Raw genomic sequence first — 55,102 nt, 5'->3', positions numbered from 1 at the left:
GGATGCCCTCCGACATGCTCCCCGTGTGGTGGAACAGACCGTCGTCGGCGTCGTAGCCGAGGTTGTGGCCGTGGTCGGAGATTACGACGAACGTCCACTCCTCGTCGCTCTTGGCCATCAGTTCGACGACGAACTGCGAGACGACGCGGTCGAGATAGTCGATCGAGGCCGCATAGAGCTGGCGGTAGTTCTCGGTGTACTCCGGCGTCGCCGCCTCCTCTTTGTTGAGTTCCCACTTGTCGAGTTTGCGGGAACTCCAGTCGTTCGGCACCGAGTGCAGCGACTGGTCGTACTGCAGGAGGTTCCGCAGCGGCGTGTGCGCGTCCATGAGGTTCGCGAAGAAGAAGACGGAGTCGTCGGCCGCGGTCGCCCGCTCGGTCGCCGTCTTCGTGATGTTGCTCGCACCGTCGTCGACGACCTCCGGGACGGGGAGGTCTTTGACTGTGTGGCCGACCTGCGACCAGACGCCGTTGGCGACGCTTTTGAGCGGCTTGTCGTGTTCGGCGCAGGCCTTCAGGAAGCCGAGGTAGCGTTTGGCCGCGCTCGGTTCGTCCGTCGACTTCATGTACTCTTGGACGACCATCCCGTCGGTGAACAGCGTCTCGTTCGTGTGCGAACCGATAGAGAAGTCGTAGAACTCGTCGAACAGGCTGTCGAACCCGAACGTCGTGTTGATGTAGGAGTTCGCGCTCAGGCCGATAGTGCGGTGGTCGGAGAGATCACCGAGGAAGGTGTCGTCGACGTCGAACTGGTCGAAGTCGAACGAGGCGTCGAAGCTCTCGGAGTGGACGCCGTGTTCGGAGGGGAGTTCGCCCGTGAACAGACTGGTGTGACTCGGCGTGCTCCAGGAGCTGGCGGCGCGACACTGCGCCATCGAGGTGTCCGACAGCGCCTGCAGCCGCGGGGCATACTCGTCGAAGTAGTCCTTCCGGACGGTGTCGAGGACGATGAGGCCGACGTTACGCATGGCTGGCCCTCCTGGGGGAACGAAGGAGCGGTGCCCGGACACTCGCTGCCGCCGAAGTGGCTCGAGAGGTGAACCGAGAGGTCATCGACCGAACGTTGACGCGGAGGGGGCTTTCCTATACAGTGCATAATACCACTTATGCGGTCTGTATCGGCGTGAGATCGTAAAGAAGTAAAGCTTCTAATGTTAATTAAGATACTGTTTCGGCGGAGAAATCGCGCCGAGAGTCGACGACCGACGGGGCGAGAGAGGGGACACGCGAACGTTTATGGCGAGCCAAAGACAACTACTCTGGATAGACAAGTGATATCATGTCGCAAGAGACGTACCTCGCGAGCGCACTGTTGACGGGGCTGTTCGTCGCCCTCGTCGCCGTCGCCATCCTGCGCCTGCGCACGTGGGAACAGTACACCGTGCAGGTGCCGCGCGGGCGAGTCACCGCCGCCGCCGACAGACCGACACGGAGGCTCACGGGGACGACCACGACCGCCGAAGACGAAGACGAGTTCACTGTCCCCGGCGAGCGGGTCGTGGACCGTCTCGTCCACAGTCAGGCGACGTGGTATCTCGGCTTCGTGCTCGTCGCACTCGGGTTCGGTGCGGTGACGCTGCTCGTGCTGAACGGCGACCTCGCGGCGGCGACGACGATCATCCTCCTGTTCGGCCTCGTGGTCGGTCTCTACCTCCCCGTCGGCCTCTACGTCGTCTTCCGCAACCGGGGTCACGCGAGCGCCCGAGCGGTCGCCGAGACGGCCGTCGTCCTCGGTGCCGTGCTCACCGTCGTCATCGTGGGGAACCTCGTCGGACTCGGGTGAGGCCGATGTCCACGCTCGCCGCACCCCGTCTCGTCGACCGACTCGGGTCGACGCTCCGTCGGTGGACCGCCGTCGTCGTCGCCGAGCTCCTGCTCGTCGCGGGCTACTTCTGGATGACGGGAGCGGAGCCGACGTCGCTGCGGTTCGTCCTCTACCCGTTCGTCTGGCTGAACGTGGGCGTCTGGGCGGTGAACCGAAGCCGACCGCCGACCGCGAGCCGACGACGGCGACTCGTGGCGGGCGTCGTCGCGAGCGCGTACTTCGTGGGACTGGCGTACGCGGCCGGTCTCGTCGCCGTCGGCCACAGCCCTCCAGCGGCGGTCGGGCTGTCGCTCACGGCCGCCTCGCCGGGGTGGGGACCGATCGTCGCGTACACGTCGCCGCATCTCCGACTGCTGTTCGTCCCGTTTCGCGTCGTCGGCTACCTCGCGCTGTCGTATCTCCTCTACGTGGCGACGCTCGACGTGACAACGGCGGCCGTCTCCGGCGTGATCGCGTTCGTCACCTGTGTCGGCTGTAGCTTCCCGCTCCTGGTGGCGGCGGTCGGCGGCGTCGCCGGCGGGAGCGCCGGGCTCGTGACGGCAGTGTCGGCCTACTCGTTGGATCTCTCGACGGCCGTGTTCGTGCTCGCGGTGGCGTTGCTCTCCTGGCGACCGGCGGTCGGCGGACCGGCCGGGAGTTCGGGAGCTGGGTGAACGGAGGTGAACTGAACCCGTGACCGCCCCGTCCGACCTGATTGCGGTCGTCACCACGATACTCGGACTCGGAGTCGCCGCACAGGTCGTCTCCGACAGACTGCAGGTTCCGAGTGTGATGTTTCTCGTGCTCGCCGGTGTCGTCGTCGGACCGGAAGGACTCGGCGTCATCACCCCGTCGATCTTCGGCGACGCGCTGCCGGCGATCGTCGGCCTCAGCGTCGCGGTCATCGTCTTCGAAGGGGCGTTCCACCTCCGCTTCGAGCGGCTCCGTGAAGCACCGCGGGGGACGCTCCGTCTCGTGACGGTCGGTGCGGCGATCTCGCTCGTCGGGACCGCGATCGTCGTCCGGTACGCACTCGAGGCGCCGTGGAACGTGGCGTTCCTGGTCGGATCGCTCCTCGTAGCGACCGGTCCGACGGTGATCACACCGATCACGAACGTCGTCCCCGTTCGGAACCGCGTCGCCACCACGCTCGAAACCGAGGGCGTCGTCAACGACGTGACGGCGGCGATCTTGGGAATCGTGATGTTCGAGAACGTGTTACTGGAGACACACGGCCTCTCGACGCTCGTCCGCGAGTTTGGGGTGCGGTTCGGTGTCGGTGTCCTCGTCGGCAGCGTCGTTGCGGGAGTCGTCTGGTATCTTCTCTGCCGCGTACCGCTCTCCGTCGAGAACACACCGCAGAACGCGCGACTGATCGTCCTCGTCGCGTCGCTCTTCACGTACGGGGTAGCCGAACAGATCGCCTCGGAAGCGGGGATCGCCGCCGTCGCGGCGGGCGGGTTCGTCCTCGGAAACACCGACCTCCCCTACCGAGACGCGATCGAACGCTTCAACGGTGACGTCACGCTCCTCGTGATCGCGTTCGTCTTCATCACGTTGGCGTCGCTGCTCTCCGTCGGGGACCTGCTCGCGCTTGGCGTCGGAGGGGTGGTCGTCGTCGTCGCAGTCGCCGGCGTGATCCGCCCCCTCCTCGTCATGGTCTGTACGCACGGCGACCGACTGACCCTCGACGAACGTCTCTACATCAGCGCGGTCGGACCGCGCGGCATCATCCCGGCCAGCGTCGCGACCTTGTTCGCACTCGAACTACAGCCACAGAACCCGCAGGCGGCGACGACGCTTGTCGGGTCGGTCTTCCTCGTGATCTTCGTGACCGTCGTGTTTGAAGGAGGGTTGGCCCGTCATATCGCACAGACGCTGGACGTGATTCCGATGCGAACGATAATCGTCGGCGGCGGACGTATCGGGCGCGCGCTCGCCGAACGACTCGAAGAGCGTGGCGAGGAGGTGTTGATCGTCGACAGCGACGAGCAGACCGTCGAGACGCTCCGTGCGGAGGGGTTCACGGCCCGACACGGCGACGGCACCGACCAGGACGTTCTCGAGGTCGCCGGGATCGGCAACGCGAAGACTGTCGCGGCGGCGACAGGCGAAGACGACGTGAACCTCCTGATCGCACAACTCGCCAAGAACACGTTCGACGTCGAGACCGTCGTCGCACGTGTGAACCAACCCGGCAACACCGACGCGTTCGAGGATCTCGACATCGAGGCGATCTCGACCGGCATGTCGGTCGCGTGGTCGATGGACAACGTCATCGAACGGCCGGCGATCTCTCGGTGGATGACCGAACTGGGTCGGACGGGGGACGTCCAGGAGGTCGAAGTCGCGGCCGAGGAGATCGTCGGCAAGACGGTGTCGGAGCTGATGGCGGAACTCCCCGACGGCTGCCATCTTGCACTGCTGAGCAGGGACGAGACGAACCAGCTCCCCCACCCGGAGGACGTCATCGAGCGGGGCGACCATCTGACGCTCATCGGACGGCGAGAGTCCGTCCGTCGGGCTATCGACTACTGTACCGGATGAGACTCGACGCTCGAACGACGGCCGGTGTGCGGGCGTGGGTGTCTGATACGACACTTCGCTCGTAGAGGCCGACTCAGGTGATCGAGTACGCCGCCGCCAGCGTCAGTCCCAGCGCGGCGACGAGACCCGTCACCATCAGATACGTGATCGACCGCGGTTCGAAGAGCAGATGCTGGTAGTAGCCCGCGACGAGTAGCGCCTTCACCGCCGAGAGCGCGAGGATGAGCCAGAAGCCGAGCCAGTAGCTCAGTCCCGCGAACTCGACGAGCACCTGTGCCGTCGCCATCACGAAGAGGGCGACGTAGATCACCGCGTACAGTTTTGTTGACGTCATGGTTGGGTCTCACAGGATGTAGAACAGCGGGAAGAGGAACAGCCAGACGATGTCGACGAAGTGCCAGTACAGCCCGAAGTACTCGACCGGTCGTTCGTCCTCCAGGTACGCCCCCTGGAGGGCTCTCACGACGAGGAATCCGAGGACGAGCAGGCCGAGGACGACGTGGACGGCGTGCAGTCCCGTCGTCAGGTAGAACGTCGACGCCTGCACGCCCGAGGAGAACGTCACCCCTTCGTGGAACAGTTCCAGCCACTCGATCCCCTTGTTGACGAGGAAGCCCACGCCGAGGACGAACGTCAGCGACAGGGCCGCGACGAGTCCCGTCCGGTGACCCTTCCGTGCCGCGACGAGCGCCAGCACGACGCTGAAACTGCTCGTCAGGAGGAGATACGTGTTGACGAGGCCGGGGACGGGGTCGTGGGGAACCGGTTCCCACCCCGTCCATCCCGCGGCGAGTCGGATGAAGACGTACGACCCGATGAAGGCTCCGAAGAGCACGACGTCGGAGGCGAGGAACACCCAGACACCGAGTTTCGTCCGCTCGACGCCCGCGAACGGCCACCGCTCGGCGACGGCGGGTTCGCTTGTGTGGAACGACTCGCGGCCGAACTGGACGAGCGCGAGCGCCAAGAGGAGCGTCCCGAACAGAGCGACGCCGGCGTACCCCGTCCCCACGGTGCCCTCGGGGAACGTCCCCTGCCGGAGCGCCGAGAGGCCGAGGAAGGCGAAGAACGCGCCGACGGCGACGGCGAACGGCCACGGGCTGGCGTGGCTGTCGTGGTCGTGAGCGTCGTCGTGTGCGACGCCGCCGTCGGTCGCACCGTCGCCGGCTGCCGCGCTCGTCGGAGAACCGCCGGACGCGGACGACGTCTCGAAGCGTAGCATCCCGGTGGCGTAGCTGGGTCGGCCGGGGAAGTTCTCCAGCGGCGGCGGCGAGGGGACGGTCCACTCGGCGCTCGTGGCGTACTCCCAGGGGTTGTCGGCCGCCGTCTCGCCCGTCGCGAGGCTCCGATAGAGGTTGTAGAACATCACGAGGAACGACGCGCCCAGCAGGAACGCGCCGACCGTCGCCAGTCGATGCCACGGCGTGAGCCCGGGGTCGTACTCGTAGGCCCGTCGCGGCGTCTCCCACGCGAGAAACAGCGGGAAGTAGAGGAGATTGAAGCCGACGAAGTAGAGCGCGAAGTGGATCTTACCGAGATACTCGTCGTACATCCGCCCGGTGATCTTCGGGAACCAGTAGTAGATCGCTCCAAAGAGCGCCGTCGCGCCGCCGACCATCACGTAGTGGAAGTGCGCGACGACCCAGTAGGTGCCGCGGAACTCGTAGTCGAGGACGACGGCCCCGAGGAAGACGCCGGTGATACCGCCGACGATGAACAGGACGAGTGCGCCGAAGCCGAACAGGAACGGCGTGGTGAAGCGGACGCGGCCCTTGACGAGCGTGTAGATAAGCGCGAACACCATCAGGTCGAACGGCAGCGAGATGCCGATGGTGGTCGCCATGAACAGCGTCTTGATGGGGAGGTTGATGCTCGTCAGGAACATGTGGTGCATCCAGACCATGAAGCTCTGGACGGCGACGAGCACCATCGCGGCGACGAACCACTTGCGGCCGACGAGTCGTCGCCCGGTGAACGTCTGGAACATCTCGGCCATCGCTCCCAGAGCGGGGAAGAAGACGATGTACACCTCGGGGTGGCCGAAGAACCAGAACAGATGCGCCCAGAGGAGCGACCCGCCGGTCTCGGCGGCGAAGTAGGTCGTCCCGAGCAGGCGGTCGGAGGTGAGGATGAGCAGCGCGGCGAGCAGCGCCGCGAAGGCGAAAAGCATCATCCAGACGGTGAGGAGGATAGACATGCTGAAAAGTGGCAGTTTCATCAGCGTCATCCCCTCCGCGCGCATCCGGTGGATCGTCGTGATGAAGTTGATCGACGAGGCGGTGATGCCGATAGTGAAGAGGACGAGCGCGAGGACGACCGTACTCGCGCCGATGTCGGGCATGTAGGTGGCGACGTTCAGCGGCGCGTACATCGTCCACCCGCCCGAGAGCGTGTTCCCCTGGAAGAAAGAGGCGAGAAAGAGCAGCCCGGAGAAGAGATAGAGCCAGTAGCTGAGCGCGTTGAGACGCGGGAACGCGAGGTCCTTCGCGCCGATCTGGAGGGGGACGACGTAGTTGGCGAACCCGAACGCCAGTGGCGAGATGAACCAGAACACCATGAGTAACCCGTGGGCCGACACCGTCTGGTTGTACGCCATCGCCGAGAGGATACCCTCGCCCGACGACCAGAGCTGGAGACGAACGAGGAGCGCGAGGACGCCGGCGAGGACGAAGAAGAACAGCGAGGTGAGGAGATAGAGGATCCCGACGTCCTTGTGGTTGGTCGTGAGTAGCCACCGCTTGACCGACGTCGCCGGCGGCAGTTCCATCGAACTCTCTTCGTCGCTCGTCGGTTCGAGGAACTCCTCTCTCACCGTCGGTGTCCCGCCGTCCGCCTCCGTTCCACCGTCTGTCCTCGTCCGACGCTCGCGGGTCACGCCGCCACCTCCGTCGTCGCGTTCGCCTCGTTCGCGCTCTCGGTCGCAGTCGTCTCGGTGGGCGTGGTGTTCGCGTACCACTCGTCGTACGCGTCGGGTTCCATCACGACGACCGGCGCGTTCATGAACGAGTGGCCCGCCCCACAGAGTTCGTAGCAGTTGGCCTGGTAGGTGCCGCTCCGCTCGGCGACGAACCACGTCTCGGTCGTCTGGCCGGGGATAGCGTCCGTCTTCACGCGGAGTGCCGGAATCCCGAAGTTGTGAAACACGTCTTCGGAGGTCACCGAGAGTCGAACCGTCGTGTCCGCCGGGACGCGGAGTTCGTTCGACTCGTAGCCGTTGGGGTAGACGAACCGCCAACCGAACTGATACCCCTCGACGCGGACGTCGACAGCGTCGTCTCCCTCCTGGGCGGAGACGTTCTCGACCTCGAGGAGCGCGCCGTACGTCCACACGATGAGCGAGACGACGATGATCGCACTCAGCGTGAACGAGAAGAGGAGTTTTCGGCCGCCGCCGCTGTCGCCCGGGAGTTCACCGAGCAACGGCCGGTCGGGCACCTCCTCGCGGTGCTCGCCGTCGCGGTAGCGGTAGGCGTTGTAGCACATGTAGCCGACGACCACCACCCCGACGACCGTTCCGAGGACGAGGAACACGCCGAAGATATCGGCGAACACCCCGACTCGTGACTCGCTCGGGAACCCCCCCTGCGAGTGCAACAGTGTGATTGCTGTGGGAATCATCGTCGCCACACTCATCTTTGTTACTTATTGTCATGGATGCTTTATTCTTTGCACGATACGGGACGGTAGATGACGAAAAGACCGACGTTCGTTCTATTATGACCGTCCCGACGATACGGACGAACGTTAATACCGTTCGTGTGGTAAGTAGTAACATGGTCGATACACCTACCGAGTACGACGAATCGTTCGAGGAGATGGAGGTCGAAGACGACGAGTTCGACCGGTTGATCGGCATCGTCGGCGACGGCGTCATCGGGGTTGCGGGCGGGCTGGTCGGGACGGCGATGATGACCGGCGTGTTGCTCATCGCCGAGTCCGTCGGCGTGTTCTCCAGGGAGTCGTTCGCCGAACTGGGCGGGTTAGCCGGGTTGGAGGTGTTCGGGCCGGCGATCGTCATCGGTTACCTCGTATTCCTGTTCAACGGGATGGTGCCGTTCCCGCTGCTGTTCGCGGCGGTGATGGAGTATCTCCCGGGCGAACGGCCACCGGTGAGCGGGATGGCGTTCGGGGCCATCCTCTGGACCGGGTTCGTCATCGTGTTCTACGAGGGGTTCGGTGGGCTCGGACTGGTGCTCTACGTCGGGCTGACGCTCGCAGCCCACCTCGCTTACGGACTGGGGCTGGGTCTAGTGTTCGAGTATCTGGCGACCCGGCCAGACTCGCTGGTATGACATCCTCCTCGCCGTGAACGACGAGGTTTCCTCGCGCTGGGGGGTATCGTTTACCGGCCCACGGAGGCAACTTGCGGGTTCGTATGCTCCTCGTTGGGAACTGAGCGTGGTGACTCTGACCAGTCGTGGTCGTTCCACTTGAGGCATACAGGTCGTGCCATCGACCGTGTTACCGTCGTCTGCCGTTGACGAGACACTTCCTGTCTCGTTCGCCAATCAGAACGCTCCGAGTTCTGATGACGTCTCAAGAACGTCTCTGACGCCGTGAGGTCGGCGTACCCCAAACGACCGGCGAACCGCGCCCCCGGTACGACGTTTTTTCCGGAATCCGCACCTCTCTCAGTTCGTGACCAGTTCCGTCTCTCCCGAAATCGAGCGTCTTCTGACGAGCGAACCGCTCATGGCGCATCTGGCGACCAGCGTCGACGACAGACCCCACGTCGCGCCGGTCTGGTACCACTACGACGACGGCGTCGTCGAGGTGCTGACGACCGGACAGAAGCTACAGAACATCAGACAGAACCCGAAGGTCGCCCTCTCGATCCAGAAAGACGAGAGTGGGCAGGCCCAGTGGCGGGTGACGCTCCTCGGGACGGCGACGGTGGTCGACGACGAAGAGGCGACGCACGAGGCCGTCTCCCGGATCAACCCAAAGTACGGCGTTGACCTTGACGCCTGGTCCGACAACGTACTCGTCCGTATCGACGTGGGGTCGGTGACGGCCAACACCTACTAACGGCCGCGTCAGTCCGCCGCGCTCGGCGTCGTCGTCGACCCCGACGTGTCTGGCAGTCCGACCCCGGTCGCAGCGACGGCGAACAGCACGAGCGGCGAGAGGATGCCGAACAGGTAGTACGGGGCGTAGGCGGTCGTCGCGACGCCGGTGACCTCCGCCATGTAGACCGCCCCGGCGTGCCACGGGATGAGCGCGCCGGTCGGCGTCCCCGCCGACTCGATGGCCTGCGAGAGATCCTCGTTGTCGAGGCCGTACTCGTCGTAGACGTCCCGAAGCGTCAGTCCCGGAACGACGATGCTCATGTACTGTTGGGCGGTGAGCACGTTCGTCAGGATGGCTGCCGCGCCGGTGCCGGCGACGAGGCCGCCGACGTTCCGGACCGACCGCGCCAGTTCGTGGGCGAGGACGGCGAGGACGCCCGTCTTCTCCAGTAGACCGCCGAGCGAGAGCGCGGCGACGACGACGGTGATCGTCCACGCCGACCCGGTGAGTCCGCCGCTGTCGAGCAGTCCGTTCACGAGGTCGCTGCCCGTCTCCGGGGCGGTCCCGTACATGAAGACCTCCCACGCCTCGACGAACCCCGCGCCCTGCAGGACGATGGTGGTGAAGACGCCGGCGAGCACGCCCGCCACGAGCGTCGGCAGCGCCGGGTACTGGCGCAGCGCCAGCCCGAAGGTGACGACGAGCGGAAGGAATGCGAGCGGGGAGAGCGCGTAGGACCCGGTGAGCGCGGTTTGAATCTCCGACACCGTCCCGCCGGTCGTCCCGCCGCTCGCGACCTGCAGGCCGAGCACCACGTAGACGGCGGCAGCGAGGCCGAAGGCGACGAGCGTGCTGGCCCGCATCGCTCGGATGTGGTCGTAGAGGTCGGTGTTGGTGACGCCCGCCGCGAGGTTCGTCGTGTCCGACAGCGGCGACTGCTTGTCACCGGCGTACGCACCCGAGAGCACCGCACCGACGGTCATCGGCGCGGGGATGCCGAGCCCCGACCCGATACCGACGAAGGCGACGCCGAGCGTCCCGACGGTCGTCCACGACGACCCGATGGCGAACGCGACGACGAAGCCCAGGACGGCGGCGACGGGGAGAAACACCTGCGGGCTGAGCAGTTCCAACCCGTACGACATCAGCGTCGGAATCGTCCCGGCGCTGACCCACGTCGCGATGAGCGCGTAGATGACGAAGATGATGAAAAGCGCCTGTCGACCCATCAGGAGGCCACGGGCGAGACCGTCGCCGATAGCGTCCCACGAGAGGCCCAGACGGTGACGCGCGAGGACGGCGACGAAGATGATACTCCAGAGCAACGGCACGTGCGGGTCGAGCTTGAGTACGGCCGACCCGACGCCGAGGAAGAGCACGACCGCCAAGACGGGCAGGAGCGCCGTCCGGAACGACGGTCGACGCTTGGGGTCGAGGTCCTCGAACGTGAGCGGCGTGATGTCGAGTGCTGCCATCGACTCGGTGTATGCACATGGGGAATAAAAACGCATCGTATTATGCACAGTGTGTATGCAGTGCGTTGCCGACACACACGGGCCGTCGTCGTAGATTCGTCCCGAGAGACAGGTCCCGTCGGCGGCGCGACAGCGGAAGTGTATGATATGTAGTGGCGTCAGCCGGCGCAGGAGGAGAGAGGCGAAACGAGACCGGACGAGTCGGGGGAGTCGAGACGGAGCGTGGGGACGAGCAGAGAGCGGAGCGGTCAGTCGACGTTCAGCAGCCGCTCCCGAAGCCCTGTGTGACGTAGATGCGGCCGTCGGAGACGACGGCACCGATCCCTTCGACCAGCCAGCCGTCGTCGAGGATGTTCTCTCGGTGGCCGGCGCTGTTCATCCACTGGGTGACGACGTTCTCGGCGACGGCGTCGACGTCCTCCGAACGGAGCGACCGGTAGAGGATGTTCTCGCCGAGCCCGCTACAGGAGACGCCCTCGTCCTCGTAGTGGTCGGCGAAACTGCTGTCACCCGGTGCGACGTGCGAGAAGAAGTCGCGGTCGATCATGTCCTGGCTGTGTGCGCGGGCGGCGGCGGCGAGGTCGGCGTCGTAGCCGAGGTCGCTTAGACCGTTCGCGCGACGGCGAGCGTTGACCTTCTCGTGGACGCGGCGTTCGACTTGTGCAGCGAAGGAGTCGGGGTCGTCGCTCCCGCCGGTCTCACTGCCGTCGCCGCTGGAGCCGTCGGAACCGTCGTCGCTCGACTGCGGCGGCCACTCGCCCTCGTAGCCGACCGTCTCACCGTCGACGACGACCGTGAGGCCGCCGTCGGCGTTCAGGTCCTCGACGTCGCCGGAGAAGGCGTAGCTGTCGGTGCCGCCCTTGACGTCGCCGCGCGCTCGGCCGCCGGCGACGCGGTCGCCGCCGTCGATGCTCGCGCCGTTAGCAGCACTGCTTGACAGGAGACCGCTCACCGACAGTTCGTAGTCGACGCGCGACGCCGCGTCGTCCTTCTGGATGGACACCATCCGGAGCGGGTCGGGGTCGATGCGCGACCCGTCGACGGAGACGTCGGGATCGCCGTCCGACCAGAGGCCGACGAGTTCGCCCGTGAACGTGTAGGCGTCCTTCCCGCCGCGGACGTAGCCGCCGGCGACGGCGGTCGACTCCAGCCAGTCGCTGTCGTTACGCGATGCGCCCTCGGCCGTGCTCTTTCCCGTGAGCTCGCCGGTGACGGCGAGGTTGTACCACTGGATGTCGTCGCTCTCGGTGCCGTCGACGACGACGACCGACTCGTCGTGGTCCGCGGCCGCCAGCGACGAGAAGCCCGCGAGGCCCGTCAGTGCCGTCGTCGTCCGTACGAACGTCCGTCTCGTGTAGTCGTTTCGTGTCATGGGTTTCAGGCAAGCGTGCGTTCGGAATGGCACACTAACTGGAGTTCGAGAATATCTGTATATATTAGTTCTGACTTACGGAAGTTATTTAATTATTATCAGAACTGATTATCAGAATGAAGCAGATATTCTGAAAAAACAGAATGAGAGCGGTCGGGACGAGGGCGGGACGTCGAGCGTCGGTGCAGGAGAGTCAGCGCGTAAGTACCAGCAGTCGATCGTCGGTACGGGCCAGAGAGACGGGGCCGTTCGGCGCGCTACCGAACGTCACCGCGGCCCTCACGGAGACGAACAGTCGGTCGACCGGCCGGCCAGAGGCCGGACAGCGACAGTTCTCTCGGTTCTCCAGACACATCGTCTCGCGGTTCTGTCGCACGAGTTCGAGTTTTGTCCGGTAGTCGTAGACGTCGACCCGCTCCGAGACGTGGAGTCAGGTCGTGGCCGCCGAGACGGCAGACGGCGAAAAGTAGCTACGGGTCCCGCGACTCGGTCGTCCCCGTCGGCATCGCCTGGTTCTCCGCGTCGACGAGGTTGCCGAGTCGGTCGGTCCGCGTCGCGTCGAACTGCGACTGACAGCGCGCGACCCACGAGTCGTCGCGGTCGCCGTCGGCAGGGGCCGTCGGGACCGTCCGGTCGTCGGTCCGACGGTCGATGGTGGGTTGGTAGGTCGGTTCGGCGTCGATGGTGTCGGTTTGTCGGGTCGCGGTCGTCGGGTGGGTGTGTGTGCTCACAGTCGGATTCGTCGATGGCTGCAGTCGGTCGTACGGCGATACTCGTGGGAGTGGAGAATCAGACGCGTACGGGTACGACCGACATGATGTACCTCTCTCTGTGCACGGGACTGTAATGAAAGTTACTGTAGGAACAGCGTTTGCGTTCGGCCACCGTTCGTCGGGTCGTCTCGTGTCACCAGACAACCCGTAGCGTTTTGTCTAGCCTCCCCATCGCTCGACATATGTCGACACACACCGACCGAGTCGTCGTCGTCGTCGGGGCGGGCGTCTCCGGTCTCGCCGTCGCTCGCGAACTCGCGTCTGACTACGACGTCGTCGTCCTCGATAAGGGCGGCGTCGCCGCCGACACCAGTTCCCGCGCCTCCGGGATGATTTCGCTCTCACTCGAACCGTTCCCCGACGGGTGGGCCGACTTCGCCCTCGAACAGTTCCGCGCGCTCGACGGACGGGGCATCTTCTCGTTCACCGAACGAGAGACGGTGCGACTGGTTCCCGAGTCCGACGCGGCGCGGTACACCGACGAGGCTCCCGAGGGCGGCGAGTTCCTCGCACGCGACGATCTCGAAGCTCGCTATCCGGACGCCTTCGGCGATCTCTCGGCCTACGGCGGCGGCCTCGTCTACGAGGGGACGGGGTATCTCGACGCGCTGGACTACGCGATGACGCTGAAGTGGCTGGCCGAGGAGGCCGGCGCGGGCGTGTTCCGCGACCACGAGGTCACCGGCCTTCGTGTCGACGACGGTGCGGTCGTGGGCGTCGAGACGGAGTACGGCCCCATCGACGCCGACCACGTCGTCTACGCGACGGGGTGGAAGACGCGTGAACTGCTCGCTGACTACGTCGAACTGCCGGTCCGGCCGCTCCGCTGGAACGCCGTCGTCGTCGAACCCGACGAACCGCTCTCCGACTCCGTCCCGCTCGGATCGGAGCCGACGATGCGGGTCTACTGGCGGCCGACGAAGCGCGGGGACGTGCTCGTCGGCGGCAACGAACAGCTCCTCTCGGACCCCGAGGGGACGTCGATGGGCGTCCAAGAGTCGTTCCGCGAGACCGTGTTGGCCGACGTCGCGCCCCTGCTGGACGGCGTCGACGAGGGGACGGTTCGGCGGGAGGACTGCTGTCCGACGGCCGACTGCGCGTCGCCCGACGGGTTGCCTATCGTCGACGCGCCCGCGGCGGCACCCGACGGCCTCGTCGTCGTCGCGGGACTCCACGGCCGCGGCGTGATGCTGTCGCCCGTCGTGGGGCGAGCGGTGCGCTCGCTCGTGACGGGCGAGGACGCGCCGTTCCCGACGACCCAGTTCGAGTTGTCTCGCTTCGAGGATCGGTCGGCGACGTTCGAGTACCGGAGTCACTGGGAGTGAGTGCAGTCGTCGGGGCGGCCGACGTGCCGCGATGACGACGATACCGTGGGCGGACCGTCGTCACACCTTGTCCACCGCTCGGACGCACCGGAGGCGGTGGCCGCGGGTCCAACAGTTAATAGCGGCCTCTCCTTCTGCTAGCGACATGGCTTCGACGCCCTCCGTCTCCTCGCTTCGCCTGTCACGCCCCGAACTCGCGGTGTTCGTCTCCGGCGTCGCCAGCATGGGACTGGAGATCCTCGCCGGCCGGATGATCGCCCCGGAGTTCGGCAGCAGCATCTATACGTGGGGGAGCATCATCGGCGTCTTCCTCGCCGCGCTCAGTCTCGGCTACCACCGCGGCGGCAAACGGGCGGCGGTGCACGCCTCCAACCGGCGACTGGTCGGCGTCTTCCTCGTGTCGGCGCTCTACGTCGCCGGACTGATCGTCTTCGGCGACGTGCTGCTGCAGGCGACGTCGACGCTCCCGCTGCCGAGTCGGTTCGCGTCCATCCCGGGGATCGTCGTCCTGTTCGGCCCGCCGACGTATCTCCTGGGGTACGTCAGCCCCTACGCCGCGGAGCTTTCCGGACGGTCCGAGATCGGTGCGGCCTCCGGCCACGTCTACGCCGTCGGCACCGTCGGCAGCATCGTCGGCGCGTTCGCGACGACGTTTCTCCTCATCCCTGCCTTGAGCATCAACCAGATCGCCCTCCTGTTCGGCCTCCTCTCGGTCGGGACGGCCGTCGCCATCGCGACGCCGACCGTCGACCGCGACGAGGCGCTGTGGAGTCTCGGCATCACAGTCGCACTCCTCGTCGCGGCGGCGACGGGGAGCGTCGGGCTCGGCGTCGGCGGCAACGTCGTCTACGAGACGCAGACCCCCTACCAGGAGCTCCGCGTCGTCGACTCCGGCGACACGCGGACGCTCTACCTCGACGGCCAACCCCACAGCGCGATGGACAAGAGCGACCCGACGCGACACGTCTTCGACTACACCTCCTACTTCCACGCGCCGTACCTGTTCGCCGACGACCCCGACGACATCGACCGCGTGCTGTTCGTCGGCGGCGGCGGGTTCACCGGACCGCGAGTCTTCCTCGACACCTACCCGAACGTCACCGTCGACGTGGTGGAGATCGACCCGGAGGTGGTCGACGTCGCCAAGGAGTACTTCCACGTCGAGGAGGGAGAGCGGCTGAACGTCCATACGATGGACGCCCGCCAGTACCTCCAGCAGACCGACGAGACGTACGACCTCGTCGTCCTCGACGCCTACAAGAAGGACAAGGTGCCGTTCCAGCTGACGACGGTGGAGTTCATGCAGTTGGCCTCCGACCGCCTCGCCGACGACGGCGTGCTCTTTGCGAATGTTATCTCCGCGCCCAGCGGGCCGGCCTCGCAGTTCTACCGCGCCGAGTACAAGACGATACGGGAGGTGTTCCCGCAGGTGTACAGCTTCCCGACCGTCGGCGGCGTCGTCGTCCAGAACATCGAGGTCGTCGCGACCAAGCAGGACACGCGGCTCACGCAGGCGGAGCTCCAGACCCGAAACCGGGAGCGCGACGTCGGCATCGACCTGTCGACGCAGCTCGCGTCGTACCGGACCGACGAGCGGACCGGCGACGTTCCCGTCCTCCGCGACGACAAAGCGCCGGTCGACAGCCTGTTGGACCCGATGGTGGGCCAGCGGTACGTCGTCGAGGAGACGGACGCCAACGAGAGCGTCGCTGCCGGGCGGGTGACGACGGAGACGCCCGGTGGACAGACGGCTGCCGTCGACTCGGCTTATACTGGGTAGCGGAAGTCCTCGTACTCTTCGGCGTCACGAGTTTCCGCCATCCTGAGATCTGCGCGCTGAATAGAGAGGGTGAGTTCAGCACAGTGAGCGTGGCTGTTGGACTGTAAACTTCAGTTCAGCAAAACATTTCATGCATCAAAACTTTTGATCGAATATGCGTCGTCGAGCCCTCCTCTCTGGGACACTTGGTTTGGGAACGTTATCTGGACTTGCTGGTTGTTCTTCGTCTTCTGATGAAGGACAGGCAACGGTTGACCGAATCGTTCTCCGATCAGACACAGGACAACCTGAACAGATGGATTTGACCCTTGTTTATGCACCACGCGACGGCTCTACTGAACGGCCCGTTTGGGGCAGTTACGACCTTCCAGAATCTGGTGACACAGTGATTGTAGATGATTTTGAGACTGGCCCCGGATTCTATAGTTTAACAGCTCACTCCCAAACCCACGATAATCTCGAAGTCGTCTCGACAAACACTCTGAGTGACGATGTCGGAAACGATACTCTTCAGTTTGAAGCAGTCGTCAAACGGGCAGGCGATGTATTTGCTAACTTTAGTAACACTCGTGACACTATCTCAATCCCCGGCTATTCTCGTGACTGATGTGGTTCAGAGATTACGATGCTGACTATGCGCGCTCTACTCAGCACGCTGTTTCTGATAACTCACGGAGCGCAGCTCGAGTAGAAGTCTGAATACTTCTGCTACTCGTTGTTCGGATGGCGGACGATGAAGACGTCGTACCCAGGATCCTCCGACAGCGGGTTGCCGACGCTGGTCAGCGGCGCGGAGACGCGACCGGCGTTCTCACTGCCGAGGAAGAGGACGCTCGCGTCCACCTCGGCGGCGACCTGTCGGATCTTCCGGACGACGTCCATCGTCGTCGTCGCCACCGGGTCGTCGTTCTCGACGAGTTCGCTCCGGTGGGTCGCCTCGGGTGCGATGTCGTGGATCTCCTGTCGGAGTTTGCGGCTGATGACGCCCTCGTCGAACGTGTCCGAGGGGTCGAGCCAGCCGCGTTCGCGTGCGATGTCGGGGTCGTCGGGGATCACCGTGAGCGCGAGCAGTTCCTCGCCGGTGTACTCGGCGTACTGTTTCGCGCGAGTGAGCGCCGCGCGCGAGAGCACCGAACCGTCGAACGGGACGAGCAGGACCATGTCACCAATTCACCACGACGGGGCAAGAAACTAGCCCCCGTCCGGAGCCTCGATCGCCCACATATTCATCTAAGCGCGACCGGATGCTACGACCATGGAGTGGCGCACACTCGCGGGAGTCGGGCTGTCCACCGCCGGCTTCCTCGGCTACGTCGCCGGCATCTACGTTTCGTACCCCGGACGGTCGTTCTCGATCACGGCCGTCATGGTCGGTATCACGCTCATCGCGATCGGTCACCAGACGAGAGCGAGCGGCGAACCATGAGCCTCCACGCGATGGTGTACACCAGCGACGGCGTCGAACGGTACGACGACGTCGACGCCGCGCTCGGTGCGCCCGGCGAGACGTGGGTCCACGCCGACGACGCCGAACCGGCCGAGATGCGGACGCTCAGAGACCGCTTCGGCATCCACCAGTTGGCCGTCGAGGACGTCCGAAACGAGCAGACGCGACCGAAGACGGAGGAGTACCAGACGCACACGTTCGTCCTGTTGAAGACGGCGCACCTCAGCCAGCGCGACGACATCGCCTTCCACAAGGAGGTCCGGACGAACCCGGTCGGGTTCTTCGTCGGCGAGGAGTGGCTGGTGACGATGTCGACCGTCGACGTCGACGTCGTTAGTCCCGCCGCGTCGCGGTGGACGAACGATGGTCGTCGGTTCGCCAACCGCGGGACGGACTTTCTCGCCTACCGAATCATGGACACCGTCGTCGACGAGTACTTCGACGTCCTCGACGAGATCGAAGACGACATCGAGGCCATCGAAGAACGCGTCCTCGAGGAACCGGACCCGGAGCTGCTCGAAGAGCTCAACGCCGTCCGCCGCGACCTGCTCGCGTTCCGCAAGGTGGCGTGGCCTGCCCGCGAGGCCATCGCGTACCTCTCGCGGGGCGACATCCCACAGGTCGCAGAGCGAAACGAGAAGTACTTCCGCGACGTCTACGACCACCTCGTTCAGGTAGTCGACCTCATCGAGACGTACCGCGACCTCACCGGCGGCTCTCGCGACATCTACCTGAACACGGTCTCACAGTCGACCAACGAGGTGATGAAGACACTCACGGTCGTCGCGACCATCTTCATCCCGCTCACGTTCGTCGTCGGCGTCTACGGGATGAACTTCGCGGACACGCCCTACGCGATGCCGGAGCTCTACTGGACGTTCGGCTATCCGGCGACGATGCTCGGGATGGGGATGCTCGCCGGGCTGCTACTCGTCCACTTCCGGCGACAGGAGTGGATCTGAGCCGTCTCTCTCACGTCCTCACACGCACGTCCTGTGTGTCCGGCAGGCATCAGAGTCGATCCCCGACCTCGTCAGTCGTCTGCGGCCGGGACGTCGTCGACCGTATCGGAGGAGTCGTCGCTCTCCGCCGTCTCCTCGTCGGCATCGGCCTCGGCGGAGTCCGCGTCACCGGCGGACACGTCGTCGGTGTCCTCCCCACGGGGGAACTGTTCGATGGTGTCCGCACGGAACGCCGACTCGTCGAACTCGTACTCGTCGTCGAAGAACTCCATCAGCATCCGCGTGTCCTTCATCGCGTTCTTGAGACAGGTCGAGGCGCCCGGCGACGGCGTGATGTTGAAGATGATGTCGTCGCCGACGATCTTCGCCTCGCCCATGTCGAGTGACTTCTCCTTCGTGTCGACGATCTGTGGACGGACCCCGCCGTACCCCTTCGCGCGCTCGATGTCGTCGAGCTCGACGCTCGGGACGACCTTCTGGACGTGCGGGAGGAACGCTCGCGGGCCGACCTCGGGGAGGTCGTACACGAGGTTCTTGAGGACGTACGGCAGCAGGATCCGGTCGGAGAGGATGTGGGCGTAGCTGAGGAACGCCGCCGCGTTCAGGCCGAACACGTCGAGGAAGTCGCCGACCGTGGAGATGCGACCCCGCTCGAGTGTGGGTACGAGCTTCGCGGTCGGACCGAACCGGGTGATACTGGGGTCGTGGACGTCCGCGTCGCCGTGGACGGCGGCGAACGGGAGCTTCTTCATCTGCAGCGTGTACACCTTTCCGTTCAGGAGGTCGTCGGCGAGGAAGAAGCTCCCGGCGACGGGGAGCAGCACCTTGTCCTCGCCGTATCCGAGCTCCTTCGCGATCTGGAGGCTGTGCGAGCCGGCGGCGACGACGGCGACGTCACAGTCGAACCGCCCCTCGCTCGTAGCCATGGTGTAACCGTCGAGCGTCGGCGTGATGTCGGACACTTCGGTGCCGGTGTAGACGTCGACGCCCGTCTCGTCCGCTGCGCGTTCGACGAGTGACTTCGTCACGCCGCCGTAGTCGACGACGTAGCCGTCGGGCGTCTGGAGCGCACGCATCTCAGTCTCGGGGTCGCGCCCCTCGACGACCTTCGGTTCGATCTCGGCGATCTCCTCGCGGCCGATCGATCGGAGCTTCGGGAAGAGGTCGCCGAACCCCTCGTCGTGGTAGCGGCGTTCGAGCGCGTCGACCTCCTCGTCGCCGACGCCGAGCACCATCTTGCTGCGCCGGTCGTGCAGGTCGCGGTCGGCGTCGTAGTTCTCCAGGTAGCCGGCGAGTATCTCCGCGCCCTCCTTCACCTCTTCGGCCTTCTCGAGCGTGTAGTTGGTCTCGATGTCGCCGAAGTGGAGCGTCTGGGAGTTGTTCGTGCTGTGGGAGTTGATCGCCGCGATCTCGGATTCCTTCTCGATCAGTGCGATGGAGTCGATGTCGGTGAACTTCGCGGTCGCGTACAGGAGCGACGCACCGCTGATACCGCCACCGACGATAACGAGGTCGTACTTACCAGACATAGTTGATCTCTTCGAGCCGCTATCTCGACTACCTCGCTCCTCACGGATAACTGGTCTTCTTCGGCGCGTTTCGTTCGACAATCGACGAATCGACGGTCGACAGTCGAGTGTCGACCGACGTCTCTCAACGCCGTGCTACCGTCTCGAGTCGAACTCCTGGTAGATGACGTGACCGCAGGACTTGCAGTGTGAGGCGTCCGGATCGTGATAGGCGAGTCCGCAGCTCGGACACGTGACGTTCACCCTATCTCGGTTCGTCCACTCTCGGACGATCTTTCCCGCCTGCCACGGGACGAGAATGATCGCAGCGATGATGCCCGCTACCGTTATCCAGCGGCCGGCACTGGTCGTGGGAGTGATGTCGCCGAAGCCGACGGTCGTCAGCGTCACGACAATGTAGTAGAAGGCGTCACCGAAGGTCTCGACGCCCGGGTTCACATCCACCTCGGCGCTGTAGAACAGACCGGCAGTGACGAAGAACAGCGACAACACGGTCAACAGGAGTTTGACGACGCGGAGCGTCTCGTCGGAGACGACGCCGAAGAAGAACTCTTCGTCCCGCGTGAACCGGTAGAACCGAAGCACTCGGACGACGCGAACGGCCCGAAGGAAGCCGATGTCGAGTCCCACGACTGCGGCCGGTGAGAACACCAACGACAGCGTCGGGAGGATCGACAATAGGTCGGCGACGGTGTACGGGTCGGTGAACTCGTCGACTCTATCTCGGGCACCGTAGAGCCGGAGCAGGTACTCGACGGTGAAGACGAACACGACGGTCTCCTCGACCCACCACAGCAACGACTCCGTCGTCGGTGAGAAGGAGTACGTCTGGAGGACGAAGACGGCGATGAACACCAGGTTCAGCGTCAGCAGTCCGACGTCGATGAGTCTTCCCAGGGAGGTTCTGTGGTCCAGCAGATAGAACTGCACCTGCTCGCGAAACTCCCGTGGTGCCTCCGACGACTCACTGCCGTCCATACACCGTCTCGACGAACGAGTGACGGATAACCTCTCGGACATCGGGCACGCAGAGAGCGATCACGGGACGCGGCAGACGACTCGGGACCGGACGGCGACTGTCTCCGCAGAAGAAGGGTGGCCACAACTCTTACCCGACCGCCAGCGAAACGACTACTCGTTACGTCCTTATACAGAGACACCACACCGACGGTGCGGATGCAGAGCACCGAGACGGCGAAGAGTCTAGTCGAACGGTCGACATATCTGTCTCCGGGCGACTGCGCTCGACTCCGGCCCTCGGTCGCGCCGGTGGCTCCGTCTCGTCTCGCTTCGCGTCCAGCAGTTGTCCCCTCCGACGGTGTGAACCACAAACCAACACATCATTCAAGACATATGTGTGCACTACTCTGCGACACCCCCGGCCACGAGGGAGCGAATGACTGACGGCGACCGGATCCTCGGCAAACTGCAGGTGGAGGTGTTCCACCCCGACACCGACAGAGAGCCGGGCGACGACAACGTCCAGCGGTTCGGACTCGACGTCCATCCGGTGGTGTTTCCGGTCTCGCTGGCGATAATCGTCCTCTTCATCGCACTCACGCTCGGACTGGGAGACCAGGCCGCGACGATCTATCAGGGGATCTTCGACTTCATCAACGAGACGTTCGGCTGGTTCTACGTGCTGGCGGTCAACGTCATCATCCTCGCGCTCGGCTTCTTCGCGTTGAGCAAGTACGGGATGATTCGGATCGGCGGTCCCGAGGCCGAAAAGGAGTTCGACGACTTCGAGTGGATGGCGATGCTGTTCAGCGCCGGGATGGGGATCGGCCTCCTGTTCTTCGGCGTCGCAGAGCCGATGGAGCACTTCGCCTCCGGCGGCGGGTCGTTCTTCGACTTCGGCGAGAGCACCGCCGCCGCCGGCGGTGCCGCCCTCGGCATCACCTACTTCCACTGGGGGCTCCACCCGTGGGCCATCTACGGGCTCGTCGGACTCGGGTTGGCGTTCTTCTCGTTCAACCGCGGTCTCCCGCTGACGTTCCGGTCGATCTTCTGGCCGCTGCTCGGTAAGCGGATCTACGGCTGGCCGGGACATCTCATCGACCTCACGGCGGTGTTCGCGACCCTGTTCGGGTTGGCGACGGCGCTCGGACTGGGCGTCAAGCAGATGAATACCGGTCTCGCCTTCGTCGCCGCCAACTTCTTCGGGTCGAACGTCCCGACTACCATCTGGGTCCAGATATCGCTCATCGCACTCATCACAGCAGTCGCGACGCTGTCGGTCGCGGCCGGTCTCGAAGGTGGCGTCAAACGGCTGAGCAAGGTCAACGTCTATCTGATGTTCGCGCTGCTCGGCTTCATGATCCTCGCCGGACCGACGCAGTTCGTCCTCGACGCGCTCGTCGGGGGACTCGGGGTCTACCTCGGGAACTTCCTCGAGCTGAGCTTCTACACCGAGTCGTTCGCCGCCGGCGATCCGACCTGGCAACACACCTGGACCATCTTCTACTGGGGGTTCTGGATCGCGTGGTCGCCGTTCGTCGGCCTGTTCATCGCCCGTATCTCGAAGGGACGGACGATCCGCGAGTTCATCGGCGGCGTGTTGGTGATTCCCTCGCTGGTCTCGTTTCTCTGGGTGTCGGCGTTCGGCGGGTCGGCGCTGTTCGTCGAACTCCACCGACAAGCGGGGGGGATCGTCGATCCGCTCAGCGAACAGGGGCAGGCGGTCGCGCTGTTCGAGCTGCTGTCGTTCTACCCGCTGACGCTCCTCAGCGCCGTCGTCGCGACGCTGCTCTTGGGAACGTTCTTCGTCACGTCGTCGGACTCAGGGTCGCTCGTCATCGACCATCTGACCGCCGGTGGTAAACACGACGTCCCGAAGAGCCAGCGAGTGATGTGGGCGATCACCGAGGGTGCCGTCGCCGCCGTCTTGCTGCTCGGAAACGGGTTGAACGCGCTCCGAACCGCCTCCATCACGACGGGGTTACCGTTCGCGGCGGTGCTGTTGCTGATGGTGTACACGATCTATCTCGGATTAGATCACGAACTGGAGATACTCGAATCCGAGGCGTTCAGCGACAGGGTCGAGGAGATCTCCGAAGACGACGACGTCGAAGTGAGCAGAGAGTCCGGCGAGATCGTGACCGACATTCAGACACCCGAGGAGTCGGCCGGCGACTGAGGGGGTCGGTTCAAACGTCGCCGACGCTACGCGTCACCCTGTCGGGACAGTCGTTCGAGAACCGGTGTGGCGACGATACCGTGGACGACGACCGACACGAGGACGACGAACCCGACGAGCGCCCAGATGGTCTCCGACTGCCCGAACGTCTCCTCGTTGAGCGCGTAGGCGAGATAGTAGAACGACCCGATGCCCCGGATGCCGAAGAACGCGATCGTCGCCCGTTCGTCCCACTGAATCGGCGAACCGAGGAGACCGATCGTTCCCGCGAGCGGTCGGAGGACGAACACCAGCGCCAGTCCGACGGCCACCAGTTCCCAGGTTAGCGGTGCCAACAGCCCGGTCACGAGCGCACCACCGAACAGCGTGAGCACGACCGCCATCGCGAGTCGCTCCGTCACCTCCGAGAAGTCGTGGAGCGCCTGGTTGTAGTCGTGCGTACGTTCGTAGTGTCTGATGACGAGCGCAGCTACGAAGACGGCGATGAACCCGTACCCCTGGACCAGCTCCGTCACGCCGTAGATCAGGAGAGTACCGCCGAGCGCTTCGGTCCCCTCCACCGCCTCTGCGAGCCGCGTCACCGGTGAAAACCCGAAGAGCAACTTCGCCAGTAGGTAGCCGAGAAAGAGACCCATCACGACGCCGACGGCGATCTTGTATCCGACGTACATCCCGCCCCACTTGCTGACCCAGTCCGTCCCGGCGAACCCCGATCCGGCGACGAGAATCGCGGCGTACGTGAACGGGAACGCCAGCCCGTCGTTCAGTCCCGCCTCGGAGGTGAGTCCGAACCGGACCTCGTGCTCGTGCTCCCGTTCGTCGTACTCCTCGTCTGCGGCCTCTTTTCCCTCGCCCGGCGGGCCGACCTGCACGTCGGAAGCCAACACGGGGTCGGTCGGTGCGATAACCGCCCCGAGGAGGAGCGCCGTCGCAGGGACGAATCCGACCGCCCACCAGCCGAGAACCGCCGCTACGCCGATCGTGAGCGGCATCGTCACCACCAACAGTCGCCAGGTCGTCGACCACGTCCGTACCGAGAACGGCCGGTCGATCTTCAGCCCGGCACCCATCAGCGAGGCGATGACGACGAACTCCGCGAGTTTCTCGGTGATGTCACCGTACGCCAACGGGTCCGGGTCGGGGAGACCGAGCGGCAGCGAGAAGACGATCGCCCCGATGGCGACGAAGAACAACGGTGGGGAGAGAACTCGCTCTGCCAATAGTTCCGGCAGAACTGCGGCCGCGATGACGACGACTCCCAGTACAGCGAGGCCGACGACGTAGGGTTCGACCATCGACTGTGGCTGACACGCCAACGACCCTTAGGTAACTTGGCCGGAAAAATCGTCATTCGACAACACGTACCGTGTCTATGACTGATCCGTCCTGAGAGAGATCTGCCGGGACCGGAGTGGTCGGCCTCGCCACTCATAGGGCTCGTCACCACCGGGTGCCGAGTCCGGTTCGGAGCGGTGCCCTCGTCCTCGGCCGTGCGGCGATATCGGACTCACCGGCAAGAGCGTTCTGAGAGGCCGCCGGTGAGTGAAGAATCAGATACGACTATGGCATCGCCTCCGGCGTGAACCCGCCGAGCGGGTCCCCCTCCGGGGATGCCGTTCAACAGGAATCCGGCGGCGGTCCACGAGCGATCTCGCACTTCCGGGGGCGACAGCGTCTTGGCCGCGCCGACCGAACGTGGTCGAACACGATGCGCGTACTTCTAGCCGGTGCTCACGGGCAGGTCGGACAGCACGCGTCGGAACTCCTCGGCGAGAGCGACCACGACGGCGTCGGGATGGTCCGTGCGGAGGACCAACTCTCGGACATCGAGGAACTCGGCATCGAGGCGGTCCACGCGGACCTCACCGAACCCGAGGACGTCTCCCGCGCCGTCGAGAGCTGTGACGCCGTCATCTTCGCCGCGGGGTCGGGCGGCGACGACGTGTGGGGGGTCGACCGCGACGGCGCGGTGAACCTGATGGAGGCATGCGAGTCCGCCGGCGTCGACCGGTTCGTCATGCTCAGCGCGATGAACGCCGACGCGCCCGAGGACTCCCCGGAGGCGCTCAGAGAGTACCTGCGGGCGAAGGCCGAGGCGGACGAACGCCTCCGCGAGAGCGACCTGACGTCCACCGTCGTCCGCCCGGGCGCCCTGACCAACGAGGAGGGGACCGGTCGGATCCGGACGGGCGAGAGCATCGACCGGCGGGACGGTGACGTGCCCCGCGTCGACGTGGCGCAGACGCTCCTCGCCGCCCTCGAAGAGGAGGCCACCTACGGCGTCACCTTCGAGATGCTCTCGGGCGACGTCGACATCGAGGAGGCGCTCTCGGACCCGCTGAACGAGGGTTGACGCTCTCCTTCGTCCCCCTCACCCGCAGAACCGGACCGCGGCCTCGGTCACGATATCGGCCACCTCGACCACCTCGTCGGTGTAGACAAACTCGCCCGCCCCGTGGATGTTCTCGCCGTCGAGGCCGAGGATGACCGTCGGCAGGTCCGCGCGGTCGCCGAGGTAGTTGAAGTCGCCGACGCTGGAGAAGTAGCCGTACGCGGGGTCGACGCCGATAGCGCGGTCACCAGCGGGTCGTCCTCGTCGGTGACGTACGGCCCGTAGACGATGTCCGGGTCGGGCGCCTCTCTAAATCCGATATCGACCTCGCTCTCCAGTCCGAGTTCGTCGACCAGTGAGCGCCGATGACCGCGGGACGGTAGCTTGTAACAGGCTATCACGGTCCGACGACGGTCAACAGGTACTTTGCAACCGGATTCGATAGTCCCGCAAAGGCCGACACTCAATCGTGCCGGAACTCGAGTCTCGGCCGATATCGACGAACATCGATGGCACCAAATCTCACAGTCGTTACGGCTATCGTCACGCTTCCCTTCATCGCCGCGGTCCTCTCACCGCTTCTGCATCGCGTTCTCGGTGAACGGATCGGCTACGCGGGGGCCCTCGTCGCGGCGGCGAGCTTCGGGCTTCTGGTGACGCAGGCCGACAGCTACGGCACCGTCAGGGCGTCGTGGATCCCCGCCCTCGACGTGGGCGTCCAGTTCACCGTCGACGGCTGGGGGCTGCTGTTCGCGCTCCTGGCCAGCGGCATCGGCGTTCTCGTGTTCGTCTACTCGGCGCGGTACATGCGCGGCGAGGACGGCCTGGCGCGCTACTACGCGGCCCTGCTGGCGTTCATGGGTTCGATACTCGGCGTCGCGCTCGCCTCCGATCTCCTGTTGATATTCCTGTTTTGGGAGCTGACCAGCGTCTGTTCGTTCCTGCTCATCGGCCACCACACCGACGACGCCGAGTCGCGTTACTCGGCGCGGATGGCCATGCTCGTGACCGTCGGCGGCGGCCTGTGTCTGCTCGCCGGCCTACTCGCGCTCTCGGTGGCGGCGCGGGGCGCCCTCGGCGGCGTGACCTTCGACCTGACCGCGATGCTCGCGAACGGGGAGGCGATGCGCACCGCCCTGCGCGAGTTGGGGCTGTTCGTGCCGGCGCTCGTCCTCGTCGTCATCGCCGCGGCCGCCAAATCCGCGCAGGTGCCGCTGCACTTCTGGCTCCCGAACGCCATGGTCGCTCCGACGCCCGTCTCCGCCTTCCTCCACTCCGCGACGATGGTCAAGGTGGGCGTCTACTTCGTCGGCCGCCTGCGCCCCCTGCTGATGAGTCCCGAGTGGGTGCTGCTCGTCGCGACGCTCGGACTTCTGACGATGACGGTCGGGGCGCTATTGGCGGTGACCTCGACCGACATCAAGGAGCTTCTCGCCTACTCGACGGCGAGCCACCTCGGGCTGATGGTCGCGGGCTTCGGTTTCGACATCGTCTACGGCGGCGAGGCGGGCGCGTTCCATCTCCTCAACCACGCGCTGTTCAAGGCGCCGCTGTTCCTCGTCGCGGGAATCGTCGCCCACGAGGCCGGCAGCCGCGACCTCGACGACCTTGGGGGGCTCTGGCGGGACCTCCCCGTAACGGCCGTCGTGGCCGGGGTCGCCGCGCTGAGCATGGCCGGTATCCCCCCGTTCAACGGGTTCTACTCGAAGGAGTTGCTGTTCGAGGCGGCGTACGAAGTGGCTCACAAGGCTGGGGGTCTCGCCTGGCTGTACCCCGCCGTTGCGACGGTCGCGAGCGTGTTCACCGTCGTCTACTCGCTGAAGTTCCTCGCGATGTTCTTCGGCGAGCGCCGAGCGCCGAAGGCGGAGGTTCACCGTCCCCCCGTCGCGCTGGTGGCGCCGCCCGCCGTGTTGGCCGCCGCGGCGGCCGTCGTCAGCGTCGCGCCGCAACTGGCGGTCGACGTTATCGTCCAGGGGGCCATCGACGCCACCGCGGTCGGCGAGGCGAATCTCGAAATCGGACTACCGACCCACCTCACGCCCCCGGTCGCGATGTCCGCCGTCGCCGTCCTGGGCGGGGCCGCAGCGTACCCGTTCGCAGGGCGTCTCGGGGCGGCCATCGGACGCGGCGTCGACGCTCCGGTCCCCGTGCGGCCCCGCGGCTGGTACGACTGGGCCGTCTCGACGGCGGAGGCGACCAGCGCTCGGTTCGGTCCGCTCGTCCACAACGGGGTCCTACGGACGTACCTGACGTGGGTGGCGGCGACCGGGAGTCTGCTCGCGCTGGCCGGCTTCGCCACGACCAGTGGGACTCTCGGAATCGACGGCCTGGGCGTGCCGACGGCGGTCGCCGTCGTGTTGACGACGGCCCTCCTCGCCGCCGTGGCGGTTCCCGTCGCCTCCTCCCACCTCGCCGGCATTCTCACGCTGTCCATCCTCGGATTCATGCTCGCCATCTTCTTCATCCTCGCGAGCGCGCCGGACCTGGCGCTCACGCAACTGGTCGTCGAGACGCTCGTGCTCCTGATCTTCCTGCTCGTCCTCCAGCGACTGCCGTCCTTCTACTCGGACGTTCGACGGTTCGTACTCGCCCGCGACGCGGGCGTGTCGGTTCTGGTGGGCGCGATGGCGTTCACGTCCGTCCTCCTGACCGCGCCCGGTCCCGGCGCCGACCCGACGAGCATCGCCACCTACTACACGGAGCAGGCGGTCCCGGGCGGCGGCGGTGCGAACATCGTCAATGTCATCCTCGTGGACTTCCGGGCGTTCGACACGCTGGGCGAACTGCTGGTCGTCGCGACGGCCGCCATCGCCATCCTCGTGCTCGTGATGATGCGAGCGCGCGGGGAGTCCGTGGCCGACCGCGACGCCGACCCGATCTTCGAGGGGGACGATTCGTCGTGACGACGACGATCATGCAGACGACGGTCCGCGTAACCGTCCCCATCGTCCTCGTCCTCTCGATCTGGCTGTTCCTCCAGGGCCACAACCTCCCCGGCGGGGGGTTCATCGGCGGCGTCCTCACCACGACGGCGTTCGTGCTCATCTACGTCGCCTACGACCTCGACTACCTGGAGTCGGAAGTGCTCGACAGGGAGGTCGACCCCGGAGCCAGCGTGTACGGCCACCGCATGGTCACCGCCTACCGCCGCGCGTTGATCACGGGTCTGGTGGTCGTCCTCGGGAGCGGCGTCGCCGGAATCGTCGTCGGCGACCCGTTCCTGACGCAGACGTACGTCCACCTCGGCGGCGTCCCGATCTATCACGACATCGAACTCGCCAGCGCGCTCGTGTTCGACCTGGGCGTATACCTCGTCGTCGTCGGCAGCATCCTGACGGTCGTCTCGGTGGTGAGCGCCGAATGAGTCGGACCAGAGGGGCGCCGTCCGTCCGCGTCCGACCCGGAGGTGACGACCGATGAGCGTCGTCCTGGCCGTCGTGGTCGGCGGGTTGTTCGCCGTCGGGACGTTCCTGCTGTTGCGGCGGGACCTGATACGGGTCGTCCTGGGAATCGCCGCCATCTCTCAGGCCACGTTCGTCTACCTGATCGCGATGGGCGGCGTCGAGGAGGGGACCAGCGACCTCGTGCCGGTTCTCGGACACCACGGCGGCGAGGTCCCCGAGGTCGCGGACCCGGTGGTGCAGGCGCTCGTCTTGACCGCCATCGTCATCAGCTTCGGGACGACCGCGCTGGCGCTCGTCCTGTCGTACCGCGCCTACGAGGAGAACGAGACCATGGACGTCACGGAGTGGATGGGATGAGCTGGCACGTCATCGCGCCGCTGTTGGCCGCGCTCGTAACCACCGTGCTCACGCTCGTGCTCCGCGAGTGGCCCCCGATTCAGGTCGCCGCGAGCGTCACCGGCGCCGTTGGGTACGTCGCGGCGGTCGTCGGCTCCGTCTGGACAGTCGTTCTCGGCCCGGCGGCTCCCGGGGTAGCGGTCTACCAGATTGGCAACTGGCCCGCGCCGTTCGGGATCACGCTCGTCCTCGACGGGCTCTCGGCATTCATGCTGACTATCGCCGCGAGCCTCGGGCTCGCGTCGATGCTATTCTCAATTCGGTACATGACCGCCGAGAACCAGCGCGTCTACTACCACCCCCTGTTCCACCTGCTCTTGGTGGGCGTGAGCGGCGCGTTCCTCACCGGCGACCTGTTCAACCTGTTCGTCTGGTTCGAAGTGATGCTGATCGTCAGCTACGTGTTCGTGGCCTTCTACGGCACCGAGCTTGCCACCGCGGCGTCGTTCCGCTATCTGGTGATGAACGTCTTCGGGAGCGCGCTCATGCTCGTGGCCGTCGGCGGCCTGTACGCCACGACGGGAACGCTCAACATGGCCGACATGGCCCGGCGGCTGGCCGACCCCGCCGCGTACGGCGTCGACCCCGCGCCGGTCGTTGGTCTGTCGGCCCTGCTGCTCGCGGTGTTCGCGCTGAAGGCGGGACTCGTCCCCTTCCAGTTCTGGGTGCCCGCCGCGTACACCACCGCCCCGCCGCCCATCACGGCGATGTTCGCCGGGGTCACGAAGAAGGTGGGCATGTACGCGGTGGTCCGGCTGTACTTCACCGTCTTCGCCGCCGGCTCAGTCTCCGCCGACGTGCCCGGTATCGCCGGCGCGTCGCCGCTCACCTTCCTCGCTCCGGTGCTGGGAGCGATGGCGATAGCGAGCATCGTCGTCGGCGCGTTCGGCGCCGTCGGCCAGGACCGACTGGAGGGCGTGTTCGCGTACTCGAGCGTCGGCCAGGTCGGCTTCATCGCCCTCCCCATCGCCGTCGCCGCGGCCGCCGGCTCCGCGGGGACGTTCCGCCGGGTCGCCATCGCGGCCGCGCTGGTGTACGCGTTCCACCACGCACTCACGAAGGGGCTCCTCTTCCTCTCGGCGGCCGTCGTCAAGGACGCGGTCGGGACGGACGACCTGCGAAACCTCGGCGGCCTCGCCGGTCGCTCGCCGATACTCGCGGGGGCCGTTCTCGTCGGCCTGCTCTCGCTGATCGGCATCCCGCCGCTGATCGGGTTCTTCGGGAAGTTCCTCACGTTCGACGCGGCGATCCGGGGGATCGGCTTCGGTCCCGGCACGCTGTCGGCGCTCGCGCTGGCCGCGTCGCTCCTCGGCGCCGTGCTCACCATCCTGTACACGACGCGGGTGTGGGTCGGCGGATTCTGGGGGCCCAGGACGCCGGCCGTCGAGGTCGCCGCCACCGACTCGGGGCAGGTCACGGTCGTCGTCGCGCTCGCGGCGGTCGTCGTCCTCGTCGGCGTGGGGTTCGACCCGATGTATCGGTTCGCCGAGACGGCGGCGAACGCAGCCGTCGATAGCGAGGCCTACGTCGACGCCGTGGGTCTCGGCGGGGGTGGCGGCAAGTGACCCGCAGTTGGCCGGTCATCGGCACCCTCTTCGGCGTCCTGTGGGTGTTCGTCCAGGGGCCGCCGATCGCCCCCGCCCCCCTCCTCGGAGCGCTGCTGGTCGGCCTCGCCGTCGGACTTCCCCTGGCCTACGTCTTCCGCCGCCTGTACGCGGACACCGTCGACCTCCGCCGGTCGGCTCGCGGAGTCCCGTACGCGGTGCTGTATCTACTGACGTTCATCAGGGAGGCGATCGTCGCCAGTCTCGACGTCACGTACCGCGTGCTCGCCCCCTCCAAACCGACCGAACCGGAAGTGATTCTCATCCCCCTACGGGTCCAGACCGAACTCGGCGTGACCACGATCGCGAACAGCATCACGATGACGCCCGGCTCGCTCACGCTCGACTACGATTCGACGGAGAACGCGCTATACGTCCACGTCATCGACGGGCGGTCTCCCGAAGAGATCGTCGCCCCGATCCGCGACTGGGAGGACTACGCGCTCTCCATCTTCGACGAGGAGCTATCGGCGGGCGACCCCAGCCCGGATTTCGCCGTCTACCCGCCCGACCAGACGCATCCCGTGCTCGAACAGGCTGTCTCCGAGGCTGACGAAGGGGTCGAGGCGGAGCCCGAGCCGTCGACCGCGGGGAACGCGGGGGGTGAGGGCGATGACCGCTGAGGGAGCGATAGTGCCGGTCGTCGACGCCGCGATCGTTCTCGTGTCGCTTCTGAATCTGTTCTGCGGCTACCGCGCGGTCCGGGGGCCGACGATCCCTGACCGCGTGGTCGCGCTGGACGCGATCGCGACGAACATCGTCGCCATCGCCGTTCTGTTCGCCATCAAGACCGGACGGGGCCTCTTCGTGACCGTCAGTCTCGTCCTCGCGATCATCGCGTTCCTCTCGACGGTCGCGGTCGCGAAGTTCGTCACCGAAGGCGACATCATTGTCACACAGGAGTGATCACGACATGACTCACCGACACCGACCCGGCGGAATCGTCCCGACGAACCAACAGGTCGCCGGAGGTGACCGCTGATGGTCGCACTGGAGACGGTACGGATCTGGGCCGTCGTCGCTCTGGTCGTCGTCGGGTCGTTCTTCCTCACGGTCGGGACGATCGGCCTGCTGAGGCTCCCGAACGTGTACAACCGGATGCACGCGACGAGCAAGCCGGCGACCATCGGCACGGTCGCGATCTTTCTGGCCGGGTTCGCGTACTTCGGTCCCGGGGGCGCCGGCCTCTCGTCGCTGGTCGGTATCGTCTTCCTGTTCCTGACGGTGCCGACCGGCGCGCACATGATCTCTCGAGCGGCGGAACGGACCGGCGTCTCGTTTTTGGGGTCGGTGACGTGGCCCGGCAAGACCGACGACGAGTAGGCCGTTCCGATTGCGTTCGCACTCGGCTCTGACTGCTACGCTCGCGACGCGCCCTCGTCCGAAGAGACCCAACCCAAACGCGTCCCTGTCTGGCGTTACCGCGAGTGAATGAGCGGTCCAGCGTCCGAGACAGCCGCAAGCGTCACGCGTTCAGGCCCCAGTCGACGTCTTCCTCGACGACATCACGCTCTCGCTCCGCTCGCTCGACTTTCGTCCGACTGACGCGCTTGATGGCGTCCTCGCGGTCGAGTTCGCCGTCGAGGAACCGAGCGAGACGAGGTCCTCCCAGAGGTCCTCGAGACCGCGTTCGAGAGCCTGCTCAAACACCTCGGACTCGGGGAGGTCGCGAACCTCGGCAATTTCTCGAACCCGGTTGGAGATTCCGGCGGCCATGGCGTATGATTGCTCGGCAACGTGCTCAAATCCGTGTCTGCCTGTCCGGCGAGAACTGACCGGGGGCTACGTCAGTTGCGGTTACAACTAAATACCCTCAGAGACGCTGTCTGCTACCACAGAAAGTCGGCCTCGGCACTCATAGGGCTCGTCACCACCGGGTGCCGAGTCCGGTTCGGAGCGGTGCCGTCGTCATCGGCCACACGTCTCTCGGTCGGGAACCGAGAAAAGTTCCTCGGACCCGCGGTAACCCGAACGCCGTCAGTCGAGCAGTCTGACCGCCGCGTCGGCGACGATGTTCGCCACCTCGACCACCTCGTCGGTGTAGACGAACTCGCCCGCCCCGTGGATGTTCTCGCCGTCGGGGCCGAGGATGACCGTCGGCAACCCCGCGCGGTCGCCGAGGTAGTTGAAGTCACCGACGCTGGAGAAGTAGCCGTAGTCGGGGTCGACACCGGCGACCGCACGGGTCGCATCCGCCAGCGACGTCACGAGCGGGTGGTCTTCGTCGGTGACGTACGGTCCGTAGCGGATGTCGTCGGCCGGTGCCTCCCGGAATCCGATCTCGACGGCGCTCTCCAAGCCGAGACCGTCGACGACGTCCGCCGCTTGCTCTCGGACGTCCTCCCGTGACTCGCCGACGACGACGTGGCGGTCGACCATCAGATGGGCGCGTTCGGGGACCGACAGTGTTTGGCTGCCGCCCTCGACGAACAGCGGGCAGACGGAGCCGCTGCCGAGTTTCGGATGGTCGCCCGTCTCCATCGCGTCGAGTGCCTCGGCCAGTCGTCCGGCCTCGACGACGGCGTTGACGCCCGTCTCCGGTTGCGAGCCGTGTGCAGCCCGGCCGTGTACCTCGATGTCGTAGAGGAACCGACCGCGCGCACCGAGGAGGAGCGCCGGGTTGTCGACGTCCTCCTGTGCGAGAATCGGACCGGGTTCGGTCACGATAGCCATATCGCAGTCGTCGACGAGGCCGTCGCGAATCAACCGGTCGGTACCGAGGCCGTACGGCCCCTCCTCGTCGACGACGACAGTGAGGAGGACGTCGCCCGCGAGGTCGCGGTCGGCGAGGGCGTCGAAGGCGGTCATGATGGACGCGACGCCGCCCTTCATGTCGCAGGCGCCTTGCCCGTAGAGTTTCCCGTCCTCGATGCGGCCCGAGCAGGGGTCTTCCTCCCAGTCCTCGACGAGTTGGACCGTGTCGACGTGACCGTTGAGGAGGAGCGTCGGCGCGTCGGGGTCCGACCCCTCGAGGCGAGCGACGACGTTGTCGCCCTCGTACTCGGTGATGTCGGGTTCCGAGACGTGATGGTACTCGGGGTCGTGGCCCCGCTCGTCGAGCCACTCGTAGACGTATTCGACGACCTCGTGTTCCTCGAAGTACGGACTCGGAATCCGGACGAGTTCCTGCAGGAGGTCGATGGTCTCGTCGGCGTCGACCGTCGGTGCGGAGGCGGTGTCAGTCATCGCTGGCACCTCCTCGGACGGCCGAGTCGTCTCCGCGGATCACCGGGTCGTACTCGTCGGACGGGACACCGGGGAGCGTCGCGAGGATCGCCTCGACGTCGTGACCTCGTTGTTTCCCGAGATACCAGTAGAGGCCGAAGACGCCGAGACCGACGCCGACCCACGGGACGTAGATGCCGAGCGACCCCTTGTACGCCTCGGTCAGGAGCGCACCCGAGCCGAGCGCACCGACGAGAGCAGTGAGCCACAGCACCGCCCCACCGTCGAATCCGGCTTGCTCTGCGAGGTTCGACCCCGTGACGAGGACGTAGAGAACCGTGATCGAGACAGCACAGTAGGCGATGAGGTAGCTGAACGTCGCGATCGCGATAGCCTGGTCGAGCCCCGAACTCCAGAAGGTGAGTCCCGACGCGACGAGATAGAGCGTGACGAGCGACCAGTGCGGCGTGCCGAACCGCTGGCTGACCGCCGAGAACTGCTTCGGGAACACCTCGTCCCACGCCCACGAGTAGGGCATCTTGATGCCCGCGGCCATCACCGCGTGGACGCTCGACGCCGTCGCGAGCAACCCGCCGACGGCGACGATGGCAGTACCGCTCTCGCCGAGGAACACCTCCGCCGCCGTCGCCAGCGGCCGTGCGGAGTTCGCCAGCACGGTGTAGTCGCCGACGACACCGTAGATGACGGCGGCGGTCCAGACGTAGAGCACGATGAGGATGGCCGTCCCACCCGCCATCGCCAGCGGGAGGTTCCGCGAGGGGTTCTTCACTTCGGCACCCATCTGCCCGGCGACGGCAATACCGATGTACGCGTAGAACAGCGGCACTGCGGCGGCGAAGAAGCCGTCAGCCCCGCCGGTGAAGAACGGCTGGTAGTTCGCGGTGTCGATACTCACCGTTCCGGGGATGACGAGCACGAGAATCGAGAGGATGAGGAAGGCGAAGATGGCGTTCTGCGAGACGCTGTACCCTTTCGAGCCGACGAGGTTCACGAGGAAGAGCACGGTCAGGAGCCCGAAGCCGGCGAGTGCGGCGTCGACCGAGGGGTAGAACACCTGCAGATAGCTCCCGAACCCCAGCGCCAGGACGGCGTCGGCGGCCATGTAACCCAGCCACTTCGACCACGTGACCAGAAAGCCCGGGAGACGGTTGTCGAACGTCCGGGAGACGTAAGCGTACGACCCTGCGGCGGCGGGGAAGATAGTCGCCATCCAGCCGTAGTTGAGCGCGATGCTCATCGCGAGTACTCCCGAGAGGACGACGACGAAGATGACGCTCGGGCCGGTCGTGCTACTGGCCGTCCCGAGCGTGACGAACAGCCCAGCGCCGAGCGTCCCCGCGACGACGGTGCTGACCGCCCCGAACAGTCCGATGTCTCGCGAGAGACTCCGACTGTCGTTGACCTGTTGTGATGACATGCTTTACCATATCACTACTCCCTAGTATAGCTCCCCACCCTCGTATGTGAGGGGACGTCACCGACGAATCGGTCAAGAGACACGAAGAGCCACCGTCGGAGGCTGTCGACACGACCCGGTGTCAACGCTCGCTGTCGACGTCGCCGCCGAGCAGCTTCGACTCGGCCTTCCGGAGATGCTCCAGCAACGTCGCCTTCGAGATGCCGAGTTCGTCGGCCAGGTCACCCGCCGACACCTCCCGCGGCCACTGGTAGTAGTCGCGTCGGCGCGCGAGGTCGAGCACCTCGCGTTGTCGCTCCGAGAGGTCGTCCGTCCGGAAGATGCCCGATCCGCTCTGTGGTGCCGTGATGAGTTCCACGCGAATGTCGGCATCCATCTCCTCGCGGATCTCCTCGAGTCGGTCGTGGACGGTCCGGCGCGACCCCTGGACGAGAACGGTCCAGTACTCGCGGCCGCCCTGCATCCGCACCGGTTCGTCCGGGATGAACCCCCGCGAGACGAGCGCGTCGTTGATGCTCTTGTCGAGGTCGTAGCGGACGACGATTCCCCGACTCGCCGCCCCCGGAACCACCCCACTGTCACCGTGTCCGTGGCCGTCGTCGGTCTCCCACACCGACTCCGTCAACGGGGAGTCGCGAATCGCCGCGACGAGGTCGTCGAGCGCCTCGGTCGTGTCGGCGTAGGCGGTGAACCGGCCGGTCGCCACTCCGTCGATCGCGTGGACGCCGTGCCCGAGCAACCCAGCGTCGGTGGCGTCGGTCACCTCCAGCGTCCAACAGTCCGGATGCCAGATGTCCAGACTCACCCGCACGCCGTCCGGCCCTTGCGCTCCCATCTCTTCGAAGAGAAGGGCGACCGACGTGCAAAAACCTGTCCACCCCCTCATGTGAGGGGGGTGGGTTTTGTCACAGGCTGTGTTTCGAGCTAGCATGAACCTCTCCGAGGCGTTCGACGCACCTGCTCCCGCAATCGTCCTCGCGGAGGGTGCCTTCGGCACGCCGCAGGGGAAGACGGCCAACGGAGTCGTCAGACACGGTGAACTGTTCGACGTGCGGGCGGTCGTCGACTCGACGGCCGCCGGCGACGACGCCGCGACGGTGCTCGACCGTGACGACGATGGCCTCGCTGCCGTCCCGGTCGTCGACTCCGTCGCCGACGCGCTCGATCACGCACCCGACGCCGAGGCGCTCGTGTTGGGCGTCGCCCCCGCTGGCGGTCGCCTCCCCGAGTCGTGGATCGACGACCTCGAGACTGCCATGCGGTCGGGCTGTGACGTCGTCTCCGGGCTCCACACCTTCCTCTCGGAGGACGAGCGCTGGACGACGTTGGCCGCCGACTGCGGCGTTCGACTCTTCGACGTCCGCAAACCGCCCGCCGGCGACGACCTTCGCGTCGCCGACGGCCGAGTCGACGAGCTCGACACGCCCGTCGTCCTGACCGCGGGGACCGACTGTGCGGTCGGCAAGCGGACGACGACGTTCGAACTCTACCGGGCGGCCCGTCGTGCGGGTGTCGACGCCGGCTGGGTCGCCACCGGGCAGATCGGGGTGATGGTCGGGGCGGACCGCGGCGTCGTCGTCGACCGCGTCCCCGCCGACTTCGCGGCCGGCGTCGTCGAGTCGCTGGTCTGTGACGTCGCCGCCGACCGCGAACTCGTCTTCGTCGAGGGACAGGGTGCGCTCTCACACCGCGCGTACGGCGGTGTCTCGCTCGCGTTGCTGCAGGGATCGTGGCCCGACGCGGTCGTCCTCGTCGACGACCCCACTCGCGAGCGTCGCGACGACTTCGAGCAGTTCGCCGTCCCCGACGTGACGTCGGAAGCCGCGTTGGTCGAGTCGCTGTCGGAGGCGACCGTCGCAGCCGTCTCGACGTGGGCTGGGCGGGACGAAGTACACTATCCGTATCCGACCGGCAACGTCTTCGACGAGAACGGTCCCGAGACGCTACTCTCGGCAGTCGAGACAGTTCTCGGGGACTGAGTGAAAAGAGAGGATTCCGGTCCGAAAGTCGGTCTGCGGCAGCGGTGTCTACCGCAGCTCCGTCGATTGCCCCGTCGTCAGCACTCGCCGGGGTCGACCGTCGGCCCGTCGGTCGACTCGTCGTCTTCGTCTATCTCGTCGTCGCCGTCGGCTTCGTCGTCGCCGTCGGTCGACTCGTCGCCGTCAGTCGGGTCGTCACCGTCGGTCGACTCGTCGCCGTCAGTCGGGTCGTCCTCCGAGTGGTCCTCACCGTCCGGACCGGTCAGGTCGCCCTCGTTAGGTTCCTCGAAATCGGAGTCGCCGGCGTTCTGCGTGAGTGGTTGACTGGCGAGCGTCCGAATCACGACCGTGTTGTCTTCGTCTATCACGCCCGAGTCGTACTCGAACGTCACGTCGGCATCGTTGACCGGTTCGGCACCGGTCGCAACGACGATTGTCTGGCCGGCCTCGATCTGCGTCCCGACGTCGAACGTCGACGTCTCGTCGGCCTCGCCGTCCGCGTCGAAGTCGATCTCCGCGAAGTCCAGATCGACCGTCTCGTCGCCGGTGTTCTCGACGACGACGTACTCGCCGTCGGCGTCGACCTCGGCGATCCGGAGCGGTTGGTGCTCGTCCGCCGAAACGGTTCCGACGGCCGAGGCTCCCGCGCCGGCGACGACGAGGAGTGTTGCGAGCACGAGTGCTCGAACGCGATTCGACTGCGTCATGTCGTGTCACTTCCTGTCATTGTTTCCTGTCGACACAGCTGACTGCTGTCGCCGACAGTCTACCCCACGGCGGACTGGCGTTTTGTCACCGAGTTGTTATTTTAGCTGTCAGAGAACGGAAATAATCGGCGCGAGAGAGCAGAGAGAAAGGAAAGAGACACTGACAGTACAGTTACTTATTAGGTCGATAAAGACGTTCTCTCTTTCCAGAACGAACCGGTCGGTCCCTGTACGGCAGAGAGACGAGAAATTCGAAATGTTATGTTAATCGATATATCGGTTACTTAGCCGACTCGATCTTCTCCCGCGCCGCGGCGACCACGAGCGGGAGCGTGATCGTCGCGTCGCCGACGACCGTCGCGTTCCGCGCCTCCTTCTTCAGTTTGCCCCACGACCGCGCCTCGTCGAGCGACGCCCCGGAGAGGCCGCCCGTCGCCTCGGGGTCCATGGTGAGTTGCACGGCGTAGTCGTACGCGCCGGGCGTGACTAACATCGTCTGGAGGGTGAAGTTCTTCGGGACGCCGCCGCCGACGAGCAGACAGCCTGCCGTGTCGGCGTCGAACGCGAGGTCGGTCAACGGGGTCATATCCGCGAGCGCGTCCAGCGAGAACTCGGAGGTCTGCGAGTACATCCACGCCTGCAGACCGAGCACGGAGTCCTGTACCGCCGGACAGTAGATGGGAACGTCGTTCTCGTAAGCTGCGGCGGCCACGCCGGCGTCCTCCTCGACGCCCTCGCGCTCGTTGACCTCGCTGTTGGCACGGCCCAGTTCGCGGACGAACCGCTCGATGCCGACGGTCCCTTCCTCCTCCAGCACCGGAAACACCTCCTCGCGGAGGTGGCCCTCGAACAGCGCGAAATGTTCCTGCGGGAGATAGACGTTGTAGATGCGGTCGACCTCCTCGTCGCGAAGCTGTTCGTCGTGTTCGCGGGCGCTCTTGCCGTCTTGGTGCTCCGCACCGTGGTGGTGTTTCCCGCCGATGGCCTCGATGGCGTCGTGCGTGAGGTTCGCGCCCGTCGTCACTAGCGCGTCGATATAACCGTCGCGGACGAGGTCGGCGACGAGCGTCCGCATCCCGGTCGGCACCATCGCCCCGGCCAGCGAGAAGAAGACGGTGCAGTCCTCGTCTGCCAGCATCTCGGCGTAGATGTCGATCGCCTCGTGGACCTTCGCCGCGCCGATACCGGCCTTCCCGTACTCGTCGCCGAGTTCGCCGACGCTCATCCCCGGCCAGACCTGCGTCTGCCCGAGCGGATCGTGGTCGAACGCCTCGCGGTGCGGTGGGACGTAGCCGTCGTCGTGGTCGTGATTCTCGTGGTCGCCCTCGCCGGTCTCGGAGTCGTGGTCGTCGTGGTCGCTCATACCCACGATGTGCGGCGACGAGATTTGAACGCGACGATACCGAGTCGGCGGGCGACCGAGTGCGACGACGGCGGCTTACAGCCCGGTTGGTTCGTCGATATAGGTCGTCTCCAGCCCCCACTCCTCGGCGCGCTCCTGCAGCGCCTGCACGCCGAACGTCTCCGTCGCGTAGTGGCCGGCGAGGACGACGTTGATCTCGGCCTCCTGGGCCTCGTGGTAAACCTTCTGTTTCCCCTCGCCGGTGACGAGCACGTCCGCGCCGACGTCGACGGCCTCGTCCAACCAGTCGACGCCGCTGCCGGTGACGACCGCGACGTCCTCGACCTGCTCGGGACCGGCGTCGACGAGCCGGACGCCGCGGCCGCCGGTGTCGAGTGCGTCGTCCAACCGTGCGGTGAGGTCGTAGATGGACGTTGGGTCGGCGAGTCGACCGCGCTGGCCGACGTACTCCGGCCCCAGCGCCCCGAACGGGTCGCGCTCGTGGAGGTCCAGCACGTCGCCGACGCCCGCGGCGTTGCCGAGCGTCTGGTGGCCGTCCAGCGGGAGATGCGAGACGTACAGCGAGACGTCGTTGCGGGCGAGCGGCACGATCCGCTCGTACTCGCGCCCCGTGACGCGGTCGAGACCCCCCCAGACGAAGCCGTGGTGCGTCACGAGCACGTCCGCGCCGACGGCGACGGCGCGCTCGGCGGTCGCGACGGCGGCGTCGACGGCGAAGGCGACGTGTTCGACGGTTCCCTCGTCGCTGCCGACCTGTAGCCCGTTGGGGCTGGCGTCGACGTCGGCGTAGTCGTCGGTGCGGAGTTCCTCGTCGTACCGGGCGAAGAGGTCGCTTCGGTCCATGGTCGAGACGTGGCGCGGCGGTCGCTTGTAACCCCCGCTCGACGGCGGGAACACAAACTATTCACGGACGGACACGACCACCAGGAGTATGTCCCTCCAGTCCGGGTCTCGGCTTCTGTCTCGTGGCCGGACGGCGATCGCACAACGGGTCGGCGTCGACGTGCGTGCGCTGGCCGCGCTCCGCGTCTCGCTCGCGCTCGTGCTCCTCGCGGATCTCCTCCTCCGTTCGCGCAACCTCGTCGCCTTCTACACCGACGCGGGGACACTCCCGCGGTCACTGCTCGCCGCCAGCTACCCGGCTTTCGCGACGTATTCACTGCACGCGCTCTCCGGCGACGCGTGGCTACAGGTCGCGCTCTTCGTCGTCGCTGGCCTCCTGGCCCTGTCGCTGCTCGTCGGCTACCGGACGAAGACGACGCTCTTCCTCTCGTGGCTGCTTCTCGTCTCGCTGCACGCCCGCAACCCGTACGTCCTCAACGGCGGCGACTCGCTGCTGCGTCGACTGTTGTTCTGGGGGCTGTTCCTCCCGCTGGGTCGTCGGTGGTCCGTCGACGCGCTCCGCCGCGGCAGTGTTGAGTCCGTTACCGTCGTGACCGACCGCGTTCCGGAACCGCTCGTCGCCTCCGTCGCCTCGGCGGCACTGTTGGTGCAGGTCGTCCTCGTCTACGCGACCAACGCGGTCGTCAAACTGCGCGGCGACGTCTGGCTCGACGGGACGGCCATCCTACAGGTGTTCAGCCTCGACCAGCTGACGGTGTTTCTCGGCGACATCCTCGCGAACTACCCGACCCTCCTCCGCGTGTTCGGCGAACTCTGGCTCCTCATGGTCGTCACGTCGCCACTCTTGGTGCTCCTCACCGGACGGACACGGGCGGGGTTCGCCGCGCTCTTCGTCGGGATGCATCTCGGGATGCTGGCGACGATGAAACTGGGGATCTTCCCGCTCGTCTCGGTCTGTGGACTCCTGGCGTTCCTCCCGCCGGTCGTCTGGGAGCCGGTCGAGCGTCGGGTCGTCGACCCGGTGCGACGCCGCACACGCGTCGCGAGGACCGGGCGCACCGTCGACGACCTGTTGCCGACGATGGCGTTCGGCGGGGGGGCCCGGTGGACGACGCTGTCCGACCGCGTCGCTCCGGCGGTCGTCAGCGTGCTTCTGGTGGTCGTCCTCCTCTGGAACGCCGCGTCTATCGGCGTCGTCGACACGCCCGAGGTGGTGGAGTCGAACGTCGACCCCGGACAGTTCCGCTGGAACATGTTCGCCCCCGCGCCGCTGAACGTCGACGGCTGGTTCGTCGTCCCCGGCCGTCTCGACTCCGGCGAGCGGGTCGACGCCTTCCGGGGGTCGGACGTCGACTGGGAGAAACCGGACGAGGTTGACCGGACCTACCCGAGCGCCCGCTGGCGGAAGTACCTCCAGGACGTCCGCTGGGGCGGTGACACGCGTCTCCGCCGTGGGTTTGCCGACTACCTCTGTCACCGGTGGAACAGCGACCACGAGGACGAGTTGACGTCGCTCACCGTCGGCTACGTCCAACAGCCGACCCGACTCGACGGTCCGGAGCCCACGAAGCGGGTCGAACTGCTCGAACACCAGTGTCCCGCCGGGACGTGAGACAGGCGGAACCCCGGCGACCGACGCCCACCAGCGTTTTCCGTGTCACGGAAGTAGAGATAGCCGCGCTCGTGCCCTCGGGTACGGGTCGCTATCAACGAGAGGTGTCCACTATGGGTAAATTCCGCAAAGCGATGTACGCGTGGCGAAGTCTTCCACGACGGACGCAGCGACGTATCATGCGCAAAGGAAAGAGCCTACTCGGTAAGGTCAAGCGATAGCTGACCTCGCACCGCTCGTTTCTCCGACGATCGCAACCGGAGAGCCGTTGCTCCGGTATCCGTGAGCTACGTGGAGGACAAAGGGATCGAAGAGCTACGACTGTGCGGTGTGTCCGGCGTGCGAGAAGACGAACTCTCTCAGTAACTTCCCGGCGAGCGCCGCGGCCTGTCCGTCGTCGCGGTCGTTCACCTCGACGACGTCGAACCCCGTCGTGTAGGGCGCGACCGTGCGGACGACGTCGCGTAGTTCTCGCGGCGCCAACCCGAACGGTTCCATCGTCCCCGTCCCCGGTGCGAACCCGGGGTCGGCGGCGTCGACGTCGACGCTCAGGTAGACGCTGGTGTCGTCGTCGAAGTCGGGCGTCCAGTCTGCGACCTCCTCCGGCGGGACGACGGTCACGTCGTCGGCCTCGGCACGTTCCCACTCCTCGGGCGACCCGGTTCGCGCCCCGAGGACGGTCGCCTCGTCGGCACCACCCGCGGCGTCTCCGTCGCCCGCGTCGTTCTCACCGTCGTCCGGCCACCCGTCGAGGATCCGGCGGGTGACGGACGCGTGACTCCACGGGTTGCCGTCGTAGTCGTCGCGGAGGTCGAGGTGGGCGTCCAGACAGACGAACACGTCCGGGTCGACGGCGGCGACGCCCGCAGCGGAGACGGTGTGTTCGCCGCCGACGGTGATCGGGAGCGCGTCGTCCCAGACCACGTCGGTCAGCGTACCGCGTAGCCACTCGACGTAGGCTGGGGTGTCGTCCCACGCGCGGACGTCGCCCGCGTCGTGGACACCGAGTTCGGAGAAGAACTGCTCGGTTCGTCGGTCGTAGTCGTCGTACGTCTCGGCGTACTTCCGCACTCGATTCGGCCCGAAGCGCGTTCCGGGCTGGAACGACGTCGAGACGTCGAGTGGAGCGCCGACGACCACGTACGCTGCGTCGCTGCGGTCGGCGGTCGCCCCGGGAAACATTACACTACCTTACGCTGGCCCTCGTACTCGAGGTACTCGATCTCGTCTTCGGGCGAGAAGTCCTCGCCCTCGGGGATGCGCATCGTGAACGTCTCGTAGGTGTCGAGGTCCATGATCTGGGCGTCGCTACCCGTGACGGAGACGACCTGCCCCTGTTTCCGCTCGATGATCGGAACCCAGATCTTCGCGTCGACCGGCTGGCTAAGGCTGCGCTTCTTCTCGTCGAAGACGCCCTTCCCCTCGACGCGAGCCTTGGCGCTGCCGTGTTTACCCGGCTTCGCCGTGCTGTAGTGGTTGATCTTACACGCGGCGTCCTCCATGATGACGTAGCTGCCCTCCTGGAGTTCTCGAACCTGCTTCTGCTCTTTGACCATGTCTGCGCTTTGTTCAGGTGGCGGTATAAACGGTACGGAACGTCGCGCAGGGGCCCGACGGTGAGGATCGCGGAGTCGAGTTTCGGGTCGAAGAAGGTGTCTCTCGGGCCACCCGGTGTCCGATCGACTTCAGTCGTCGGCGGGAGCGGTCGCCGTCTCGGACTGCTCGGGGTCGAACGTCTCGAAGTGGACGATCTCGTCGACGGAACGGCGGAACTTCCGGGCATTCTCCTGGTCGGCGGCGTCCTCCGGCGCGTAGCCGAGTGTCACGAGCATGACCGGCTCGTACCCCTCGTCGACGGCGAACTCGTCGACGAGCGCGTCCGCGTCGAACCCCTCCATCGGGCAGGAGGCGACGCCGTGATCCCACGCGGCGTGCATCAGCGCCATCGTCGCCAGCGACGTGCTCCGGGTGGTCCAGACGCGACGCTCTTCGACGGGTAGCTCCGACATGTTCTCGACGACGCCGAGCAGGTTGTCTCGGACCTCATCGCTCGGGATGTACTCCTTGTCGAGCCAGTCGTCGAAGACGCGGTCGGCGTGCGCCGAGGGATCGGTGTTGCCGAGGACGACGACCGTCGCGGCCGCCTCGGCGACAGTCTCCTGGCCGTTCGCGACCTCCTGCAGCCGTTCGAGGTTGTCGTCGTCGCGGACGACGAGGAACTCCCACGGCTGGAGATTAAAACTCGACGGCGCGTACCGGACCTGCTCGAAGATCGCCTCGAGGGTGTCGTCGTCGATCTCCTCGTCTGTGTACTGGTGGACTGAACGTCGCGTCTCGATGACTTCGTCGAACTCCATCGACTCCGGGTTGGGACGGGAGAGATAATACGGACACGCTCCCGGTCGAGGTTGCCTCGTTACAAACGTCACCTGGTTACACGAATGTCACCCGATTCGAGTCGCTGACGAGGATCTTTCGAAAAACAATATCACAGTTAACACGAACGTCTATCGGACGACCGTCACCGGCACCGTCGAACTCCGGACGACGTCTTCGGCGACGCTCCCGAGGAGGATCCGCGACACGCCGGTGCGGCCGTGGCTCCCCATCACCACGTGGTCGAACCCTGCCTCGTCGGCCACCTCGACGATAGTCTGTGCGGGACGACCGACCTCGGTCATCGTCGACGCCTCGACCGTGTCCCGCGGCGTCGCCTCCGAGAGCAGTTCCTCGGCGTCGGTCTTCGCGTTCTCGAACCATTCTTCCGCACCGCTCGGAACGCCCGTACCCGGTCCGTACCCCGCTCCAGCAGGGTCGATGACGTGCAACAGCGTCAGCTCGGCGTCCGGCCATTCGTCGACGGCAAACTCGACGGCGCGAGCGGACTGCAGAGAGCCGTCGATTGGGATGAGAATCCGCTTGGGCATAGCTATCAGTACGCGAGGGGGTGGTTAAAATTCGACGGCGAACTTGTCGACCCCGACTGGTTCGGTCTGCCGCGGCGACAAGCGCCGCGGTTGCTCATTCACCGTGGGGTCGTCTCGACATCGGCACGGCTGATTCGGCCTGCCGCGACGACAAGCGCCACGGCCGCTTACTCACCATGCCGGGTCAGGCACCGCCACGGTTGGTTCGATCGCCGTGGCCACAGGGGCCACGGCCGCTCACTCACCGTGTCGAGTGAGACACTTCGACAGTCCGATCAGTTCCACCGGTTCGGAGTTGTCCGGCGAGTAGACCACCATCTGGCCCTTCTCCATGTAGGGCACCTTGTTCGCCAACTTCTGGGGGATGTTGACCGACTTGATGGCGTCTTCGTCGCCGAGGTTGAGGACGACCTTCGTGTTCACCTGCTTGAACACCGGTTCGGCGATGTCCTGAGGGTCCTGAGTGATGAGAAAGAGGCCGAGTCGCTCTTTGCGCCCCTGTTTGGCGGCCTCGGTGAACTTCGAGATGACCTTCCGCGCCTGGACGCTGTCGGCGTCGGTGAGGAAGTTGTGCGCCTCGTCCATCCCGACGATCAGCGGCGTCTCCTTGATCCGATCGTACTCCGGACTGTTCGACAGTTTCTCGTCGACGAGCAGACTCGACACCGCGAGCACGACGATCTCGGTCGCCCGACTGTTGTTGACGTGGTAGGTCGGGACGACCGACAGTCCTCCTGGACGGACGAGGTCGTGGACGAGTTCCGTGATGGGACGGGCCTCCTGGTCGAACACCTGGTTGGCGGCCTTCGTGCGCGTCTTCCGCATCACGGCGTCGAACGTCGCCTCGTGGACGCGCCCGGACTCGTCGAGTTCCTCTCTGAGTGCCGGGTCGTCGAGGAAGTTGACGAACTGGCGGTACGTTCCCGAGTCGCCGTAGTCGCGGAAGAACCGATCCAAGAGGAGCGTCAGCGCGTTGTACTGGTTGTCGTTGAGGCTCGCGCCGGCGACGAGCCACGGGCGGCGTCTCACCATCGAGAACGGGACGGTGAACGACAGCTGCTCGGCGCGGTGGCCCGTCCCGGGATACGTCGACCCGGCGACCTCCGGGACCAGCGCGACCGTGTCGTCGTGGCCGCCGTAGGCGACGCCCTCCCGGTCGAGTCGTCGAGCGAACTCGGCGTCCAACTCGGGGTTGTCGTCGTGCATCTGTGCGTACTCGTCCTGCGGGTCGAACTGGACGACAGCGGTCTGGACCTCGCGGCCGTCGTCCATCGTGTAGGTCCGCTCGTCGGTGAGGTACTGCCGGAGGATGTTCTTCGAACCGTGGGTCTTCCCCGATCCGGTGCCGCCGGCGACGAGCGTGTGCCGGAACACGAGCGGGTCGCCGTCGCGGTAGTCGTCCTTCAGGCGGTAGTCGATGGTCGGCGGTTCCGCTGCGGTTCGGACCTTCTCGCCACCGACCGAGAGATGACCGAGGAACACGCCGTCTTCGGGGATCTTCAGCCCCGTCTTGATCTGTTCGCTGTCGGTCGCCTCGGCGACGACCGCTCCGGGTTTGGGGACGCGGTCGGTCATCCGTCGTTTCAACTCCTCGCCCTCGCGGTAGAGCACCGCGACGGGTTCCAGCGACGCCATGAACTTGTAGTCACGTTCCTCGAAGTCGTCCTGTCGCATCGCCCGTCGAGCGTGAATCTCGGTGGCGTCGTCGGTCTGGAACTCCTGTGCGTACTCCAGGGAGGTGATCCGGCAGAACAGCGTCTCGTCGTCGGGGTACGGGACGAGGAGGTACTTCCCGAGGCGGACGGATTCGCGGTTGCCTGTGGTGACGAACGCCCGAAGTTCGGTCTCCTCACCGTCCTCAGCGACGCGGAGCCCCTGCGAGACCGAGACGGTGCCGATACCGCGGTCCCGCCCGACCGTCTCGACGGCGAACCGTTCGAAGCTATCACCCGCCCCGTCGGTGTCGTCCGCCTCGACACCGTTCCCGGCGTCCGCCGTCGGCGACGACGTCGTCACGTCTCCGCCGGGGTCGGCCGCGTCGTCGGCCTCCTCGCTCTCGCCGTCGGCGTCGTCGGAGGAGAAGTCGGTGAAGTCCTCGAGAGTCATGTAGGTGGCCACGGAGTGGGTCGTCAAGGGCCTTTCCCTCCCGCTCACGGCGAACCGCTCGCACGGCTTTTACGTGTCGGGCGCGAAATCCGAGTATGTTGTTAGTTCGCGGTCACGGCGGCGGCACAGCGCTCACGGGGACGATCTTCGAGCGCGGTGAGGAAGCGCCGTCGTACAAGGGTGCACCCGACGAGAACGCACCCTACGTCTGGGTCTGCGACGAGTTCTACGAGGTCGAGAGCGGCGGGTCGCCGATGACCGTCGACGGCCGGGAGATCCGCGTCGCCTTCGACACACCGATGCCGCGCGGGTTCGAGACGAAAGAGAACGCGCTTTCGGCCGCCGAGGAACACATCCGGACGCAGTTCGCCCGCATCGGCGTCGCGGAGGACGACGTCGAGATAGAGGTCATCAAACAGAAACCGGGGACGGCCTGACCGGTCGGCAAGCGCCGGCCGAATCACCGTCGGCGACGACGCTCATAGGGGTTATCGTCGCCAACCGGAAGATCAGAGACACCCGGCGAACCACAGGGTTCGATTCCGTGGAGAAAATCGATGAGATTCGACGAGAACCCCTCTCAGTACTCCGCCCCCCACCGAGCGTCGTCGTACGTCTTGACCGACTCCGTCTCGAAGTGGTCCTCCAGCTTTCGACGGAGCGCCGTCTTCTCCCGTGCGCCCACGCGGGCGAGTTCGTCGGCCTTGTCGATGGCCTCCGGCGGCCCTCGTGTGGCGGCGACGTCACGTAACACCTGCGTCGTCAGCGCCTGCCGAATCTCGGACTCCTTGGTGAACGCGTAGGGCGCCTCGACCCGGTAGAGCAGGTCGCGCCGCGGTTCGTAGACGACGAAGAATGTCACCTCGTACTGCTTCGGATCCAACGTTCGTTCGACACCGAGCGCGTCGCCGTCGGCGGCGAGCGTCCGGTCGGACCCTCCGCGGGAGACGAACCACGAGGTGAAGGTGAGGTCGTCGGTCAGTCGCTCGCCGTCCTCCCGGCGTTCGAGCAGTCGCGCGAACAGCGCCGTGTCGTCGGCCCACGGGGCGTCGACGCCCTTGTCGCGGACGGTCTGGGTGATGAGCTTCGACGAGGGGTTCTTGATGAAGCCGGCGAGCGGGACGTCCTTCTCGACGAACGTCTCGACGAGACGGACGTAGTTCTCGACGATACTGCGGGGCTTTGCCTCGCGGGCGAGTTCGCCCAACTCCGCGTCGCGGTCCTGCCAGTTCAGCAGTTCCTTGGGGTAGAGCGGGCCGTCGAGCAGGAGCAGGTCCTCGACGGTGTTGGCGTGGACGAGCGCGTGGTCGCTCTCCGCCAAGTAGAGCGACAGCGCGTGGACGACGCCCTCGGCGAACCGAGAGACGCGGGGAGCGTGTAGCACGCGCCGGCGGCCGTAGCCGTCGTCGTAGTGGACCCAGTCTTCGGGGAAGTGGGCGGTCGCGTCGTTGGAGTGGACGGTGGCGACGAGGCTCCGCGAACGGTGGAGGTCGAGGTCGGTCGGAACGCAGGCCATCGCCGCCTGCGCGACGTCGAGGACGAGGCCGTTCTTGAACGTCGTCGGGTTGATCGTCCCCGAGTCGAGGCCGTGGACCGTCGGGAACGGCGTCTCCGCGAGCGCGACGTCGTCGATGGCGGCCGCTCGCAACCGCTGTTCGCCGAGCGGTTCGACGACTTTTCGACCGCTCCGATGCAGCGGGTCGAGCCAGTCGCTCCAGACCGTCTCCGCGAACCCGTCGTGGTCGCTGTCGTCCACGCCGTCGGCGATGGCGGAGGCCAGTCGCGCGATGCCGTCGACGTGGACGGGGTCGAGCGTCATTGTCGGGTGAGGGGGACGCGGCGGCTAAAAGTGTAGGGATGCCGGTCAGTCGTCGGTGACGGTCGACGCTGTGGCGAGATCCTCGGTCGCGTCGGCGATGCGCTCTGCGGCCCGCACGAGTCGCCACAGGAGCCAGAGCACGAACAACGAGACGACGAACGAGAAGACGGCCATCGTGCCGGGGATGCTCACGAGTAGTGCGATTCCACCAACGACGACGACGAAAAACACGACGAGGACGACTCGTTCGGCCAGTGTGAGCGGGAACACGCTCGTTCCAGACGACATAGCAGAGTCGAGCGATGACGCAGTAAAATAGTTTGCTCCGAGACGATTCAATCGTCAGACTGCCAATCGAACGTCTGTGCCTCTACTGCGTCGGCGATTCGCTCCAGTGCGCGGACACCACGCCAAAACAACCAGAGCACGAACGCGGTGATGGCGAGATAGAGGAGGAGGGCGACGCCGCCGAAGACGGAGGTGAAGCCGAACCCGGAGACGACGAGCAGGAGGAACCCGAGCGCGACGGCGATGCCGACCGCGGGGTGCTGGAGGGCGTCTGCGACGGCGGACATACCACAACCGCCGCAGACTGCGAACAAAAGTCTACTCTTCGCCGTGTGCCGTCAGCACCGCTTCGAAGACGGGGAGAATCCACTTCACCTGCGCGCCGTCCTCGACGAAGACGAGCGTCCGCGGGGGACGGACCGCCTTCGGCCGGACGCGGAGGTCCCGCTTCTCACCCGCCTCGGCGGCAGCGTCTTGGCCGACGAGGAACTCGACGCGGGCGCGGTCCTGCTGGACGTACACCTCGGCGACTCGCTCGTCGGTCTCCTCGTCGCGGACGACGTAGGCGAGTGCGCCGTCGGCCGTCGGGTCGACGTCCGGGTCGGCGTCACTGACGACGAGCGAGACCAGTGCGCCGCCGTCACCCTCGATCTCGGAGGCGAGTAACTGTGCGACGCGCTTCCCGTCGCGGAGACGGTCTTCGACCATACTCGTCGTTGCTCGGGGCGACAGATAGCGTGTTCGACTCGACGAGCGAGCGTCCCGCTGACCGGCGTGAGATAGTGAGAATGTGGGGTCGTTTTGCCGCGTGAGCAGCGTACTAAACTAGTTTAAAGTCGGGTCAGGTTCTTCGCGCGCGGGCCCTTGGGAGCCTGCTCGATCTCGAATTCGACTTCCTGACCCTCTTCGAGGTCCGGACCGCTGATGTCTTCCATGTGGAAGAACACGTCGTCGTCCGCGTCGTCCGTCGAGATGAAACCGTAGCCGCCTGTGTCGTTGAAGAAATCAACTTCGCCTTTCGCCATTGCTCTTGAACACAGTAGAGGGACCTAATTAAGGCTTGTGCGGGTCGTGGTATCACGGCGGTGGCTTCGTCGACCTCCGTTCTCCGATCCGGCGGAAACGGTCGACAGTCGCCGTGGTTCCGTCGGTTCTCCGGGTGTCGACACGGACGTCTCCAGTCGATTCGGACGGCTCTTTCTCGTATTCGTCGTTTCTCACCCGCGACGGGCGCGCTAACGAGGCTTTATCCGACTGCGCCCGGTGTCGGTAGACGTGGATTCCAACGACGTCCGTCGGGAGTGGGAGGAGCGGTCGGGAGCGTACTCGCCGGACTACTACGCCTACTACGGGCCAGACGAGACCAGCGAGTCGCTCCGGGCCGTCCTCGACGACGCCGTCGACAGCGACGCGTCGATCCTCGAACTCGGCTGTAGTTCGGGACGACATCTCGCACACCTGCTCGACCACGGCTACCACGACCTCCACGGCGTCGACATCAACGACGAGGCGTTCGAGGTGATGGCCGACAACTACCCCGACCTCGCCTCGCGGGGGACGTTCCACGTCGACGCCATCGAGTCGTTCCTCCCATCCGTCGAAGACGACCGCTTCGACGTCGTCTACTCGGTCGAGACGCTCCAGCACATCCACCCGGACGACAGTCACGTGTTCGCCGACGTCGCACGGGTCGCCTCCGACCTCCTCGTCACCGTCGAGAACGAGGGATCCAGAGACGAGAGCCAAGAGGAGAGCGGAGACGAGCGTCCGGACGGAGACGACGAGGGTGGAAGCGAGGAGCGCACGAGCGCGACCGCCGAGAGCGATGCCGACCGGGGCGTCAACTACGTTCACGACGAGTTCCCCCTCTACTACCGCGACTGGGAGGCGGTGTTCACCGACCTCGGGTTCGTCCAGACGGCGTCGCGGGCGACCGATCGGGACACGATGCGCGTGTTCCGGCCCGAACGCTAGGACTCGAGGAGTTCGCCGCGCGCCTTCTCGGCGGCGTCCGCGACGTCGACGCCGTTGCGACGAGCGTAGAGCACCGCGGCGGTCTCGAGTGTCACGCCGAGGTCGCGCTGGCGTTCGTTGACGGTGGCGACGACCGTCTGTTTCTCGTGGCCGGCGGCGACGAGCGCGTCTAAGATCATCTCGAACGTCGACTGCTCGCGGAGGACGGAGGCGTCGGGCGTGAAGTTCTCGGGGACGTCGACTGCGTTCGGGTCGAACTCGGCGACGACCTCGCCGTCCTCGCGGGAGACCAGTCCGCGACCGGCCGCGACGTCGATGAGGCGTTTCGCCTGGTCCGGCGAGAACCAGTCGCGGTCCAACGAGAGCGCGACGACGAACGCGCCCTCGCCGAGTCGCGTCTTGCCCTTCTGTCGGAACGGAACGGCCACGGCGACGTCGAGACTCATTGGTGGAGGACGGACGACCAGCGCACTAAACGTTGCTGAATGGACCGTGGGGAGGGCCGAACGCTCACTTCGGCGTGACGACGACCCGCCCGTCGCCGTGGACGCGGACCTTGCAGCCGCACATCGAGAAGATGAGGAGACCACCCTTCCGCGGTGTGCCGTCGAACCGGTCGGCGAACAGCGCGTCGAGCGCGTCCGGGTCGACGTAGTCGTTCAGCTCCGAATCCATCTCCGACACCGGAACCCCCGTCGCGTCGCTGACGGCGTCGACGATTGTCGTGCCGAGATGTCCCTCCGGCGGATGCTGCCGCTCGACGTTCCGCCGACCGATCGTTCGCTTGCTCATGACTGTCTGCTACTCAGGGAGAGTTGATAATCCCGTCGGCGGTGAGCGAGCGGCGGGCACGTCTCGACGGGGTGCGGCGGTGCGCGGTGCGAGCGTACCGTCGCGGGACGGGCGCTCCGGTCCCGATTCGGTTCATTCAAGTAGTTGCTGGCAGTCTTACCCGGTATGAAAGATCAGGGACGCTCCAAGCGAAAGCGTACCGGCGGTCGACTGAAGCACTTCCGCAAGAAGAAGCGCTACCAGCTCGGTCGCGAACCGACCGAGACGACGGTCGGTGAACCCCGGTTCCGCGTCATCGACTCCCGCGGCAACGAGACGAAGGTCCGCGCGCTCTCGACGAACGTCGCGCAGGTCGCCGACGGCGGCGAGACGACCTCCGCCACCATCGAGAACGTCGTCGACAACCCGGCGAACATCAACTACGTCCGTCGGAACATCATCACGAAGGGCGCCATCATCGAGACGGACCTCGGTACGGCCCGCGTCACCTCCCGTCCCGGTCAGAACGGTCAGGTCAACGCCGTCCTCGTCGGCGACGAGTAATCGACCGCCTCTCTTTCGGATTTCAGCCGTCGAGCGACGGGTTCGTCTCGTCTCTCACTCGCCGTCGTACCCTGACCACGGCTGCGACCGTACCCGCAGGCTCACCGCGTCGCCTGCTTCCACTGTTTGACCGTCACTCGGTGCCCGTCTAACTCCTCGGCGGCGAGTTCCGTCGCCGCCCAGAGATACATCGGCGCGAGATCGGCCGGATCGCGGCCCTGTCTACCAGTCAGCTCCGTCGCCGCCAGTCCGGGGTCGACGACGCCGACAGCCTGCTCGACGTCGACGGCGAACCCGCGGGCGACCGCTTCGGCTGCAGCCTTCGAGACGGCGTAGCTCCCCATTCCGGCTTTCGCCTCCTGGGCGACAGACCCCGAGGGGACCAGCACGCGGCCGTCAGAGGGCATATGCGGCAGTGCCTCCTTGACCGTCGAGAAGACGCCGCGGACGTTCGTCCGGAGGGTGTCGTCGAAGGCAGTGTAAGACTCCTCTCCGATCGGTAGCTCGCCGGGTGCGCCGTGGATGGTGCCGGCGTTGGCGACGACGACGTCGACGCCGTCGTTTCCGCGCGCTGCGGTCTCCAGCAGTCGCTCGACGTCGAACTCGTCTCTGACGTCCGCGCGGACGCCCGTCACGTCGCCGTCGATGTCGGCGACGGCGGCGTCGAGTGCGTCCGTTCCCCGCGCGCAGACGACGACCCGCGCGCCGGCGTCGGCGAACACGCTCGCGACAGCCTTTCCGAGACCACGACTTCCACCGGTGACGACGACCGTCTTGCCGTTCATGCGGGCGGTAGGGACGACCTCGACCTAAAACTACGTGAGACGGACGGCGCGGACGACGGCCGCCGGACGATACGGACGACGACCGCCGGACGGCACAGACGACGCGATGGCGGCAGCCCATCGGGTGGGTCAGTTATTTTATGCTTCCTTCGTTCTTAGATGGGTCCATGGATTCGGTCTCGGACTACGGCGACGGCTCTCTCTCTTCGTCCGGCGAAACCGCTCGGTCCTACGACTTCGACGGTGGCTCCGGGCTCGACCCGGAGAAGCGCCACCTCACGACGGACCTCAGTGCGGTCGACGGCGACTCCGTCGTCGTCGTCGGCAGCGGGTTCGGCGGCCTCTCGACGGCGTGTTACCTCGCCCAAGCCGGTGCCGACGTCACTGTTCTAGAGAAGAACGAACAGCTCGGCGGGCGGGCGAGTCGCCTCGAACGCGACGGGTTCCGGTTCGACATGGGACCGTCGTGGTATCTGATGCCCGACGTCTTCGAGCACTTCTTCGCCGACTTCGGCAAACATCCCTCGGAGTACTACGGGCTCACTCGACTGGACCCCCACTACCGCATCTACTTCAAGGACGGCGACCGGGTGGATATGGTTCCGGACCTCGAGGAGAACCGCCGGACGTTCGAGTCGTACGAACCCGGCGCGGCGGAGGCGTTCGACGACTATCTGCAGAAGTCCAAACGGAACTACCAGATCGGGATGGACCACTTCGTCTACACCGACCGCCCGAATCTCCGAGACTACGTCGACCCGGACGTCCTGCGATACTCTTGGGGGCTCTCGCTCGTCGGGTCGATGCAGGGCCACGTCGAGGACTACTTCGACCACCCGAAGCTCCAACAGATCATGCAGTACACCCTCGTCTTCCTCGGGGGTGCACCGACCAACACGCCCGCGCTCTACAACCTGATGAGCCACGTCGACTTCAACCTCGGCGTCTACTACCCCGACGGCGGATTGGGTGGTGTCGTCGACGGCATCGTCGAGTTGGCCGAGGAGTTGGGCGTGACGTTCCACACCGACGCGGAGGTCCGCGAGATCAGAGGCCGCCGTGGCGCGTTCGTCGTCCGCACCGACGACGATGCGTTCTTCGCCGACGTCGTCGTCAGCGACGCCGACTACGCACACACCGAACAGGAGCTCCTCCCGCCGGAGAAACGCCAGTACAGCGCCGACTACTGGGACTCCCGCACCTACGCCCCCTCCGCGTTCCTGCTCTATCTCGGCGTCGAGGGCGACGTCGAGGAGTTAGCGCACCACACGCTCGTGCTCCCGACCGACTGGAACGAACACTTCGACCGGATCTTCGAGAATCCGGAGTGGCCCGACGACCCCGCCTACTACCTCTGTGTCCCCTCGAAGACCGACGACACCGTCGCCCCCGAGGGTCACAGCAACCTCTTCGCGCTCGTCCCCATCGCGCCCGGACTGGAGGACACCCCCGAGATTCGACGACAGTACCGCGATCTCGTGCTCGACGACATCGCCGAAAACACCGGCGTCGACCTCCGCGACCGGATCGTCCTCGAGGAGTCGTTCTGTATCGACGACTTCGCCGACCGGTACAACAGTCGACAGGGGACGGCGCTCGGCCTCGCACACACGCTCACCCAGACGGCGCTGCTGCGGCCGCCACACGCCTCGAAGACGGTGGACGGCCTCTACTTCACCGGATCGTACACGACGCCTGGCATCGGCGTTCCGATGTGTCTCATCAGCGGTCGACTGACCGCCGAGACGGTCGGCAAGACGACGCCCGCGAAGTGAGCCGGACGATGGCCACGCTCCGTCACCTCCTGAAGCTCTCGCGGCCGCGCTTCTGGCTCTACCTCGCCGGACCAGTGGTGGTCGGCGT

General features: G+C 65.9%; 56 protein-coding genes and 3 pseudogenes (2 of these 59 cut by a window edge). 26 read left to right on the top strand and 33 right to left on the bottom strand.

Annotated features, from left to right (window positions below):
• Positions 1-967, bottom strand: the 5' portion of a protein-coding gene (locus BSG17_RS02775) for a sulfatase-like hydrolase/transferase (RefSeq protein ID WP_089820923.1). Its footprint begins 488 nt before the window's first position; 967 of the gene's 1,455 nt are visible here — the first part of the coding sequence; it begins with the start codon at positions 965-967; its stop codon lies beyond the left edge, outside the window.
• Positions 968-1,278: 311 nt separating this feature from the next.
• On the opposite strand from BSG17_RS02775, the gene BSG17_RS02770 reads away from it, so the two are divergent.
• Genes BSG17_RS02770 through BSG17_RS02760 form a run of 3 tightly spaced genes read left to right on the top strand, consistent with a single transcriptional unit; the run spans position 1,279 to position 4,350 of the window.
• On the top strand, positions 1,279-1,782 hold the full coding sequence (locus BSG17_RS02770) for a hypothetical protein (protein WP_089820922.1): 504 nt from the start codon (positions 1,279-1,281) through the stop codon (positions 1,780-1,782).
• 5 nt (positions 1,783-1,787) lie between these two features.
• On the top strand, positions 1,788-2,477 hold the full coding sequence (locus tag BSG17_RS02765) for a DUF7546 family protein (RefSeq protein ID WP_089820921.1): 690 nt from the start codon (positions 1,788-1,790) through the stop codon (positions 2,475-2,477).
• 19 nt (positions 2,478-2,496) lie between these two features.
• Positions 2,497-4,350, top strand: coding sequence for a cation:proton antiporter domain-containing protein (locus BSG17_RS02760; RefSeq protein WP_089820920.1), 1,854 nt, complete (start codon positions 2,497-2,499; stop codon positions 4,348-4,350).
• A gap of 73 nt (positions 4,351-4,423) precedes the next feature.
• On the opposite strand, the gene BSG17_RS02755 is transcribed toward BSG17_RS02760, so the two are convergent.
• From BSG17_RS02755 to coxB, 3 genes are read right to left on the bottom strand one after another with little or no spacing between them, the layout of a single operon-like run.
• On the bottom strand, positions 4,424-4,684 hold the full coding sequence (locus BSG17_RS02755) for a cytochrome C oxidase subunit IV family protein (protein WP_089820919.1): 261 nt from the start codon (positions 4,682-4,684) through the stop codon (positions 4,424-4,426).
• A 9-nt stretch (positions 4,685-4,693) separates the two neighbouring features.
• On the bottom strand, positions 4,694-7,225 hold the full coding sequence (locus BSG17_RS02750; protein ID WP_394327946.1) for a cbb3-type cytochrome c oxidase subunit I: 2,532 nt from the start codon (positions 7,223-7,225) through the stop codon (positions 4,694-4,696).
• Positions 7,222-7,968, bottom strand: coding sequence for a cytochrome c oxidase subunit II (gene coxB / locus BSG17_RS02745; protein ID WP_244531470.1), 747 nt, complete (start codon positions 7,966-7,968; stop codon positions 7,222-7,224). The genes BSG17_RS02750 and coxB overlap by 4 nt, the downstream gene beginning before the upstream one ends.
• Before the next feature lie 155 nt (positions 7,969-8,123).
• On the opposite strand from coxB, the gene BSG17_RS02740 reads away from it, so the two are divergent.
• A complete protein-coding gene (locus tag BSG17_RS02740; protein WP_089820917.1) occupies positions 8,124-8,642 on the top strand; it encodes a DUF6789 family protein in 519 nt (172 codons plus the stop codon).
• A gap of 50 nt (positions 8,643-8,692) precedes the next feature.
• Here the strand turns inward: BSG17_RS02740 and BSG17_RS28565 are convergent.
• Positions 8,693-8,923 (bottom strand): annotated as a pseudogene (locus BSG17_RS28565) (IS200/IS605 family transposon protein TnpB); the annotation flags it as partial.
• Positions 8,924-8,988: 65 nt separating this feature from the next.
• Between BSG17_RS28565 and BSG17_RS02730 the strand changes: the two are divergent.
• The gene (locus BSG17_RS02730) at positions 8,989-9,378 is read left to right on the top strand and encodes a pyridoxamine 5'-phosphate oxidase family protein (protein WP_089820916.1); all 390 of its coding nucleotides are present in this window, start codon (positions 8,989-8,991) and stop codon (positions 9,376-9,378) included.
• 8 nt (positions 9,379-9,386) lie between these two features.
• Here BSG17_RS02730 and arcD read toward each other — a convergent pair whose 3' ends face one another.
• From arcD to BSG17_RS02710, 3 genes are all read right to left on the bottom strand, one after another.
• Positions 9,387-10,835: an arginine/ornithine antiporter ArcD gene (arcD, locus tag BSG17_RS02725; RefSeq protein WP_089820915.1), complete on the bottom strand. Its 1,449-nt coding sequence runs from the start codon at positions 10,833-10,835 to the stop codon at positions 9,387-9,389.
• Positions 10,836-11,094: 259 nt separating this feature from the next.
• A complete protein-coding gene (locus tag BSG17_RS02720; protein ID WP_089820914.1) occupies positions 11,095-12,207 on the bottom strand; it encodes a CAP domain-containing protein in 1,113 nt (370 codons plus the stop codon).
• A 470-nt stretch (positions 12,208-12,677) separates the two neighbouring features.
• Positions 12,678-12,938: a hypothetical protein gene (locus BSG17_RS02710; RefSeq protein ID WP_089820913.1), complete on the bottom strand. Its 261-nt coding sequence runs from the start codon at positions 12,936-12,938 to the stop codon at positions 12,678-12,680.
• Positions 12,939-13,162: 224 nt separating this feature from the next.
• Here BSG17_RS02710 and BSG17_RS02705 point away from each other — a divergent pair, with 224 nt between their 5' ends.
• The 3 genes from BSG17_RS02705 (at position 13,163) to BSG17_RS02695 (ending at position 16,692) form a co-directional block, all read left to right on the top strand.
• The gene (locus tag BSG17_RS02705) at positions 13,163-14,305 is read left to right on the top strand and encodes an NAD(P)/FAD-dependent oxidoreductase (protein ID WP_089820912.1); all 1,143 of its coding nucleotides are present in this window, start codon (positions 13,163-13,165) and stop codon (positions 14,303-14,305) included.
• A gap of 145 nt (positions 14,306-14,450) precedes the next feature.
• Complete coding sequence (locus BSG17_RS02700) at positions 14,451-16,085, top strand: spermidine synthase (RefSeq protein ID WP_089820911.1); 1,635 nt, start codon at positions 14,451-14,453, stop codon at positions 16,083-16,085.
• A 154-nt stretch (positions 16,086-16,239) separates the two neighbouring features.
• Positions 16,240-16,692, top strand: a complete 453-nt coding sequence (locus tag BSG17_RS02695; protein ID WP_089820910.1) for a hypothetical protein — start codon at positions 16,240-16,242, stop codon at positions 16,690-16,692.
• 101 nt (positions 16,693-16,793) lie between these two features.
• Here BSG17_RS02695 and BSG17_RS02690 read toward each other — a convergent pair whose 3' ends face one another.
• Positions 16,794-17,246, bottom strand: coding sequence for a universal stress protein (locus BSG17_RS02690; protein ID WP_089820909.1), 453 nt, complete (start codon positions 17,244-17,246; stop codon positions 16,794-16,796).
• Between the two features lie 94 nt (positions 17,247-17,340).
• Here BSG17_RS02690 and BSG17_RS26720 point away from each other — a divergent pair, with 94 nt between their 5' ends.
• A complete protein-coding gene (locus tag BSG17_RS26720) occupies positions 17,341-17,511 on the top strand; it encodes a hypothetical protein (protein WP_170864692.1) in 171 nt (56 codons plus the stop codon).
• The gene (gene corA / locus BSG17_RS02685) at positions 17,508-18,494 is read left to right on the top strand and encodes a magnesium/cobalt transporter CorA (RefSeq protein ID WP_170864691.1); all 987 of its coding nucleotides are present in this window, start codon (positions 17,508-17,510) and stop codon (positions 18,492-18,494) included. The genes BSG17_RS26720 and corA overlap by 4 nt, the downstream gene beginning before the upstream one ends.
• 71 nt (positions 18,495-18,565) lie before the next feature.
• Here the strand turns inward: corA and BSG17_RS02680 are convergent, their stop codons facing one another.
• Together BSG17_RS02680 and BSG17_RS02675 are read right to left on the bottom strand one after the other, a co-directional pair.
• On the bottom strand, positions 18,566-20,023 hold the full coding sequence (locus BSG17_RS02680) for an FAD-dependent oxidoreductase (protein WP_089820908.1): 1,458 nt from the start codon (positions 20,021-20,023) through the stop codon (positions 18,566-18,568).
• Between the two features lie 135 nt (positions 20,024-20,158).
• Complete coding sequence (locus BSG17_RS02675; RefSeq protein ID WP_089820907.1) at positions 20,159-21,001, bottom strand: ion transporter; 843 nt, start codon at positions 20,999-21,001, stop codon at positions 20,159-20,161.
• Between the two features lie 418 nt (positions 21,002-21,419).
• Here BSG17_RS02675 and BSG17_RS02670 point away from each other — a divergent pair, with 418 nt between their 5' ends.
• Positions 21,420-23,162: a BCCT family transporter gene (locus BSG17_RS02670; protein WP_089820906.1), complete on the top strand. Its 1,743-nt coding sequence runs from the start codon at positions 21,420-21,422 to the stop codon at positions 23,160-23,162.
• A gap of 26 nt (positions 23,163-23,188) precedes the next feature.
• Here the strand turns inward: BSG17_RS02670 and BSG17_RS02665 are convergent, their stop codons facing one another.
• Complete coding sequence (locus BSG17_RS02665; RefSeq protein WP_089820905.1) at positions 23,189-24,457, bottom strand: cation:proton antiporter; 1,269 nt, start codon at positions 24,455-24,457, stop codon at positions 23,189-23,191.
• A gap of 413 nt (positions 24,458-24,870) precedes the next feature.
• Here BSG17_RS02665 and BSG17_RS02660 point away from each other — a divergent pair, with 413 nt between their 5' ends.
• On the top strand, positions 24,871-25,515 hold the full coding sequence (locus BSG17_RS02660) for an SDR family oxidoreductase (protein WP_089820904.1): 645 nt from the start codon (positions 24,871-24,873) through the stop codon (positions 25,513-25,515).
• A gap of 18 nt (positions 25,516-25,533) precedes the next feature.
• On the opposite strand, the pseudogene BSG17_RS28560 reads toward BSG17_RS02660, so the two are convergent.
• Positions 25,534-25,847 (bottom strand): annotated as a pseudogene (locus tag BSG17_RS28560) (M20 family metallopeptidase); the annotation flags it as partial.
• 156 nt (positions 25,848-26,003) lie between these two features.
• Between BSG17_RS28560 and mbhE the strand changes: the two are divergent.
• From mbhE to mnhG, 7 genes are all read left to right on the top strand, one after another.
• The gene (mbhE, locus tag BSG17_RS02650) at positions 26,004-28,397 is read left to right on the top strand and encodes a hydrogen gas-evolving membrane-bound hydrogenase subunit E (RefSeq protein ID WP_089820903.1); all 2,394 of its coding nucleotides are present in this window, start codon (positions 26,004-26,006) and stop codon (positions 28,395-28,397) included.
• Positions 28,394-28,858 carry an MnhB domain-containing protein gene (locus BSG17_RS02645; RefSeq protein WP_089820902.1) on the top strand — a complete coding sequence of 155 codons (465 nt, stop codon included), beginning with the start codon at positions 28,394-28,396 and terminating at the stop codon, positions 28,856-28,858. The genes mbhE and BSG17_RS02645 overlap by 4 nt, the downstream gene beginning before the upstream one ends.
• A 52-nt stretch (positions 28,859-28,910) precedes the next feature.
• Positions 28,911-29,255 (top strand): sodium:proton antiporter, encoded by a 345-nt coding sequence (locus BSG17_RS02640; RefSeq protein WP_089820901.1) that lies wholly within the window; start codon positions 28,911-28,913, stop codon positions 29,253-29,255.
• Positions 29,252-30,859: a complex I subunit 5 family protein gene (locus BSG17_RS02635; protein WP_089820900.1), complete on the top strand. Its 1,608-nt coding sequence runs from the start codon at positions 29,252-29,254 to the stop codon at positions 30,857-30,859. Before BSG17_RS02640 ends, BSG17_RS02635 begins: the two co-directional genes overlap by 4 nt.
• Positions 30,856-31,521 (top strand): Na+/H+ antiporter subunit E, encoded by a 666-nt coding sequence (locus BSG17_RS02630; RefSeq protein WP_089820899.1) that lies wholly within the window; start codon positions 30,856-30,858, stop codon positions 31,519-31,521. Before BSG17_RS02635 ends, BSG17_RS02630 begins: the two co-directional genes overlap by 4 nt.
• Entirely contained in the window at positions 31,511-31,804 is a 294-nt protein-coding gene (locus BSG17_RS02625) for an MrpF/PhaF family protein (RefSeq protein ID WP_089820898.1), read from the top strand. Before BSG17_RS02630 ends, BSG17_RS02625 begins: the two co-directional genes overlap by 11 nt.
• 75 nt (positions 31,805-31,879) lie before the next feature.
• Positions 31,880-32,221: a monovalent cation/H(+) antiporter subunit G gene (mnhG, locus tag BSG17_RS02620; RefSeq protein WP_089820897.1), complete on the top strand. Its 342-nt coding sequence runs from the start codon at positions 31,880-31,882 to the stop codon at positions 32,219-32,221.
• A 142-nt stretch (positions 32,222-32,363) separates the two neighbouring features.
• On the opposite strand, the pseudogene BSG17_RS02615 reads toward mnhG, so the two are convergent.
• From BSG17_RS02615 to BSG17_RS02600, 4 genes and pseudogenes are all read right to left on the bottom strand, one after another.
• Positions 32,364-32,614, bottom strand: a pseudogene (locus BSG17_RS02615) (hypothetical protein).
• 261 nt (positions 32,615-32,875) lie between these two features.
• On the bottom strand, positions 32,876-34,084 hold the full coding sequence (locus BSG17_RS02610; RefSeq protein ID WP_089820896.1) for a M20 family metallopeptidase: 1,209 nt from the start codon (positions 34,082-34,084) through the stop codon (positions 32,876-32,878).
• A complete protein-coding gene (locus BSG17_RS02605; protein WP_089820895.1) occupies positions 34,077-35,501 on the bottom strand; it encodes an APC family permease in 1,425 nt (474 codons plus the stop codon). The genes BSG17_RS02610 and BSG17_RS02605 overlap by 8 nt, the downstream gene beginning before the upstream one ends.
• 121 nt (positions 35,502-35,622) lie before the next feature.
• A complete protein-coding gene (locus BSG17_RS02600) occupies positions 35,623-36,336 on the bottom strand; it encodes a helix-turn-helix domain-containing protein (RefSeq protein WP_089820894.1) in 714 nt (237 codons plus the stop codon).
• A gap of 94 nt (positions 36,337-36,430) precedes the next feature.
• Here BSG17_RS02600 and BSG17_RS02595 point away from each other — a divergent pair, with 94 nt between their 5' ends.
• Complete coding sequence (locus tag BSG17_RS02595; protein WP_089820893.1) at positions 36,431-37,480, top strand: N-acetyltransferase DgcN family protein; 1,050 nt, start codon at positions 36,431-36,433, stop codon at positions 37,478-37,480.
• 77 nt (positions 37,481-37,557) lie between these two features.
• Here BSG17_RS02595 and BSG17_RS02590 read toward each other — a convergent pair whose 3' ends face one another.
• From BSG17_RS02590 to BSG17_RS02580, 3 genes are all read right to left on the bottom strand, one after another.
• A complete protein-coding gene (locus BSG17_RS02590; protein ID WP_089820892.1) occupies positions 37,558-38,187 on the bottom strand; it encodes a lamin tail domain-containing protein in 630 nt (209 codons plus the stop codon).
• A gap of 280 nt (positions 38,188-38,467) precedes the next feature.
• Entirely contained in the window at positions 38,468-39,550 is a 1,083-nt protein-coding gene (locus BSG17_RS02585) for a deoxyhypusine synthase (protein ID WP_089820891.1), read from the bottom strand.
• 75 nt (positions 39,551-39,625) lie between these two features.
• Positions 39,626-40,393, bottom strand: a complete 768-nt coding sequence (locus BSG17_RS02580; protein ID WP_089820890.1) for a Nif3-like dinuclear metal center hexameric protein — start codon at positions 40,391-40,393, stop codon at positions 39,626-39,628.
• Between the two features lie 88 nt (positions 40,394-40,481).
• Here BSG17_RS02580 and BSG17_RS02575 point away from each other — a divergent pair, with 88 nt between their 5' ends.
• The gene (locus BSG17_RS02575; RefSeq protein ID WP_170864689.1) at positions 40,482-42,005 is read left to right on the top strand and encodes an HTTM domain-containing protein; all 1,524 of its coding nucleotides are present in this window, start codon (positions 40,482-40,484) and stop codon (positions 42,003-42,005) included.
• 315 nt (positions 42,006-42,320) lie between these two features.
• Here BSG17_RS02575 and BSG17_RS02570 read toward each other — a convergent pair whose 3' ends face one another.
• From BSG17_RS02570 to BSG17_RS02550, 5 genes are all read right to left on the bottom strand, one after another.
• Positions 42,321-43,187 (bottom strand): arginase family protein, encoded by an 867-nt coding sequence (locus tag BSG17_RS02570; protein WP_089820889.1) that lies wholly within the window; start codon positions 43,185-43,187, stop codon positions 42,321-42,323.
• A complete protein-coding gene (locus BSG17_RS02565) occupies positions 43,187-43,561 on the bottom strand; it encodes a translation initiation factor IF-5A (protein ID WP_089820888.1) in 375 nt (124 codons plus the stop codon). The genes BSG17_RS02570 and BSG17_RS02565 overlap by 1 nt, the downstream gene beginning before the upstream one ends.
• A gap of 129 nt (positions 43,562-43,690) precedes the next feature.
• Positions 43,691-44,362: a nitroreductase family protein gene (locus BSG17_RS02560; protein WP_089820887.1), complete on the bottom strand. Its 672-nt coding sequence runs from the start codon at positions 44,360-44,362 to the stop codon at positions 43,691-43,693.
• Positions 44,363-44,512: 150 nt separating this feature from the next.
• On the bottom strand, positions 44,513-44,932 hold the full coding sequence (locus BSG17_RS02555) for a universal stress protein (RefSeq protein WP_089820886.1): 420 nt from the start codon (positions 44,930-44,932) through the stop codon (positions 44,513-44,515).
• A 237-nt stretch (positions 44,933-45,169) separates the two neighbouring features.
• The gene (locus BSG17_RS02550; RefSeq protein ID WP_089820885.1) at positions 45,170-47,038 is read right to left on the bottom strand and encodes an ATP-binding protein; all 1,869 of its coding nucleotides are present in this window, start codon (positions 47,036-47,038) and stop codon (positions 45,170-45,172) included.
• Positions 47,039-47,133: 95 nt separating this feature from the next.
• On the opposite strand from BSG17_RS02550, the gene BSG17_RS02545 reads away from it, so the two are divergent.
• Complete coding sequence (locus tag BSG17_RS02545) at positions 47,134-47,475, top strand: DUF7113 family protein (protein ID WP_089820884.1); 342 nt, start codon at positions 47,134-47,136, stop codon at positions 47,473-47,475.
• Positions 47,476-47,618: 143 nt separating this feature from the next.
• Here the strand turns inward: BSG17_RS02545 and BSG17_RS02540 are convergent, their stop codons facing one another.
• The 5 genes from BSG17_RS02540 to BSG17_RS02520 form a co-directional block, all read right to left on the bottom strand.
• The gene (locus BSG17_RS02540) at positions 47,619-48,857 is read right to left on the bottom strand and encodes a DNA double-strand break repair nuclease NurA (protein ID WP_089820883.1); all 1,239 of its coding nucleotides are present in this window, start codon (positions 48,855-48,857) and stop codon (positions 47,619-47,621) included.
• A gap of 45 nt (positions 48,858-48,902) precedes the next feature.
• The gene (locus tag BSG17_RS02535) at positions 48,903-49,145 is read right to left on the bottom strand and encodes a DUF8066 domain-containing protein (RefSeq protein WP_089820882.1); all 243 of its coding nucleotides are present in this window, start codon (positions 49,143-49,145) and stop codon (positions 48,903-48,905) included.
• A gap of 47 nt (positions 49,146-49,192) precedes the next feature.
• Positions 49,193-49,432, bottom strand: coding sequence for a DUF8066 domain-containing protein (locus tag BSG17_RS02530; RefSeq protein WP_089820881.1), 240 nt, complete (start codon positions 49,430-49,432; stop codon positions 49,193-49,195).
• A 31-nt stretch (positions 49,433-49,463) separates the two neighbouring features.
• Positions 49,464-49,853: a DUF7993 family protein gene (locus BSG17_RS02525; protein WP_089820880.1), complete on the bottom strand. Its 390-nt coding sequence runs from the start codon at positions 49,851-49,853 to the stop codon at positions 49,464-49,466.
• A 122-nt stretch (positions 49,854-49,975) separates the two neighbouring features.
• Positions 49,976-50,170, bottom strand: a complete 195-nt coding sequence (locus tag BSG17_RS02520) for a cold-shock protein (RefSeq protein WP_089820879.1) — start codon at positions 50,168-50,170, stop codon at positions 49,976-49,978.
• 250 nt (positions 50,171-50,420) lie between these two features.
• On the opposite strand from BSG17_RS02520, the gene BSG17_RS02515 reads away from it, so the two are divergent.
• Positions 50,421-51,119: a class I SAM-dependent methyltransferase gene (locus BSG17_RS02515; protein ID WP_089820878.1), complete on the top strand. Its 699-nt coding sequence runs from the start codon at positions 50,421-50,423 to the stop codon at positions 51,117-51,119.
• Here BSG17_RS02515 and BSG17_RS02510 read toward each other — a convergent pair.
• Entirely contained in the window at positions 51,116-51,565 is a 450-nt protein-coding gene (locus BSG17_RS02510) for a DUF2240 family protein (protein WP_089820877.1), read from the bottom strand. The genes BSG17_RS02515 and BSG17_RS02510 overlap by 4 nt on opposite strands.
• Positions 51,566-51,629: 64 nt before the next feature.
• A complete protein-coding gene (locus BSG17_RS02505) occupies positions 51,630-51,911 on the bottom strand; it encodes a HalOD1 output domain-containing protein (protein ID WP_089820876.1) in 282 nt (93 codons plus the stop codon).
• Between the two features lie 165 nt (positions 51,912-52,076).
• Here BSG17_RS02505 and BSG17_RS02500 point away from each other — a divergent pair, with 165 nt between their 5' ends.
• Positions 52,077-52,454, top strand: coding sequence for a 30S ribosomal protein S8e (locus tag BSG17_RS02500; RefSeq protein WP_089820875.1), 378 nt, complete (start codon positions 52,077-52,079; stop codon positions 52,452-52,454).
• 101 nt (positions 52,455-52,555) lie between these two features.
• On the opposite strand, the gene BSG17_RS02495 is transcribed toward BSG17_RS02500, so the two are convergent.
• A complete protein-coding gene (locus tag BSG17_RS02495) occupies positions 52,556-53,239 on the bottom strand; it encodes an SDR family oxidoreductase (RefSeq protein ID WP_089820874.1) in 684 nt (227 codons plus the stop codon).
• 167 nt (positions 53,240-53,406) lie between these two features.
• Between BSG17_RS02495 and BSG17_RS02490 the strand changes: the two genes are divergently transcribed.
• Together BSG17_RS02490 and BSG17_RS02485 are read left to right on the top strand one after the other, a co-directional pair.
• Positions 53,407-55,014, top strand: coding sequence for a phytoene desaturase family protein (locus BSG17_RS02490; RefSeq protein ID WP_089820873.1), 1,608 nt, complete (start codon positions 53,407-53,409; stop codon positions 55,012-55,014).
• Between the two features lie 8 nt (positions 55,015-55,022).
• Positions 55,023-55,102: the 5' end (the start) of a prenyltransferase gene (locus BSG17_RS02485; protein ID WP_244531467.1), read on the top strand. 754 nt of this gene lie beyond the right edge of the window; only the first 80 of its 834 coding nucleotides appear in the window; it begins with the start codon at positions 55,023-55,025; its stop codon lies beyond the right edge, outside the window.

This window comes from Halogranum amylolyticum (assembly GCF_900110465.1).
Taxonomy (GTDB): domain Archaea; phylum Halobacteriota; class Halobacteria; order Halobacteriales; family Haloferacaceae; genus Halogranum; species Halogranum amylolyticum.
This window is presented reverse-complemented; position numbering and strand designations above follow the sequence as displayed.

Coding starts and splice junctions, on each gene's coding strand:
- BSG17_RS02770 (WP_089820922.1), top strand. CDS start 1,279: ATGTCGCAAGAGACGTACCTCGCGAGCGCACTGTTGACGGGGCTGTTC.
- BSG17_RS02765 (WP_089820921.1), top strand. CDS start 1,788: ATGTCCACGCTCGCCGCACCCCGTCTCGTCGACCGACTCGGGTCGACG.
- BSG17_RS02755 (WP_089820919.1), bottom strand. CDS start 4,684: ATGACGTCAACAAAACTGTACGCGGTGATCTACGTCGCCCTCTTCGTG.
- coxB (WP_244531470.1), bottom strand. CDS start 7,968: ATGATTCCCACAGCAATCACACTGTTGCACTCGCAGGGGGGGTTCCCG.
- BSG17_RS02740 (WP_089820917.1), top strand. CDS start 8,124: ATGGTCGATACACCTACCGAGTACGACGAATCGTTCGAGGAGATGGAG.
- arcD (WP_089820915.1), bottom strand. CDS start 10,835: ATGGCAGCACTCGACATCACGCCGCTCACGTTCGAGGACCTCGACCCC.
- BSG17_RS02720 (WP_089820914.1), bottom strand. CDS start 12,207: ATGACACGAAACGACTACACGAGACGGACGTTCGTACGGACGACGACG.
- BSG17_RS02705 (WP_089820912.1), top strand. CDS start 13,163: ATGTCGACACACACCGACCGAGTCGTCGTCGTCGTCGGGGCGGGCGTC.
- BSG17_RS02700 (WP_089820911.1), top strand. CDS start 14,451: ATGGCTTCGACGCCCTCCGTCTCCTCGCTTCGCCTGTCACGCCCCGAA.
- BSG17_RS02695 (WP_089820910.1), top strand. CDS start 16,240: ATGCGTCGTCGAGCCCTCCTCTCTGGGACACTTGGTTTGGGAACGTTA.
- BSG17_RS02690 (WP_089820909.1), bottom strand. CDS start 17,246: ATGGTCCTGCTCGTCCCGTTCGACGGTTCGGTGCTCTCGCGCGCGGCG.
- BSG17_RS26720 (WP_170864692.1), top strand. CDS start 17,341: ATGGAGTGGCGCACACTCGCGGGAGTCGGGCTGTCCACCGCCGGCTTC.
- corA (WP_170864691.1), top strand. CDS start 17,508: ATGAGCCTCCACGCGATGGTGTACACCAGCGACGGCGTCGAACGGTAC.
- BSG17_RS02680 (WP_089820908.1), bottom strand. CDS start 20,023: ATGTCTGGTAAGTACGACCTCGTTATCGTCGGTGGCGGTATCAGCGGT.
- BSG17_RS02675 (WP_089820907.1), bottom strand. CDS start 21,001: ATGGACGGCAGTGAGTCGTCGGAGGCACCACGGGAGTTTCGCGAGCAG.
- BSG17_RS02670 (WP_089820906.1), top strand. CDS start 21,420: ATGACTGACGGCGACCGGATCCTCGGCAAACTGCAGGTGGAGGTGTTC.
- BSG17_RS02665 (WP_089820905.1), bottom strand. CDS start 24,457: ATGGTCGAACCCTACGTCGTCGGCCTCGCTGTACTGGGAGTCGTCGTC.
- BSG17_RS02660 (WP_089820904.1), top strand. CDS start 24,871: ATGCGCGTACTTCTAGCCGGTGCTCACGGGCAGGTCGGACAGCACGCG.
- mbhE (WP_089820903.1), top strand. CDS start 26,004: ATGGCACCAAATCTCACAGTCGTTACGGCTATCGTCACGCTTCCCTTC.
- BSG17_RS02640 (WP_089820901.1), top strand. CDS start 28,911: ATGAGCGTCGTCCTGGCCGTCGTGGTCGGCGGGTTGTTCGCCGTCGGG.
- BSG17_RS02635 (WP_089820900.1), top strand. CDS start 29,252: ATGAGCTGGCACGTCATCGCGCCGCTGTTGGCCGCGCTCGTAACCACC.
- BSG17_RS02625 (WP_089820898.1), top strand. CDS start 31,511: ATGACCGCTGAGGGAGCGATAGTGCCGGTCGTCGACGCCGCGATCGTT.
- mnhG (WP_089820897.1), top strand. CDS start 31,880: ATGGTCGCACTGGAGACGGTACGGATCTGGGCCGTCGTCGCTCTGGTC.
- BSG17_RS02610 (WP_089820896.1), bottom strand. CDS start 34,084: ATGACTGACACCGCCTCCGCACCGACGGTCGACGCCGACGAGACCATC.
- BSG17_RS02605 (WP_089820895.1), bottom strand. CDS start 35,501: ATGTCATCACAACAGGTCAACGACAGTCGGAGTCTCTCGCGAGACATC.
- BSG17_RS02600 (WP_089820894.1), bottom strand. CDS start 36,336: ATGGGAGCGCAAGGGCCGGACGGCGTGCGGGTGAGTCTGGACATCTGG.
- BSG17_RS02595 (WP_089820893.1), top strand. CDS start 36,431: ATGAACCTCTCCGAGGCGTTCGACGCACCTGCTCCCGCAATCGTCCTC.
- BSG17_RS02590 (WP_089820892.1), bottom strand. CDS start 38,187: ATGACGCAGTCGAATCGCGTTCGAGCACTCGTGCTCGCAACACTCCTC.
- BSG17_RS02585 (WP_089820891.1), bottom strand. CDS start 39,550: ATGAGCGACCACGACGACCACGACTCCGAGACCGGCGAGGGCGACCAC.
- BSG17_RS02580 (WP_089820890.1), bottom strand. CDS start 40,393: ATGGACCGAAGCGACCTCTTCGCCCGGTACGACGAGGAACTCCGCACC.
- BSG17_RS02575 (WP_170864689.1), top strand. CDS start 40,482: ATGTCCCTCCAGTCCGGGTCTCGGCTTCTGTCTCGTGGCCGGACGGCG.
- BSG17_RS02570 (WP_089820889.1), bottom strand. CDS start 43,187: ATGTTTCCCGGGGCGACCGCCGACCGCAGCGACGCAGCGTACGTGGTC.
- BSG17_RS02565 (WP_089820888.1), bottom strand. CDS start 43,561: ATGGTCAAAGAGCAGAAGCAGGTTCGAGAACTCCAGGAGGGCAGCTAC.
- BSG17_RS02560 (WP_089820887.1), bottom strand. CDS start 44,362: ATGGAGTTCGACGAAGTCATCGAGACGCGACGTTCAGTCCACCAGTAC.
- BSG17_RS02555 (WP_089820886.1), bottom strand. CDS start 44,932: ATGCCCAAGCGGATTCTCATCCCAATCGACGGCTCTCTGCAGTCCGCT.
- BSG17_RS02550 (WP_089820885.1), bottom strand. CDS start 47,038: ATGACTCTCGAGGACTTCACCGACTTCTCCTCCGACGACGCCGACGGC.
- BSG17_RS02545 (WP_089820884.1), top strand. CDS start 47,134: ATGTTGTTAGTTCGCGGTCACGGCGGCGGCACAGCGCTCACGGGGACG.
- BSG17_RS02540 (WP_089820883.1), bottom strand. CDS start 48,857: ATGACGCTCGACCCCGTCCACGTCGACGGCATCGCGCGACTGGCCTCC.
- BSG17_RS02535 (WP_089820882.1), bottom strand. CDS start 49,145: ATGTCGTCTGGAACGAGCGTGTTCCCGCTCACACTGGCCGAACGAGTC.
- BSG17_RS02530 (WP_089820881.1), bottom strand. CDS start 49,432: ATGTCCGCCGTCGCAGACGCCCTCCAGCACCCCGCGGTCGGCATCGCC.
- BSG17_RS02525 (WP_089820880.1), bottom strand. CDS start 49,853: ATGGTCGAAGACCGTCTCCGCGACGGGAAGCGCGTCGCACAGTTACTC.
- BSG17_RS02520 (WP_089820879.1), bottom strand. CDS start 50,170: ATGGCGAAAGGCGAAGTTGATTTCTTCAACGACACAGGCGGCTACGGT.
- BSG17_RS02510 (WP_089820877.1), bottom strand. CDS start 51,565: ATGAGTCTCGACGTCGCCGTGGCCGTTCCGTTCCGACAGAAGGGCAAG.
- BSG17_RS02505 (WP_089820876.1), bottom strand. CDS start 51,911: ATGAGCAAGCGAACGATCGGTCGGCGGAACGTCGAGCGGCAGCATCCG.
- BSG17_RS02500 (WP_089820875.1), top strand. CDS start 52,077: ATGAAAGATCAGGGACGCTCCAAGCGAAAGCGTACCGGCGGTCGACTG.
- BSG17_RS02495 (WP_089820874.1), bottom strand. CDS start 53,239: ATGAACGGCAAGACGGTCGTCGTCACCGGTGGAAGTCGTGGTCTCGGA.
- BSG17_RS02490 (WP_089820873.1), top strand. CDS start 53,407: ATGGATTCGGTCTCGGACTACGGCGACGGCTCTCTCTCTTCGTCCGGC.